This is a genomic window from Clostridium sp. AF34-13 (assembly GCF_003477845.1).
Lineage (GTDB): Bacteria > Bacillota > Clostridia > Lachnospirales > Lachnospiraceae > Butyribacter > Butyribacter intestini.
Genome location: NZ_QUEB01000005.1, coordinates 57,672 through 115,342, shown reverse-complemented (window position 1 = coordinate 115,342; position 57,671 = coordinate 57,672). Strand labels below are relative to the sequence as shown.

The window sequence follows — 57,671 nt, the reverse complement described above, 5'->3', positions numbered from 1 at the left end:
ATCACCAGAGGGCATATGATATTAAGTTTGTAAGAGATTGTCTTGAAAAGGCGGGGCTTTCATGTCTTGAAGTTTATGACGCTTTCACGGAAAATGCGGCGAAAGAGGACAGCGAGAGGATTTATTTCGTGGCACAGCGACCTGAAAAAAAGACTATTTTAGCGTAAAATGAGAACTAATAAGTAACAGTTCAGCCATGAAATAAACAAAAGCTGCAAAGCAGCGACTGACAGCTTGCTGGCTGGTTTATGAATGTAAGAAATGAAAGGCTGAACTGTTACACTAATAATACAATGAATAAGCTTATTGTATTGACAAATATCATTTTATTGTTCACCAGTTACAGATAAATATAAATGGATACTACTGATTAAAAAGTTCAAAAATATCATCAGAAACGGAGATTAAAAATGAGTGAATATAAAGATTATATAGTTAGGGCAACAGCGGCAGACCATCAGCTTAGAGCGTTTGCGGTTACGAGTAAGGATATTGTTGAGAAAGCAAGGGAAATACATAACACAAGCCCGGTTGCAACAGCGGCTATCGGCAGACTTCTTACGGCAGCTTCAATGATGGGAAGTATGATGAAAGGTGAAAAAGATGTGCTCACACTTCAGATAGAATGTGGTGGTCCTATCGGCGGCATAACTGTTACGGCTGACTCAAACGCAGATGTAAAGGGATATGTAAACAATCCGAATGTTATACTTCCTCCAAATGCACAGGGAAAGCTTGATGTTTCGGGTGCACTCGGACCGGGATTTTTAAATGTTATAAAAGATATAGGTCTTAGAGAGCCTTACAATGGACAGACACATCTTGTATCAGGTGAGATAGCAGAAGACCTGACATATTATTTTGCAACATCTGAGCAGGTTCCGTCTTCGGTGGGTCTTGGAGTTCTTATGGATAAGGATAATCATGTGCGTCAGGCAGGAGGTTTTATAATTCAGGTTATGCCGGACACAGATGATGAGGTTATTGACAAGCTGGAGGCAAGACTTGGCGAAGTTCATTCTGTTACAGAGATGCTTGATAAGGGCATGACTCCTGAGGATATTTTGAATTATGTACTTGAGGGAATGGATGTGGAGATACTTGAAACTGTACCTACGCAGTATAAATGTGACTGTTCGTTCGAGCGGGTATCAAAGGTTATAGCAAGTCTGGGAAAAAAAGAACTGCAGGAAATGATAGATGACGGTAAGCCGGTAGAAGTTAATTGTCAGTTCTGCGGCTCACATTATAAATTTGATACGGAGCAGTTGAAAGAGTTTATAAAATAACTGTTTTAGATTAAGCAAACAGGCAGAAAAAATATATTAAAAGTATTGTGATAATCAAGCAGATAATGATTATGAGATACATGAAACGACTGAGAGATATACAGCGTAGATTAAGGAGATAATGTTCAGATGTCTTTAAAGCCTTTAAAAAAGAAAAAATATATACTTTTTACAGTTACATTTATTTGCTTTTTACTTTTTTTGAATCTGGGTAAGAGTCACAAAGAGCTTAAGGCAGATGCGATAGGTGTCGTAAATGTGAACGGGTATTTAAATGTACGAAAAGGACCGGGGATAGCTTATGCTAAATTACAGGCAGGCGGAACATCAGTTGTGCTGTCAAATGGACAGAAGGTTATCGTTATTGAAAAAAATGGAGACTGGTATCATATTAAATTTACGCAAAACAGTAGAAATCTCAACGGTTATGTAAATAAAAAATATTTAAAATTTAAAACAGGTAAAACATATACTTCAATAGTAGGATATGTGTCTTCTGAGACAAATGTAAGAAAAAATCTTAATGCAAAAAAGGAATATCTTACAAAAGATGGCAAAAAAATCACACTTCCTTCAAAAAGAAAAGTAAGAATATACATTGAAAAAAAATCCGGAGTGAAAAGATGGTATTATGCTTTATTTGTATATGAGGGAACATCTTATAAGGGATATATAGCAGCAGAAAATGTGAATGTTTCATATGGGACAGGACTTCCGGGAATATCAAAGAGCAGTAGAAATCTTAATATGTTAAAAACACCGGGAAAGGCTATTGTTATTACCAATTCATCAGGCAGAGAAATAGTTGTAAAAAATGGTGACCAGTTTGTTATTTTAGGGGAAAGGACGGTCGCATCAAAAAGATATTTTAAGGTGAAATTCATATCGGCAAAGATAACACATACAGGGTATATTTTGGCTGACAATGTATATTTTCAGATAATCAAAGGGAAAAGTGCAAGTGCAACAAAAAAACCTGCAGTGACAAAGAAACCGACAGTGACAGCTAAACCTTCAAAGAAACCTGATGCAACGGCAGCACCTAAAGTGACGGAAAAGCCGACAGCTGCACCTGAAACTAATGCTGAATTTAAGAAAAATCTGAAAAAGGCAGGATTTCCGGATGATTATATAACGGAACTTGTAAAACTTCATGAGAAATATCCATGTTGGGAGTTTAAGCCTTATAAGACCGGTTTAAAATGGTCTACGGTCATAAATAATGAGTCAAAGGTAGGGCTTAATCTTTTGAGTATAAATAAGTCATATGCGTGGAAATCGACAGAAGCAAAGGCTTATGACTGGACAAAGGACAGGTATATACCATACGATGGAAGTACCTGGGTTACGGCATCAAAAAAAGCGGTAAAATATTATATGGATCCGCGAAATTTCCTTGATGAAAGAGGAATTTTCCAGTTTGAGAGTCTTGAGTATCAGAGGGGAAGTCAGACACAGTCGGGTGTTGAAAATATCTTAAAAAATACACCTATGTATAATAAAAAATATACATATAAGAGCAGCGGCAAAAATGTGAGTGTCAAATATTCAAAAACATTTATGACGGCTGCAAAAAAATCTAAGGTAAGTCCTTATCATCTTGCGTCACGAGTGAAGCAGGAGGTTGTAATAAATGCGAATAAAATGAGCAGCTCGGTATCTGGAACTGTATCCGGATATAAAGGAATATACAATTTTTATAATATCGGTGCAAATAACAGTGTTGTTGCCGGAGGTGCAGTGGCAAACGGATTGAAATGGGCGAAAACGGGAAAGACCTATCTTCGCCCGTGGAATAACAGATACAAGTCATTAGTCGGCGGTGCACAGTATATAGGAAAAAATTATATAAATATGGGACAGAATACTCTGTACCTTGAAAAATTTAATGTCACAGCTAAAAACAGGTATAATCATCAGTATATGGGAAATATAGAAGCACCAAACAATGAGGCGACAAAAACAGTTGCGGCTTATGGTGTGATAGACAAAAATATGTCGATGGTATTTTCAATACCGGTGTATGATAATATGCCTGAGGAAGCATGTGATGTTCCGTCCGGTGGCAAGAATCCAAACAATTATCTGAGTACGCTTTATATTAAAGATCATGCGTTTGACAGTAAGTTTGTGCTTGGAGATAACGGAACAAAGACATATACACTTACGGTGAACAACAGTGTTTCAAGTGTAAAGATATGTGCTTCAAAGGTAAGCAAACATTCGACGATGACAGGCACAGGAATAAAGAGCCTTGAAGTCGGGACAAATACTTTCTATGTAAAAGTGAAATCTGAAAGCGGAAATACAAGAAAATACAAAATTGTTGTGACACGAAAATAGATGATATTGTATTAGTGGTGGCAGGGGTGATTTGATTGAAAAAAGAAAGAAAAACTAATATATTTTATAAGTTTGCATTTGCATTATTTTTTTTAATGGTATGCATAAATACCAAAGCTGTAAATGTGAGTGCGGCAAGTGCTGAGGTGTCGATAAGGGCATCATCCGGTCAGGTTTCAAAAGGGGATATAGTTTATGTGATAATCACGATAAATTCATCTGATGCCATGAGTGGCTTTGAGGGCAGTTTTTCTTATGACAGCAGGGTCCTTCAGTATATGACAGGCGGGAGTGTTGCAAGTGGCAATGACAACCGGTTTCAAATAGAAGATACAGGCAGGGAGACCGGGGTGAACAGTCTTAAATATTCCATTAAGTTTGTCGCGAGAAAAGAGGGCAGTACATCAATAGAATTAAAACAGCCATATGCAGTATATAATTCAGAAGATTCTTCAAAGATGTCAGTATCTTCCGACACACTTAATATAATGGTTAAGAGTAAGAGTGCTAAAAAAGCGGATGCACCCCAAAAAAATGACAATAAAGAGCCTGACGGTAAAGAACCGGCAGGGACAGAAAAACCTTACGATGGCAAAAAAAATAATGATGAGTCTGCGAAAGATGATATAAAGCCGAGTGAAAGTCCGAAACCTAAAACGAAAAAGAAAAAAATAAACGCTGATGATAAAAAAAATACTACAAAAAATGCGGTTAAGAGTGTGACCGCAACATATCAGAACAGCGTTATAACCATTCATTATAATGAAGAATATAAGGTTGTTCCGCTAGAGAATGACAAGGATATTCCGACAGGGTTTGGAAAAACAGAGATAGTTCTAAGTGGTCATGTCATAACGGCATATGCCACCGAAGATAATCTTGAGCATAAATTTGTACTTATATATTGTAAATGCGGAAGACAGGAGCCGGAGTTTTATCTGTATGATACGGAAAATGACAGCTTTATGCCCTATGATAAAGTAAAAGCATGGTACAAAGAAAGTATCGGAAATACTGTTGTAGGTTCAGATTCTGTCAGTGAAACAAAATTAAAGACGATGAAATATATTGTGGGAATAATGGTTATCATATGTCTGTTGATGTTTATAGGAATGATAACAATATATTTGCATTATCGGCAGAATAATAATATTATAAGTGCATATGGTGGTATTTCAGACGGCAGTGCCGGTGGTATTGATAATGCCGGAACTGTTGACAGCACAGATACAATAGAATATATGGGAAAGATAAAACACACATATGGTGAAAATATGCCGAAATTTGACAGTCTAAAAGATGGTATGTCAAAAAAAGATGTATCAGGAACAGATATATCAGAAAAAGAGATGTTGGGAGATAATAACGAAAAAACAGATTTGGATTCGTTTGAGGAAAAAAGTAACAACATTACGCATTATTGGCATAGAGAATGAGAGTAAAAATTATGAAATAAGAAAGCCGTATAGCAGCGGTTGACAGCCTGGTTACAGATTTATGGATATAAGAAATTAAAGACTTAGCTGTTGCAGGCAGACTAATAAAATGAAGGAGTTTTGAGCGTATGCGAAATAAATTTACCAAAAGTGCACAAAAAGCACTTGATAATTCGTTGGGTGTCGCAAAATCATTTGGACACGGTTATATTGGAACTGAACATCTGCTTATAGCACTTGTAAAAACTAAGGGTGTTGCAGCAGAGGTTATGCGTGAGAACGGAGTGGAAGAAGAAAAACTCAGGGTTCTTATAGAGGAAATGATTGAAACAGGCGAGGGAGTAGCGGTGGCAGAAAGACCGCAATATACACCAAGAGCCAGAAAGATTATTGAAAACAGCATAACCGAGGCGGAGAGATTAGGCTCAGCTCAGGCGGGAACAGAGCATATCCTTATTGCAATGCTTAAAGAGACGGAGTGTCTTGGAGTAAGACTTCTCAATACGAGAGGGATAAATGTCCAGAAACTCTATGTGGATCTTCTTACGGCGACGGGGCAGGATGTAAACAGTGCCAAAAATGAGTATATGATGCAGAAAAGCAGAAGGAATAAATCTGCAACACCGATGCTTGACCAGTACAGCAGAAATCTTACCGAGTATGCAAAAGACGGAAAACTTGATCCGGTCATAGGCAGGGACAGAGAGATTACAAGACTTATAGAGATACTTAGCAGAAGAACAAAGAACAATCCGTGTCTTGTCGGAGAACCGGGTGTCGGAAAGACGGCAGTGGTTGAGGGACTTGCACAAAAGATTGCGGTAGGTGATGTGCCTGATATTATTAAGGACAAAAAGGTGCTCACACTTGATCTTTCAGGAATGGTCGCAGGTTCAAAATACAGAGGAGAGTTTGAGGAGAGGATAAAAAGGGCTGTAAGAGAAGTTACACAGTCGGGAAATATTCTTTTATTTATAGATGAGATACACACTATTATCGGAGCAGGTGGTGCAGAGGGTGCACTTGATGCGGCAAACATATTAAAGCCGTCACTTGCAAGAGGTGAACTTCAGCTTATCGGAGCAACAACGCTAGACGAGTACCGCAAGTATATAGAAAAAGATGCAGCTTTAGAACGCCGTTTTCAGCCGGTAGATGTAAGTGAGCCGGACACGGAGGAGACTATTGCGATACTTGCAGGTCTTAAAGAAAGATATGAGGAGCACCACGGAGTAAAGATAAGTGACAGTGCCATAGTATCGGCAGTAAAAATGTCTGAGAGATATGTAAATGACAGATTTCTTCCTGACAAGGCGATAGATGTTATTGACGAGGCGGGGGCTAGAGTCAGTCTTAGCAGATACCTTTCAACACCTGAACTCCGTGAGCTTGAAGAAGATATATTAAGGTGGGAAAAAGAAAAAGAGGATGCCATTAGAAATGAAGATTATGCCCATGCCGGAGAGCTAAAGAAAATGCAGTCTGATGCAGAAAAAAGACTTGAAAAACTTCGCACTGACATAGAGAAAGAGAAAAACAGAAAAGAAGTATGTGTGGATGAAAATGATGTGGCAGCGGTTATCGCCGACTGGACAAAAATACCGGTTCAAAAGCTTCAGGAGGAAGAGACAGAGCGTCTAAAAAAACTTGAGAGCATACTTCATGAGAGAGTAGTCGGACAGGAAGAAGCTATCGAAGCAGTATCAAAAGCTGTGAGACGAGGAAGGGTAGGGCTTAAAGATCCGAACAGACCGATAGGCTCATTCCTTTTCTTAGGACCAACAGGTGTAGGAAAAACGGAACTTTCAAAGGCACTTGCTGAAGCTGTATTTGGAAAAGAAAATGAGATAATAAGAGTTGATATGTCCGAATATATGGAGAAACACAGTGTTTCAAAAATGATTGGTTCACCTCCGGGATATGTAGGATATGAAGAGGGTGGTCAGTTAAGCGAAAAAGTGAGGAGACATCCTTATTCAGTCGTACTCTTTGACGAAATCGAAAAGGCTCATCCTGATGTATTTAACATTCTTCTTCAAATACTTGAAGATGGTCATGTTACGGATGCACAGGGAAGAAAGGTAAGTTTTAAGAATACTATCATCATTATGACTTCAAATGCAGGTGCACAGCGTATAGTATCGCCTAGCCGCCTTGGTTTTGGTACTGACGACAGTGAGGAAGCCGATTACAAAAAGATGAAAGAGGGCGTTATGGATGAAGTAAAGAAAATCTTCAAGCCTGAGTTTATAAACAGAATTGATGAAGTACTTGTATTCCATATGCTCACAAAAGAAAATCTCAAAGAGATAGTAAGAATACTGCTCAGAAACCTTAGCAGCAGAACCAATGCACAGATGCGTATAAATCTTGCTGTATCAGAGAAAGCAGTAGAATATATTGCAGACAAAGGATTTGACAAAAATTATGGTGCAAGACCTATAAGAAGAGCAATACAGACAGAGATAGAAGATCTTCTTGCAGATAAACTTCTTGCAGGAGAAGTTAAGGCGGGAGAGAAAGTAAATGTTGATTATGATGAAACTGAGAAAAAGATAATCATATCAGTGGAACAGTAGAAAATAGCTGCAGCTTCAAACAAATCGATTTGTTTTAGACAACTTGACAACGGAAATCAAAATTATAAAAAAGTGATAACAGTTCAGCCTTCCATTTATTACATTCATAAATCTGCCGGTAAAATGTCAGTCGCTGCTACGCAGCTTATGTTTACCTCATGTAATAAATGAAAGGCTATTCTACCATAAAAATATAATCAGCAATACAATGAGCAAGCTCAGATATTACGATTATATTTTTATGGCTGAACTTGTTACAAAAAAGTGACTAAAATCCGATATATTTTTTTGCAAATTGCAACAAAATGTGATATTCTAAGAGTAAATCAGTAACAGTTCAGTCATAAAAGAAATGATGAATTGTTACTTAAAGCAAAATACAATAAGCGGAAAGAAAATATGAGTGAAACGCTTATTCATTCCGCATAATTATTTCGTCAAAATAAAAGGACATAGGAGGAAAGATTATGGCTGTTATAAAGGAATTGATTCGCAAGGAGAACGACGGAACATTAAGTTTTGGAAACTTTGAGTTTGACACAAAACAGAAGAAATCTGATTTTGAGTATGAGGGAGATTTATATAAGGTAAAGACCTTTAAAGAGATAACAAAACTTGAGAAAAACGGATTGTTCGTTTATGAATCAGTACCGGGAACTGTTGTAACTGAGATGAAGAATACTGATAGTGAAATGAGTTTCATGGTAGAGGGCTGGGAGGACAGTTCTATTACGGTTGAGCTTGAGCCTGATACAGAATATAAAGTATTTGTAGATGGTACAAATATCGGTAAAATGAAGTCAAATCTTGCTGGAAAGATTAGTATAAGCATAGAGGTAGAGCCTGAAAAGCAGTATAAGATTCAGGTTGTTAAGTTGTAATATTTATAAACTTGCCAAGTAGTGTAATATGACACAATAATCATAGCTGTTCACGCATAAGTGTGGACAGCAGCCGATAATGAGGATAAGTATGGCAAAATCTAAAAAAAAGACGGTTTTTTTCTGTAAGCAGTGCGGATATGAATCATCTAAGTGGCTTGGACAGTGTCCCGGATGTCATGAGTGGGATTCATTTGTTGAAGAACCAGTTGCAAAAGCGGTACCGGGAGTTTCGGGTACCGTTTCTGCGACTAAAAAGGATGCAGTTCCGACGCTGCTTTCTAATGTTACCACAGATGATGAAAACAGAATAAGTACAAAAATATCAGAGATGGACAGAGTTCTCGGAGGAGGTATTGTTGTCGGTTCGCTTGTGCTCGTGGGAGGTGATCCCGGCATAGGAAAATCAACACTTTTGCTTCAGATGTGCAGAAATCTTTCGGATGAGGGTAAAAAAGTTCTCTATGTATCAGGTGAGGAATCACTTCGCCAGATAAAAATGAGAGCAGAGAGACTTGGAACATTTTCTAGAGACATTTCCATATTGTGTGAGACGGATCTTGATATAATATCAAACAGCATAACTGACATGATGCCTGATGTTGTCATAATAGACTCGATACAAACTATGTATAGGGAAGATGTAGGCTCTGCACCAGGAAGCGTAAGCCAGGTAAGGGAAGCTACAAGTATTCTTATGAGGATAGCAAAGGGGCTTCATATAACGGTATTTATCGTCGGCCATGTTACAAAAGAAGGTGTGGTGGCAGGTCCGAGGGTTCTCGAACATATGGTAGATACGGTGCTTTATTTTGAGGGAGACGGTGGTGCATCGTTCAGATTTTTAAGAGGAGTAAAGAACAGATTTGGTTCGACAAATGAGATCGGTGTATTTGAGATGCGTGCAGATGGGCTTAGGGAAGTTTTAAATCCATCTGAATATATGCTTCAGGGAAAGCCTGAAAATGAAGCCGGGTCGGTTGTTGCGTGTTCTATAGAGGGGACAAGACCGATACTTGTTGAGGTACAGGCACTTGTGTGCCGCACTAATTTTAATATGCCTAGAAGAACATCAGCGGGTACTGATTATAACAGGGTAAATCTTCTATTGGCAGTAATGGAAAAAAGGATAGGGCTGCATCTGGGCGACTGCGACGCATATATAAATGTCGCAGGAGGTATGAGGATAAATGAGCCTGCACTTGACATGGGCATAGTTCTTGCTGTTCTTTCAAGTTATAAAAATATAGCTATTGACAGTAAGACGATATGTTTTGGCGAGGTTGGACTTGTAGGCGAGGTAAGAGCAGTAAACCAGGCAGAGCAGAGAGTTCTCGAAGCTGCAAAACTTGGTTTTGACAGATGTATTATGCCTAAAGTAAATTGTGAAAGTTTAAGTATTGACAGTTCACAGTTAAAAGGGATGAAACTTGTAGGAGTTAAGAGTATATATGAATTGCTGGAGGAAATATAAATGGAGTTGAAGGAAACAGAAAAAACTACGGAAGTTGTATTGGAGAGAATGGAAAATACAATGATGAATCTTGAACAAATGTCATTTGATTCAATAAATATAACTGACCGTATAGTTACATTACTTAGTGATGCCAGAGAACTGTTTGCAGCTTTCAAGACAGGTGATGAAAAAGATAAAGAAGAAGCATTACAGGGAGTTGAAAGCATTTTTAATCAACTTTTGGAGACTTCATTTGAAGTAAACAATGTATCTCATGAATTGGAAAAAGAAACTGTATATCAGAGAGAAACTGTAGATTCTATCAGGCAGATAGTTGATTATCTGTATGCCATATCCGGTGACGGAATGTTTTGATTTTTATATTAAATATATATTTTATTAAAATGTGATACTTGTAAAAGATATTATAGGAATGGAGATAATCGTGGGAAAATATGAATTTATCGCACCATGTCATTTTGGACTGGAAGCGGTTTTAAAGAAAGAGATAATACGACTCGGATACGAGATAGTAAAAGTGGAAGATGGAAAAGTGACATTTACGGGGGATTCAGATGCAATCTGCCGTGCAAATATATTTCTTAGAACAACAGAAAGAATACTGCTTAAGATAGGCAGCTTTAAGGCAACTACATTTGATGAACTCTTTGAGGGGACAAAAGCACTGCCGTGGGAAAATTACATTCCTGAAAACGGAAAGTTCTGGGTTACGAAAGCTACATCCATAAAAAGTAAGTTATTCAGTCCGTCAGACATACAGTCCATTATGAAAAAGGCAATGGTTGACAGACTTAAATCCAAATATAATGTAAGTTGGTTTCAGGAGGATGGAGCAAGTTATCCGGTGAGGGTAACTATAATGAAAGATGAAGTAGTGGTGGGGCTTGACACATCGGGAGAGTCGCTTCACAAGAGAGGTTATCGTCTTGCCACCGTAAAAGCACCGATTACGGAGACGCTTGCAGCGGCGCTTATCATGCTCACACCGTGGAATAAAGAACGCATACTGCTCGACCCGTTCTGCGGAAGCGGTACATTTCCTATTGAAGCGGCAATGATAGGAGCAAATATCGCACCGGGCATGAACCGTTCGTTTATTTCCGAGGAATGGACACATATCATTCCTAAAAAAGAGTGGTATGATGCCATTGATGAAGCCGAGGATATGATAATCAGAGACATAGAGATGGATATACAGGGCTACGATATAAGTGAAAATGCGATAAAAGCAGCAATGGAAAATGCGAGAAATGCGGAGGTGGACCATCTTGTTCATTTCCAGAGACGACCGTTAAACCAGACGAGCCACCGAAAGAAATATGGTTTTATCATAACAAATCCACCATACGGAAGACGACTCGATGAACCTGACGAAATGCCTTCACTTTATAAAGAGATAGGAAATGTCTATAGAAGTCTTGACTCATGGTCAATGTATCTTATAACAGCTTATGAGCAGGCTGAAAAGTACATCGGCAGGAAAGCGGACAAAAACCGCAAGATATATAACGGCATGATGAAAACATATTTTTATCAGTATATGGGACCAAAGCCGCCGAGAAGATAGTGCTGTAAAATTCGCGTGTTAATTATGTTGCAAAAAAAGGTGTATATAGTATAATAATGTTAATATTATTTGGAATATCAGGCAGAACACAGGAGTCTGCTGATTTTTGGGGCGAATAGAAATAATCTGAACAGGGGAACTTTATTTTATAATAGAGTTCCCTAAAATATTGTTTTTAGATGTGGCAGAATTGTTGCTTTTCAGATGCGGCAAGACATACTGCTCTTATCGCTGCACAGCTTGACATTAGCTGTCAGCCTGTGCGACAATAAATAAATTGCGTAGCAATACAGCAATCCACAAGACTTTAGAGATGGAGGAAAACATGAAGGAGTTATTAAAGTATATAAAGGATTACAAAAAGGAATGTGTCCTCGGTCCTTTATTCAAGCTGTTAGAGGCCTGTTTTGATCTTACAGTGCCTATCGTGATGGCAAAGATAATTGATGAAGGAATCGCAAAAAGTGATTCTCATTTTATACTTGTCTACGGAGGTGTCCTGATACTTTTAGCAGCGGTCGGACTTTTAAGTTCGATAACGGCACAATATTTTGCGGCTAAGGCAGCAGTCGGATTTGCCACAAATTTGAGACACGGACTTTTTAAACATATTGAGTCACTTTCATTTACGGAGATGGATACGGTCGGTATCTCAACTCTTATTACAAGAATGACAAGTGATATAAACCAGATGCAGTCAGGTGTAAATATGGCACTCAGACTGTTCCTGCGCTCGCCATTTATTGTGTTTGGTGCAGAAGTCATGGCATTTACGGTTGATGTAAAAGCTGCAATAGTGTTTGCGGTTGTTATCCCCATCCTTGCCGTTGTCGTACTTGGAATAATGGCTGTCAGTATGCCGCTTTACAGAAAAGTTCAGGCAGGACTTGATGGTATTCTAGGCAGGACAAGACAAAATCTTACGGGTGTGCGTGTTATCAGGGCATTTGACAAAGAGGAAGCGGAAAAAGAAGATTTCAACAATGAAAATCAGATACTTACAAATCTACAGCTTCTTGTAGGAAAAATATCAGCACTTACAAATCCGGTGACATATATCTTTTTGAATGTAGCACTTGTCGTACTTTTGTATGTCGGTGCGATAAGAGTTGACGGAGGATTTCTCACACAGGGAAAAGTTATTGCACTCGTTAATTATATGTCACAGATTCTTGTTGAACTTATAAAACTTGCAAATACCATTGTGCTTTCTACAAAGGCTGTTGCCTGCGGAAACAGAATACAGTCTGTATTTGAGATGAAACCGTCGATTATGGATGATTTTGTATCAGACGATGAAGAATTCGGTAGTATGAAAAAATCAGATAATGCCGAAAGCAGCAAGCTGACTGACGAAGAAAATGTTTTAGGTTCTGAAAAAGAGTTAATAAATAAATCAGCAGACAGTATTTCAAAAGGTGCAGAGGTTGTATTTGAAAATGTAGACCTGACATATAAAGGTGCAGGGGATAAGTCACTTGAAAACATATCATTTACGGCTCCTGCCGGCTCGACTATAGGTATCATAGGAGGAACAGGTTCAGGAAAATCTTCACTTGTAAACCTTATACCGAGATTTTATGATGCGACCGCAGGAAAAGTTCTTATTGACGGAAAAAATGTAAAAGATTATAAAGTATCGGAAGTAAGAAGTATTGTCGGTATCGTTATGCAGAAAGCCGTGTTATTTAAAGGCAGCATAAGAGAAAACATGAAGTGGGGAAATGATAAGGCAACCGATGACGAGATAAATTTTGCACTTGAAAATGCACAGGCGGCAGAGATAGTCGCAGGCAAAGAGGGCGGTCTTGATTATATGATAGAGCAGAGCGGACGCAATCTTTCAGGTGGACAAAAACAGAGATTTACGATTGCAAGAGCACTTGTAAGACGACCAAAAGTCCTTATATTAGATGACAGTGCGTCAGCACTTGATTTTGCAACTGATGCGAAACTCAGAAAATCACTTAAACAGCTTGGTTATGAGCCGACAACATTTATCGTATCGCAGAGAACATCATCAATAAAGCACGCCGATATGATACTTGTACTCGACGACGGAAAAGTCGTTGGAAAAGGAACTCATGACGAACTTCTTGAAAATTGTGAAGTTTACCATGAAATTTATATGTCACAGTTTAAAGATAAAAAAGCAGATGAGGAGGTGTCAGCATAATGGAAAAGAAAAAATCACAGTGGGAAACAATAAAGCGTGTTTTGAAATATACAAAAAAATACAATATTTATATAGCTTTTTCACTGATACTCGCAGCGGTAACGGTAGTGCTTACACTTTATCTTCCTATACTTACGGGTAATGCAGTTGACCTGATGCTCGGAAAAGATGTTGTCAAATTTACCGGACTTATGGCTATTTTAAAGAAGATGGCAGTTATAATAGCGTTTACGGCACTTGCACAGTGGCTTATGAACATTTGCAACAACAAGATAACTTACAATGTTGTAAGGGATATAAGAAAAGATGCGTTTGAAAAAATTCAGATACTTCCATTAAAATATATTGACGGACATCCGTCAGGTGATGTTGTGAGCAGGGTTATCGCAGATGCCGACCAGTTTGCAGACGGACTTCTTATGGGATTTACACAGGCATTTACGGGAGTGCTTACGATACTTGGAACGCTTATCTTTATGTTAAGCCTCAATGTATGGATAACACTTGTCGTTGTAATTGTAACGCCGTTGTCATTTTTTGTTGCGAGTTTTATTGCGAGAAAGACATACACTATGTTTAAATTGCAATCGGCAACAAGAGGAGAGCAGACAGCACTTATAGATGAGATGGTAGGAAACCAGAAAGTTGTGCAGGCATACGGACACGAGAAAGAAGCACTTGATAAGTTTGACGATATAAACAAGAGACTTCAAAAATATTCACTTCAGGCAACATTCTTCTCATCAATAACAAATCCGGCAACAAGATTTGTCAACAATATCGTGTATGCAGGAGTAGGAGTGACTGGAGCATTTTTCGCATTAAACGGGTATCTTTCAGTGGGAATGTTATCATGCTTTTTAGGTTATGCTAACCAGTACACAAAGCCGTTCAATGAAATTTCAGGCGTAGTAACGGAACTTCAGAATGCCATTGCGTGTGCGTCGAGAGTTCTTGAACTTATCGACGAAGAACCTCAGATACCGGAGGACGATGATGCCGTTGAGCTTACCGGAGTAAAAGGAGAGGTGGAACTTTCAGGAGTTTACTTCTCATATGTCGAGGACAAAAAACTTATCACCGACTTTAACCTTGATGTAAAACCGGGACAGAGAGTTGCAATAGTAGGACCTACCGGCTGCGGAAAAACAACGCTTATAAATCTTTTGATGAGATTTTATGATGTAAATGAGGGAAGCATAAAAGTAGACGGAACAGACATAAGACATCTCACAAGGGCAAGTCTCAGGAAAAACATAGGAATGGTGCTTCAGGAGACTTGGCTTAAAGACGGTACTATATTTGAAAATATCGTTATGGGAAAACCGGATGCGACAAAAGAAGAAGTAATCGCGGCGGCAAAAGCAACCCACGCACACAGCTTTATAAAAAGACTTGCAAACGGTTATGACACGGTGATAAAAGAGGACGGAGACACATTGTCACAGGGGCAGAAGCAGCTTCTCTGTATCACAAGAGTAATGCTCTTAAAACCGCCAATGCTCATACTTGACGAGGCAACATCATCAATAGACACGAGAACTGAGATAAAGATACAGAATGCATTTGGAAAACTGATGGAGGGAAGAACGAGCTTTATAGTAGCACACAGGTTATCAACAATCCAGAATGCGGACATCATTCTTGTAATGAAGGATGGAAATATAATAGAGCAGGGCAACCATGATGAACTGCTTAAGAAAAAAGGATTTTACTGCAATCTATATAATAGTCAGTTTGCGTAAAAAAGTCACAATTCACACAGAATACAAGATACAGATATAGTTTTGCAAACTTGTTTGCAGAAAACAATATCTGTATCTTGTATCAAGGCGAATAGCCTGACCCAAACGACATGACTAAGCTTTAAGCAGTTTGAAAAACTGCGGTTTTCGCTTTGGCGAAAATGCTTAGGAATGTTGTTTAACTCAGGTGTGAATTGCAAAAGGTGTGGACGATAGTTATGAAACAATATATAAATTTTTGTAGTAATTGTGGAGTTAAGAGATTTTTTATGGGAAATGAACCATATTTTATAGGTGAGTCATGCATAAATAAATTGAAAGGAATTAATAGAACTAAAGAGTTGTTTGGTTCTGTTCCTGAAGAGTATGAAAATCAAAGTTCTAATCCTGTTTTATTAACACCAAAATATATAATTGATAAAAAAACATACGAGTTTTTGAAAGGTAAATATGATAAAATGGAGTTTATACCAGTATTTTTTCATGATAAATAATTAGGATTATTTTCTAATGTTAATAAAATGAGTTGAAAAATTATAAATGAAAATGTTTATAAAGTGAAAAATATTTTGTAGGTTTTAAAGGAGTAAAAATAATGAGTACAAAAATAGGTAAAGATAAAAAGGTTCTTGTTCTTGATTTGGATGGTACGCTTACCAATTCGCAGAAGGAGATTACGGACAGAACATTGGATGCTATTATGAAAATGCAGGAGCAGGGGCACAAGATTGTGATTGCGACGGGCAGACCTACGCCGGGGGCGGAACCTGTTGCGAAGAAACTTAAACTTGATAAGTTTGGTGGTTTTATCGCAGCGTTTAACGGCGGTCAGATTACTGACTGTGGTACGGGTGAGGTTATTTATCAGCAGACACTTCCGGAGGATATAGTTCCCAAACTTTTTAAACTGGCTGAGGAGCTTAATATCGGACTTGTTTCATATGACAGGACAGGGATAATCGCTGCGGACAGACCTGACAAGTATATCGACCTTGAAGCGAGGATAAATCATCTGCCGGTTTCATATAAAAAGAATATTATAGAATATATTGATTTTCCTCTCAATAAGTGTCTTGGAACAGCAGAGCCGGAGGTTGCTCCTGAAAAAGAGCAGGCTTTTAAGGAAAGATTTGGTGACAGGATAAATGTGTCACGCTCAGAGCCGTTTTTTATTGAGATTACACCGAAGGGCATTGATAAGGCGGCTTCTTTAGAACATCTCTGTGAGATAATCGGAAGTTCAAGGGAAAATATGATAGCCTGTGGTGACGGCTTTAATGATATTTCTATGATAAAGTATGCGGGTGTCGGTGTTGCTATGGCAAATGCACAGGAGGAAGTAAAGGCGGTAGCAGATTATATAACGGCTTCCAATGATGAGGATGGTGTCGCACAGGTTATATATGAGATGATATTGAAGGAAAATGATTGATTTAAGTGGATAAGTTAAGTTGTTATGCTGCTTTTGAATATGTTTTAAAATAAGAAAAACTAAAATGATTTTAAGTGAATATCTTTCATCGATAAAATGAAAAAAATTGAATGAAAGGTATTTACTTTTTTTTTATTGCGTATATAATGGTACTTGCACTTGAGAAAAAAACATTATTAAGATGAATTTGATTCATCTTAATGCAATAGTGATTTGGTAACTTTTTAACTGAGATACATGTTATTTATGTATCTGAAAGATATTATATGAGGAGAAATAATCATGAATAACGGAATTGAAATCAGATGGCATGGTCGTGGCGGTCAGGGAGCAAAGACAGCAGCTTTACTTCTTGCAGATGTAGCATTTAAGACAGGACAGTATGTTCAGGGATTTCCTGAGTATGGTCCGGAGCGTATGGGTGCACCTATTACGGCTTACAATAGAATTAGTGAAGACAAGATCCGTATTCATTCTAATATATACACACCTGATTATGTGGTTGTTGTAGATGAGACACTCCTTGACTCAGTTGATGTTACGGCAGGTCTTAAGAAAGACGGTGCTATCATTATCAACACACCAAAGTCAAGAGACGAGATTAAGGATAAGCTCAATGGCTATGAGGGAAAGGTTTACACTGTAGATGCAAGACACATCTCAGTAAAGACACTTGGAAAGAATTTCCCTAACTCACCGATGCTCGCAGCAGTAGTTGCAGTAAGTAATGTAATGCCGAGAGATACATTTATCAGAGAAATGAGAGCTTCATACCAGCACAAATTTGCAAAGAAGCCTGAGGTCATTGACGGAAATATGGAAGCTCTTGAGATGACATTTGATACACTTGCAGAAGATATCGACAAAGATATGAGCATGACTGCATAGCATGACTGCATAGCATGACTGCATAGCATTATTGCATAGATAAAAGTACATAATAAATAGCTGACAAGAAATAAATGCCAAAAATAAGTTGTCCTAAGTGTATGAAAATACACAATGTGCTCTGCATCAGGAATGCAGGGCACAAATTTTTCCTGATATGAAAAAATGTAAATATCACAAACTTAAAAAAGGCAGATTTATTTCATTAAAATATATTTAAAATTAAAAATGATATGAGGGACAGGTTTACAGTTCCCTTTAATCATAAATAGCTATAGGTAATTGCGATACTCTCAGTAATGTATATGTTGCACAAATTTTTGCAATATAATTTTAGTTTCAAAATCATGCAATCACCTGATAAACAAATAAATTGATTGGAGAAAAAAATGAGAACCGATATTACAAAAATAAATGAACAAACTCCTGTCGGTGAGCTTACAGAGGGGCTTATGGTATTTGCCGGAGGAACTTCAAAGCTTTTTAATACAGGAGAGTGGAGAACAAATACACCGGTATTTAAAGCAGATTTATGCAAACAGTGTTTACTCTGTGCACCTGTCTGTCCGGATGTGAGTATTCCGGTTGTTGACGGAAAGAGACTTGATTTTGATTATGACCATTGCAAGGGCTGTGGAATATGTGCAAAAGTCTGTCCATTTGGGGCGATTGAGATGAAGGAGGGCGTAGAATAATGGCTATTAAAGAACGTATGTCAGGAAACGAGGCAGTATCATATGCTATCCGTCAGGTAAATCCGGATGTTATGCCGGCATTTCCTATAACACCTTCAACAGAAATACCGCAGATGGTATCTACATATATTGCAAACGGTGAGATGGATACAGAGTTTATCCCGGTAGAGAGTGAACATTCATCAATGAGTGCTGCAATCGGAGCAGAGGCAGCAGGAGCAAGAAGTCTTACTGCAACATCATCGGCAGGACTTGCACTTATGTGGGAGGAACTTCTTCTTGCAGCATCAAACAGACTTCCGCTTGCACTCACACTTGTAAACCGTACACTTTCAGGTCCTATAAATATTAACTGCGACCATTCAGACGGTATGGGTGCGAGAGATACAGGATGGATTCAGATATATGCAGAGAACAATCAGGAGGCATATGACAATTTCATTCAGGCATATCCTATCGCAGAGGATAAGAGGGTGCATCTTCCTATTATGATATGTCAGGACGGATTTATCACAAGCCATGCTGTTGAAAATATTGAGCTTATGGAGGATGAGCTTGTAAAAGATTTCGTCGGTGAATATGAGCCTGAAGAGTATCTTTTAAATCCGGGTAAGCCTATAGCAGTAGGTCCTTATTCAGTGACAAATTATGCTATGGAAGCAAAGAAAAATCAGGAGACAGCATTAGAAAACGCAAAAGAAGTTATACTTGAAGTGGCAAAGAAATTTAAAGAGATTTCAGGCAGGGAGTATGGACTTTTTGAAGAATATAAGACAGAAGATGCCGATTATATCATGCTTATTATGGGTTCGGCAGCAGGAACGGCAAAAGAGGCAGTTGATAATCTTCGTGAGCAGGGAAAGAAAGTCGGAGTATTAAAACTCAGAGTATTCCGTCCGTTCCCGGCAGAGGAGATAGCAAAAGCACTCAAAGACTGTAAGGCAGTCGCAATTATGGACCGTTGTGAAAGTTACAATGGAAACGGCGGACCTCTTGGAAGTGAAGTTACAGCAGGACTTTACAGAAGTAAAGTTATGATAGAAGCCGTAAATTATATTTATGGTCTTGCAGGCAGGGATTTCACGGTAAATGAAGTATATGATATATTTGCTGAGCTTGAAGAAGCAGTAGAGAACGGAAAGAAAGTAGAGCAGTATCAGTATATCGGATTACGCAAATAATAGGAGGCCATAATGAGCGATTACAGTTTAAAAACAATGATGAATAAACCAGAGCGTCTTGCACCGGGACACCGTATGTGTGCAGGCTGTGGTGCGACGATAGCAGTTCGTGCCGTGCTTCGAGGACTTCATGAGGGAGATAGGGCAGTTATAGGAAATGCAACAGGTTGTCTGGAGGTATCTTCATTCATGTACCCATATACGGCATGGGAGGACAGTTATATACACAACGCATTTGAAAATGCAGGAGCAACACTCAGTGGTGTTGAAACGGCATACAAGGCACTCAAAAAGAGAGGGAAACTTCCAAAGGACGAAACATTCAAATTTATCACATTTGGTGGTGACGGTGGAACATATGATATAGGATTTCAGTCACTCTCAGGAGCAATGGAGAGAGGACATGACATGGTATATGTGTGTTACGACAACGGTGCATACATGAACACAGGTATTCAGCGTTCATCAGCAACACCAATGTATGCAGATACGACAACAACACCTGTAGGAACACAGTCTAATGGTAAGATGCAGAACCGCAAAGACCTTGCAAGCATCATTGCAGACCATGATGTACCATATGTTGCACAGACAACACTTTTACAGGATTTTAAAGACATTCACAGAAAATCAGAAAAAGCAATCTACACAGAGGGAGCAAGTTTCTTAAACATCATGACACCATGTCCAAGAGGATGGAGATATGATGCATCAGAGATAATGAAAATATGCAAACTTGCCGTAGAAACCTGCTATTGGCCGCTCTTTGAGGTAGACCATGGAAAATGGATACTCTCATATGAGCCAAAGAAGAAACTTCCTATCGAAGACTTCTTAAGAGAGCAGGGAAGATTTAAACATCTTTTCAAAAAAGGAAACGAGGACCTGATAGCCCAGTTCCAGGCAGAAGTAGACAGAAGATGGGAAGACCTTCAGTATAAATGTGCGAGATAGTATGAAAAACATAAGTAATGCAAGGCTGAACTGTTACAAACATAAAAGCAGGTTTTTGTACTATGGTTGCATTTTAATATAAAGTATGTTAAGGCGTTAAATTAAATATATAAATTATGACAGGAGTATGTTGAAATGATGACATACTCCTGTTTGCTATTTATTATATGTAATGTTAAAATGGGGGTATGTTTAGTGAGTTTATATAATGTCTAAAAGCCGTTAAATAGGAATTAATGTCTGATAGAAATTAATTACCTTTGGGTGATGGGGGACTCTTCAATCAGGTGATTGTGATGGAACTGGAAGCAGATTGTGCATAGCACAAACTTTATATGAGCAAGTAGCAAAGTGTATGACGAATGTCATTGACTTATTGATTTATGGAGGATTGATAAATTATGGGAAGAAAAATTAAATTGCCGGTGGGGATTGAGGATTTTAAGGAAATACGACAGGAAGAATTTTACTATATTGATAAGACAAAATTGTTGGAGCAGCTTCTTGAAAAGTGGGGAAAGGTAAATCTTTTTACCAGACCAAGGCGATTTGGGAAAACTTTAAATATGAGTATGCTGCGTTATTTTTTTGAAATCGGAACAGATGAATCACTGTTTGATGGATTATATATTAAAAACAATAAAAAAATCTGTGAGGAATATATGGGAAAATTTCCGGTTATATTTATCTCACTTAAAAATGTTGAGGGGCTTGACTTTGAGACAGCATTATACAGATTTGTTGAGATTATTGGCAGAGAAGCCGAAAGATTTTATTTTTTATTGCATAGTGAAAAATTAACGGTAAATGAAAAAGAGAGATATAAGACACTTATCCGTTTAGATAATGGCAGATATTCAATGGATGTAAATATTCTTGCGTCAGCATTGAGATTATTATCTGAACTCCTTTATAAACATTATGGCAAAAAGACAATAATAATTATAGATGAATATGATGTTCCTTTAGATAAAGCATTTCAGAATGGCTACTACAGAGAAATGGTATCACTTATACGAGCAATGTTTGGGGACGCACTTAAAACCAATGATTTTTTACAGTTTGCCGTTTTGACAGGGTGTCTCCGCGTTTCAAAAGAAAGTATTTTTACAGGATTAAATAATTTTAAAGTGCTTTCAATCGCAGATACACGCTTTGACGAGCAGTTTGGGTTTACGGATGAAGAAGTGCAAACACTTTTGGAGTCATACGGTCTTTTGGAGCATATTTCAGAGACAAAAGAATGGTATGATGGTTATCACTTTGGTGATGCTGATGTTTACTGCCCGTGGGATATTATAAATCATGTAGACAGACTGTGCGGTGAACCGGATGCAAAGCCGCAGTCATACTGGATAAATACAAGCGGAAACGGACTTGTCAAACGCTTTATCGGCAAGGCAAATAAGACTACAAGGGATGAAATCGAGCGGCTGGTTTCAGGTGAGACAATCGAGAAGCAGGTCAGTCTTGAACTGACATATGATGAAATCGATACTACTATCGACAATCTTTGGAGTGTATTATTTACAACGGGGTATCTGACTCAGACTGGTATGACTGAAAGTGGTGCGTATAAGCTTGTTATTCCGAATAAAGAGGTCAGGGAGGTTTATAAACTTCAGATACAAGAATGGTTTAAGAGAACAGTAATGAGCAACACAGAACAGTTAAAAAACTTTTGGAAAGCATTTGACGGGGGAGACACAAAGGCGGTTGAGAATTATCTGAACAGGACACTAAGCAATTCGATAAGTGTTTTCGACACAAAGGCAAGGGACGAGGAAAAAGAAAGTTCTTATCATACGATTTTGGTTGGACTTTTGGTAGGAAATGCAGACTGGCTCGTAAAATCAAATGTTGAAGCAGGAGACGGTTTCGCCGACATAATAGTTGAGACAGAAGACTTTGACGCAGGTATCATTATTGAACTTAAATATTCAAAGACATTTTCGGGAATGGATAAAGCCTGTGAAAAAGCAATTACCCAGATTAAAGAAAAAAGATATGATGAATATCTGAAAAACGATGACAGACATGATATTATGATTTATGGAATTGCCTTTTGTAAGAAAAAGTGCAAGGTGATTGCACATAAAATTTAAAACTATCAAACAGGCGGCAGAGCGTATGGAAAATATCAGTTTGATTAAGAAATATACAACCAAAATTTATCAAAATGCAGATTGTGAATATCAGCTTGATTAAGAGATATACAAATAAAATTTATTAAAAAAGAGAGGAAAAACAAATGAATAAAAAACAGTACAAGTTAATAGCATTATCACTTGCGATGACTATGGCAGTGAGCAGTATTTCATATGCGGCAAATGCGGACAGAAAGGTATCAGCAGCAGCAAAAACTGACAATGAGGTTTTGACTGTGGCAAAGAAAGATATTATAAGAAAGAACGAGACAAAGGTTTCATCGGGTCCCGTCATCGAGGAGCCTGAAATCCCTGCAAAGAGCAAGATAAGTTTTACAAGACTGGGCAGTAAAAAAGTAAAGATAAGCTGGAGCAGGTCGACCGGTGCAGAAAAGTATATTTTATATAAAAAGACAAATAACAATGGGTATAAAATAGTCGCAAAAACAACCAAATTAAAATTTACGGATAAAAAGGTTGTGGCAGGAAAAAGATATAAGTATTATGTTAAGTCAGCAAGGACATACGATGGAAAGACATATGCAAGTAATTCAAATGCTAAAAGTTTCAGGATTGCAAATTTTGTGAACACAAAACATCAGAAGTACAGTTACAGTGAGATGTGCGGTGATATAAAGTCATTTAAAAATACTTATTCTGATTATGTCAGTGTAAAAGTTGTGGGAAAATCAAATGATAAAAGAAATATATATGATGTTGTCATAGGAAACAAGAAAGCCAAAAAGACATTGCTTGTTATTGGAAATATTCATGCAAGGGAATATATGACGGCACAGCTTTGTATGGCACAGATAGAAAGTTACCTTAAAAATTACAATGGAAGTGTCAAGGGAGTAAAAGTAAAAAGTGTTTTAAATAAGATGGCGGTACATTATATTCCGATGGCAAATCCTGACGGTACAACAATTTCTCAGTTTGGAATTTCAAAGATAAGAGACAAAAAGCTTCGTAAGGCTCTGTATAAAATGTCTGGTGCATCACATACGGCAACATGGAAAGCAAATGCCAGAGGAGTTGACCTTAACAGAAATTCAAATTCGCATTTTAAGGCAAATCATGGTGGAAAGCGTGGAAGTGAGGGATTTTCAGGACCATCGGCAGCAAGTGAGCCGGAAACAAAGGCAATCGCAGGATTGTTAAAACAGTTAAAAAATAACAAGACATTAAAAGGTGTCGTAAATTATCATGCTATGGGCTCTATAGTATTTGGAAGCGGCGGAAGCGGAAAAGTTAAAAAAGAAACACAGAAAATGTACCGGTTTGCAAGAAAGATAACAGGATATGCAAGCGGGGACAGTTATGGTTCTTCAAGCGGTCCTAGTGTCGGAAGTATGCGTGATTATGTGATGGAAAAGATTAAATCACCGTGTATAACACTTGAGATAGGTGTAGCAGGCTGTCCGTTGCCGATTTCGCAATTTTCTTCGATATGGAGAAAAAATGAGAGTCTTGTATTGAGAGAGGCAAAGCTTCTGTTGTAGGAGTGTTTGTAAATATAATCAAAAACAGTCAGGAGCATACCAGCCGTGAAAATCGGCGGTATGCTCCTAGTGTACTGACCTGTTGATATTTTGCCAAATAACTTGTATAAATTTCCATCTGCTTCGTTGTCACCAATCGCCGTAGCTTGCTACGGCTCATTCTTCCGTCTTGCAGACTGAAAATTTATCCTAAGTTATTTAACTAAAAGTCATCAGGTCAGTACACTAGGTTTTTAAAACAATAGAAAAATCCTTTATTTTCCAAATCTTATTTTAGCGTAAGCCTCGATCTCCTCGACACATTTCTCAAAACCGAGTTTTGAACTGTCAAGACAGAGGTCATAATATCTCGCATCCGTCCAGTGATGTCCCGTGTGATAGTGATAAAAGTCCGAACGGTATTTGTCAGTGCGTTCAATAAATTTTTTAGTTTCTTTTTCGCTGAAACTGTTACGCTCCATAGCCCTTGCAAGACAGAAATCATCATCAGCATGAACAAAAACACTGAGTACATCAGGATTGTCTCTTAATATGTAATTTGCACATCTTCCGACAATGATGCAGGATTCTTTTTCGGCAAGTTCTTTGATTGTCTTAGCCTGATAATTAAAAAGATTGTCATCGGAGACAAAGCCCTTATCCTCAGGTGGAAGAAGTTCGCCCGTGTAAGGGCGGCTTAAAGTCTTGAACCAGCCTGCATGACGGATTTTTTCATCGGACATACCGAAAAGCCTTTCATTAATGCCACTGTCCTCAGAAGCCATCTTCAAAATTTCACGGCTGTAGCAGTTGATACCAAGTTTCTGGGCAAGCATGGCAGCGATAGTTTTACCGCCGCTGCCGTACTGGCGAGAAACCGTAATAACCATATTTCCCATAGTGATACCTCCTTTTGTTTCGCAAATATATATTTTGATTAAAGATAAAAAGTAGTGGGGTGTAGAAGAATGCATAAAGGCATTTTTTAATGCCTGTGCATTCTTCTAATGATAAGCTCCTATGGAGCTTATCTATTTATTCTCCCAGATAAGCTTTCTTTATCGAGTCATCTTCAAGTAATTCACTTGCTTTGCCGCTTGTTACGATTTTTCCTGTTTCAAGTACATATGCCCTGTCTGCGATTGAGAGAGCTTTTTTTGCGTTCTGTTCTACAAGAAGAACAGTTGTACCGGATTTGCTTATAGACTCGATAATATCAAATATCTCATTTACAAGGATTGGTGAAAGTCCCATTGACGGCTCATCCATAAGGATGATTGATGGTTTTGACATGAGTGCGCGTCCCATGGCGAGCATCTGCTGTTCACCACCGCTCAATGTTCCTGCCGACTGGTTCTTTCTCTCGGCAAGTCTTGGAAATCTTTCATATATGCTTTCAAGGTCTTTGTTTAAGTTTTCTTTGTCTTTTCTAGTGTATGCTCCTAATTTAAGGTTTTCATATACGCTTAAGTCTGCAAAAACGCGTCGCCCCTCAGGGACATGAGCCATTCCCATTGATACTATTTTATGTGCAGGTATCTTTGTTATGTCTTTTCCCTCAAACATAACACTTCCTTTTTTAGGAGAGAGAAGTCCTGTTATCGTGTGTAGGGTAGTAGTCTTACCTGCACCGTTGGCACCGATAAGAGCGATAACCTCACCTTTATTCACTTCAAAAGAGATACCTTTAATCGCCTGTATCATTCCATAATAAACTTCCAAATCTTTAACTTCAAGCATTGCCATAATTTATCCCTCATTTCTAAAATTAAAAAGATGCTGCAATCCAAACTCAACAACATAGTGGTTTACACAAGAAACTCCTATGGAGAATGTCTCCTATGGAGTTTCTCTATTTATTCACCCAGATAAGCTTTAATAACCTGCGGGTTATTTAACACATCTGATGTGTCGCCCTGTGCAAGCACCTCGCCGAAGTTAAGTACGGTAAGCTGTTCACAGATGCCGCTTACGAGTTTCATATCGTGTTCAATAAGAAGAATAGTCATATGGAAATGGTCTCTTACGAATTTTATCATATCCATAAGTTCTTCTGTTTCATTTGGATTCATGCCGGCAGCCGGTTCATCGAGCAGAAGCAGTTTTGGGTTTGTGGCAAGTGCTCTTGCAATCTCAAGTTTTCTCTGCTGTCCGTAAGGGAGATTTTGAGCCTGGACATTTGCATCATCCTTAAGTCCGAACACTTCAAGCAGTTCCATTGCAGTATCATTCATTTCCTTTTCGACTTTGTGATAGCGTGGAAGACGAAGTATGCTGTCAAGCGTTGAATAATGGTGGTTGTTGTGAAGTCCTGTTTTAACATTGTCAAGCACGGTAAGCTGTGAAAAAAGTCTTATATTCTGGAATGTTCTTGCTATTCCGGATTTGTTTATCTCTATTGTGGATTTTCCCGTAAGGTCATTACCGTCTAAGATTATCTTTCCGCTGTCGGGTTTGTAAACACCTGTCAAGAGGTTGAATATAGTTGTTTTTCCTGCACCGTTAGGTCCGATAAGTCCGTAAAGCTGCTCTTTGCCAATATTTATGCTGAAGTTGTTTACGGCACGGAGACCACCAAAAGAAATACCAAGATTTTGAACATCTAATAAAGTTTCCATACTATGCCGCCTCCTTTTTATTCTTTTTAAATGAAAGGTGTTTTTCGCGCCATTCGATAGCTTTTGGTGCCCAGTTAAAGAGCATCATGACTATAAGCACGATAGCATATATGAGCATACGGTAGTCTGACATTCCACGCAAAAGCTCAGGAAGAAGTGTAAGCACGACAGCGGCTATGATAGAGCCTCTGATATTTCCGATACCGCCGAGAACTACGAATACAAGGATGTTTATTGACATATTGTAACCGAAGTTGTTTGTGTTGGCTGTGAGGTTTGAGAGGTTGTGTGCGTAAAGAACACCTGCTGCACCTGCCATTGCTGCTGATATTGTAAATGTCATAAGTTTGTATTTGGTAATATTGATACCGATAGACTCAGCGGCAATTCTGTTGTCTCTTATTGCCATAATCGCACGACCGTCTCTTGAATGAATGAGGTTTAATACTATAAATAATGTTACGAGAATAAGTATAAAACCGATAAAGAAAGTCGAGTCATTAGGTGTACCGGTTATTCCCTGAGGTCCATTTAATATAATCTTTCCATCAGGTTCCATATTTAAACTTACGGCATCTTTTGTTGAAAAATGAAATCCTTTTGAATCCTTTCCTATAAAAAGGACATTTACAAGGTTTTTGATTATCTCACCAAACGCAAGTGTAACGATGGCAAGGTAATCACCGTTTAATCGCAATACCGGAATACCAATGATGATTCCAAAGATTGCTGCCGTGATTATTCCAATGAGAAGTGCAAGAAGAAATCTCACAGTCGAATTTGTAATAGTGTCCTGCATAGCTTTTGAAAAGAATGAACTTGTAAATGCACCGACACACATAAAACCTGCATGACCAAGGCTTAATTCGCCGAGAATACCTACAACGAGATTAAGGGAAATGGCGAGTATTATATAAGTACAAAGAGGAACCATGAGTCCCTGAAAGAGAGAGGAAATCTCTCCTGCATTTATAAGAATCTGCATTATGACAAAAGCAGCTATAACTATACCATAAGTGATAATATCATTTAATTTTTGTTTAGATAATTTCTTTGACATAATATATCTGCCTCCTATACTTTTTCCTGAATTTTTTTGCCTAAGAGTCCTGTCGGTTTGACGAGAAGGACAATGATAAGTACGGCAAAAACAATCGCATCTGCCATTTGTGATGAAATGTAGGCTTTACCAAATATCTCAATAATACCTAAGAGGATACCGCCTATAAATGCACCGGGGATTGAACCTATACCACCGAATACGGCAGCGACAAAGGCTTTGATACCAGGCATTGCACCGGTGTAAGGTGTAAGACTTGGATAAGCTGAGCATAAAAGCACACCGGCGATTGCGGCAAGTCCTGAACCGATTGCAAATGTGAGTGCAATAGTTCCGTTTACATTGATACCCATAAGGAGTGCTGCTCCACGGTCCTCAGACACGGCACGCATAGCCTGTCCCGGTTTTGTTTTCTGAACGAAAAGCATAAGCAGAACCATTATCACTATGCATACTAAGATAGTAATGATTGTCTCACCGGAAAGATTGAGTTTGCCTCCGGCAAGTGAAAGTCCTTCCCATTTTATAACTGATGGGAAAGTTTGTGCATTTGCTCCAAAAAGCAAAAGTGCGATATTCTGGAGTAAATAGCTGACACCTATTGCAGTGATAAGAACTGCTAGTGAAGAAGATGCATTTCTTAGTGGTTTATAAGCAATTCTTTCAATAACAATACCAAGAACCGTGCAGGCTACAATCGAAATTATAAGTGCCGGAAATGCCGGTATTCCTGCGTTTGTCATAGAAAGAAGAGATATGTAAGCACCGATCATGATTACATCTCCATGTGCAAAGTTAAGCATTTTTGCTATGCCATATACCATTGTATAACCAAGGGCAATGATTGCATAAACGCTTCCAAGACTTAATCCGTTAAATAAATACGATATAAAGCTCATGGTTTACCTCCTGTTTCTTTAAAAGTAAAGTCTGTATGAGAATTGTTTAAAACTCATACAGACTTATATATTACCATATAACTACTTTAAAATCTACAAAATCATCATATAATGCAAAGAAATTAAGTAACAGTTCAGCTTTCTATTTATTACATTCGTAAACCTACCAGCAAACTGTCAGTCGCTGCTTTGCACCGGAAATTATGGTATTATCCGTTATGTTTTACTCAGCTATATCATATGCACCATTTTTAACAACTACAACAGTTGGCTCTTTTGTTGGTTCACCGTCTGCAGACCATTTGATGCTCTTTGCTGTAAGACAGCTAAGCTCGATTTCTGTCATGGATTTCTTTAATGCATCTGACATATCAGAAATGCTCATATCAGGTGTGATCTTTGCTTTCTCGGCAGCCGCTTTTATAGTGTAGATGCAGTCATAAGCATCGGCAGCAAACTGAATAGGTGTATCTTTAAATGCCTTTTTGTAAGCCTTTACAAAAGTCTGTGTCTTATCGTCTTTTGAATCAGGTGTAAATGGTGTGAGGAACATAAGGTCTTCTGCAAGACTCTTGTCAAATCCGTCAAGTGCAAGGATTCCGTCCATACCGTCACATCCGAAATACTTAGGTGTGAAGTTTGCTTTCTTTGCCTGTGCGAGGATAAGTGATGCCTCCTGATAATATATAGGAAGAAATACCATTTCTGCACCGGCACTCTTAGCTTTCTGAATCTGTACTGAGAAATCTGTCTTGCTGTCAGCAGTAAATGCTTCGGCAGCTACGATATTAAGTCCTTTTGGCTTTGCCTCTGCAGCAAATTTCTGGTAGATACCTGATGAGTAAGGATCAGAACTGTTGTAGATTACTGCAATTTTTGAAGCAAGTTTGTGGTCTGCGATATAATCAGCAGAAGCAATACCCTGGTTAGGATCTGAGAAACACATACGGAATGCGTTGTCATACTGGATTGACTCCACTGCTGTTGCTGATGGTGTGAGCTGGAACATATTGTCATTGTGTGTCTGCTCAACAACTGCTGTACAAGGGTTTGATGTAACAGTTCCGACAAGCATCTGCATACCCCAGTCTTTTAAGCTGTTGTAAGCGTTTACAGATTTCTCTGTGTCATTCTGGTCATCCTGAAATTTATATTCAATCTTTTTGCCGTTGATGCCTCCGGCAGCGTTTATCTCGTCTACTGCAAGCTGAATACCATTCTGCACGGCTTTTCCGTAGATGGCTGCGTCACCTGTTGTGGGTCCGATGCCGCCAATCTTAAAAGTGTCAGTTTTTTTACTTCCTTCGTCTTTCTTGCCGCCGCAGGCACACATAGAAAATGCCATGGCTGATACAAGTACAAGGCTTAATGCCTTTTTCCATAATCTCATAATGATTCCTCCATTCATTCTTTCTTTTACTAAAGTATAGTAGTTTTTTAGAACTGATTTGTCAATAGAAAAAAGTAACAAAAGTTGAAGGAAATTAAAGCTATAATTGACAAATTTTCACCTATATATATATCAGGTGTTAAACTTTACTCAATTTGCGAAGTTTCTTTTTAAATTTCTTTCAATTTGCGAAGTACTTTTTTAAACTGGACTGAGAAAATTATTACGGTAAATGATACTGCAATAAAATCAGCAATCGGTTCAGCCATATATACTCCGTTCGTTTTATTTGACACAAAATTTGGAACTATGTAGATAAGCGGCAGAAGAAGTACAAATTTTCTCACAACTGCGACTATAACCGAGCATATTGCATTGCCTATTGCCACAAATGTCATCTGGCACGCTATCTGTATTCCAAACATAAATAACATTCCGCAATAGATTTTAAGTGCATCAGCCGTAAATGTCACGAGTGATTTATCTGAACTGAATATGCCTGCAAATACACTTGGAAACATTTGTATCAATGCCCAGAAAATAACAGAATAGCTGAGTGATACAGTGATTAGGATTTTGAATGTCTTTTTGACACGGTCTGTGTTTTTTGCACCGTAATTGTAGCTGGTGACAGGCTGTGCTCCCTGACCGATACCCTGTAATGGAAGCATAGCGAACTGCATAACGCTTGTAAGTATTGTCATTGCTCCCACGGCAACATCACCGCCGTATTTTAAGAGTGATGAGTTGAAGCAGACTGAGATAACACTCTCGCTTGCCTGCATGACAAATGTTGAAACACCGAGAGCCATACATGGCAGGATAACATCAGCCGAAGGCATAAGGTATTTTTTCTTTATTTTCAAAAAAGTTTTTCTGCCTGTCAAAAATGAGATTACCCATATACAGGAAACACCCTGCGAAATGATGGTAGCAATGGCAGCACCTTTTACACCAAGACCAAGCACAAAAATAAATATCGGGTCGAGTATGATATTGCATACGGCTCCGATAACTACGGTAAGCATTCCAGTTTTTGAAAAGCCCTGTGCCGTTACGAAAGAGTTCATTCCGAGAGTAAGCTGCACAAAGATAGTTCCTAAAGCATAGATGTTCATATAGCTTGTTGCAAAATCTATTGTGTTGTCACTGGCACCAAATGCCATAAGGAAAAATTTGTTGCCAAAGAGAAGAACAATAGTAAGAATGATCGAAATGATTATCTGTGTCGTAAAACAGTTGCCGAGAGTTTTTTCGGCTGAGTCATTTTCGCCTTTGCCCATAAAGATTGAAGCTCTCGGAGCACCGCCGAAACCGATAAGGGCGGCGAAAGCTGATATTATCATAATGATAGGCATACAGACACCAAGTCCTGTAAGAGCAAGACTTCCGGTCTTTGGAATATGACCGATATAAATTCTGTCTACAATATTGTAGAGCATATTGACAATCTGTGATATTACGGATGGAACTGCCAGTTTTAAGAGAAGTTTTCCGACTGGTTCAGTACCTAAAAATTCTTTGTTTTCATTCATAAGGAGCCTCCATTCTTTAGTAATGAACTCTCAAAATTCTTCGTTCGTAAGATAACGGGAGTACATTGTTATTAACATAGAACACACATGGCAAAAGCCATGTGTGTTCTGTAAAAAAGATTATATCATTTTGAAGGCTGTGATGCAAGGAGTGAGGAGAGTGTGCTAAAATTCAAGTCAAAGTGAAAAACGATTCATTATTTCTTTAATAGCCAAAGCATTTTCTTCGTTTTTGCGGACAATATCTGTAAGGTCTTCCGTGATTTTTTTAGTCTGTTCCACTTTTTTAATAACATCTTCAGTGTGCATTGTAATACCGTCAGGATTATTCTGTACATTGTCAATCTGTGATTTGATATCTGAAACGGCTTTAACAAATTCGTTTGAGCAATCGTGCATTTCATGGATAATATTCTTTATCTGTCCTATTGATGTGTTGTATTCATTTGTTGCCTCAAGGAAGTCTTTAAATTGTGATTTTATATCTTCTTCCATGAAGTTTATAATGTTGTCAAAACAGTCTTGTACCATACATATATGCTCTTTTGTTTCATTACATATATTCTGGATGGATGTGGCTGTCTGGCGTGAACTTTCTGCAAGATTACCTATTTCGTTTGCCACAATACTGAAACCGCGTCCGGCTTCACCGGCACGTGCAGCTTCAATGGAGGCATTTAAGGCAAGTAAGTTTGTCTGGCTTGTGATATCAAGAATCTGTTTTGCCATATCGTCAATCTGTGTAAGTGATTGCAAATTGACGATAGCTTCCTGAATCGCATGATTGTTTTCGTCAATCTTTATATTTGCTGTTTCAAGAGAGGCGTTTGTTATGTCTCGCATCTGGCTGATTTTTTCTATAAGCTCGCTACTCTGTGCATCACCAAGCTGTATTTTTGTTTCTACTTGTGATACAACATCTGAAATATCATTGATACCATCATCAACCTGTGAAACAGTATCATTTATCTGGTCAGTATGTCCGGCAAATTGTTCGGTTGCATTGGCATTGTCATCAACACACTGTATAAGAATATCGGAAGAGTCTGACATCTTTACCGCTGAATCTGTAAGTGAATCTGAGCATGAACCGAGTTTTTGTATAATGTCCTCAAATGAATCACTCAGAGAGTTAAGTGCCGTGCTTATCTGACCTACTTCACTGTTTGTATTGATATATTTTCGCAATTTATCGTGCTTTTTAATCTTGAGTTCTTTTAATTCCAGTAATGCGTCTGTTACATAAGTAAGAGGTTTTGTATGCATATGTATAAAGAACCATGATAAAGAAGATATCATTATGCACGATATAATGCAGAATAATGCAAGTGTGCGCATTGTCTTATAGACATCTGAATATAAACTGCTTTCTTTTGCTTTTGATATAACAGCCCAGTCATGTTCTTTATCATACTGGTAAGACATTACATAGGATGTATTGTTTGAATTTTTGTATGTAAATGCATCATTAGTATTTTTTTTTCTTTTTTCTATGTCATTGATAACATTTAAAATACCTTTGTCTGTTGCTTCTTTTGTGATAAGAGAGGTATCCTCGTCATTAAAAATATACATTTTTGATGAGACATTTAGCATCGAATATTGTATAGATTTTTTGTCATTTTTTTTTGTTTCATTTAAAAGACTTTCGAGCTTTTCCATATATGGACCACCGCCGACATAGCCTACAATAGTGCTTCCGTCTGTGTCATAGACAGGACAGTACATAGAAAGTATAAGCTTCTGTGATGCAGGGGAAACGATAATACCTGCGTTGTAAAGTCCGTTATTTTCTTTCATGGCATTTTGAAGAGCCTTTAAGGAATCACCTTTTCGCGTAGTCATACCGACAACTTTTGGATTTGAGTGGGTAACTACATGAGTATTCCATTCGCCTGAGTAGATACCTTCCCAGTTGTCAAGTCCTTTAAAATAATTTTCAGTAAATTGCTGTGCTTTAAGCTGTTTGTCTTTGTTATTAAGGTCTTTTAGATAATCAATTATCATGGGACTTATACTGAATTTTTTTAAAAGGTCTTCCTGATGGGAAACATATTCGCTTATAAGTGTAGTCTGTGAATTGAGTGAAGTTTTCATGCTGTCCTGAGCACTTTTTTTCATTAATTTTGTCATTCCTGTCTGTGTGAATATATATAATATTGTTATACATATTATAGTCAGAACGGTTATTGCACTTGTCAATGCAGTTTTCATTTTTAAATTTTTAAACATAAGATACTCCTCCTTTTGTACGAAATCTTTATGTAAATATACACCACTTTACAACTTTTTTCAAAAAAAGAAATCATACAGGGCTTTCTGGTGTATAATGAATTTGAACTATAACATTAAGAAAGAAAGTGACCCTGTACGACAAAACTATTATACAACAAAAACATACTAATTGGTAGACTAAATCAATATTTTTTTATTTACTCAAACTTCGTACTTGAATAAGTGCCCATATACCTTGAAAATTCAATAATAACTGGCATAAAAATAGCATGAAACCGTCTGGTTTTAATATAATTGAGTTGCTAGAAACAATCACACTTCCGGAGGCTCATGCTATGAATAAAAGTATAACACAAGATGCTTATAACTTTCGTATTTCCAACGATGCTCAATTGAATTTCACTTATATTGATATCGGTAACAATAACCATTATATAGAATTTGAAGGAAAATGGTATCTTATTACTACTCATGAGAGAATACCAGATTTTTTATATAATGACTAAGACTTTTCATGCCAATAAATTGTGTTAAAATATAGAAACAAAAATAAAGTAAATTAAAATGCGGGATGCATTTTGTCTTAACAGCCAAGATGTATCCCGCGTTTTTTTGCTCGGTCTATTTTTTCCTGATATGAACCTCTGGGATAGCCAGATTGTCATAGTTTACGGAAGATTGTTCATTTTCATTTTCTGTCATTTCCTCGTGTGTTTTGTGTGTATGAACTTCCGGAATTGCTACATTGTCAAAAGTTAGAGCATAATCGTGTTGTTCTTCATCATGTTTTTCCTTTTTTTTATTTTTCCAATGAAACATAAAAAATCCCTCCATTTAAAAATTATTATAGTATATTGATGAAAAATGTAATAACAAGACTGTTGATAAAATCCGCAAATAAACTTCCGATAAGCGGAATTATAAGGTAAGCTTTCACGGACGGGACATAGCGGTCACAGATAGCCTGCATATTTGCCATGGCATTTGGTGTTGCACCCATACCAAATCCGCATGTTCCGGCAGAAAGCACGGCTGCATCATAATCTCTTCCCATAACATTGAATATGACAAAGTATGTGAATACGCATATGAGAAGCGTTTGTGCTGCGAGCAGGATAACAAGCGGCAGGGCGAGAGTGGCAAGTTCCCAGAGTTTTAATGTTATCATTGCCATTCCGAGAAAGAGTGAAAGACATATACCACCGAGGTCGTTTATCTCACCCATATGAATTGTTCCTTTACCTGAATATTCGGTAATATTACGCATAAGTGCAGCGGCGAGCATTGCACCTATATAGATAGGAAATGTAAGACCGGTCTTTGTGAGAAAATACGAGAATATCGTACCGAGTCCTATTGCAAGTATAAGCTGAAATACTGCGGCTGCATACATATTTGTGTGACGCTGGTGCTTTTCTTCATCTTCGACCAGAAGGCTGTCATCCTCAGTCGGAACATTGTCCATAAGTTTTCTTTTCTCAATAAGACGCTTTCCGATAGGACCACCCACAAGACTTCCTGTTATAAGCCCAAAAGTAGCGGCTGCCGTACAGATAGTCGTTGCTCCATGTATGTTGAAATCCTCAAGAACCGGACCAAATGCACCGGCAGTACCGTGACCGCCGACCATAGGTATCGAACCGGTACACATACCTATAAGAGGGTTTAAATTAAGCAGTTTTGAGAGTCCTATGGCAAGCAGGTTCTGGGAAAATATCAGCGTGATGACAAGACCAAGAAAGACTATCAAGGATCTTCCACCACTTTTTAAAACTTTCAGATTTGCCTGAAATCCTACTGATGTAAAGAAAAATACCATGCAGACTTCTCTGAGCGTATCATCAAAGGAAAATTCGATAATTCCCGTGGTATAGCATATACAAGTAAAGATAGCAAATAGCAATCCGCCGATAACAGGTGCCGGAATACAGAATTTTTCCAAAAAGTTTATTTTTTTTCTTAAATAATTTCCAAGTAAAAGTACCAGAACGGCTGCTGCGAGAGTCTGATACATATCTAATTGAATTTTCATAAAGTTCCTCGTTTCTAAGCAGGTTATTATAATGATATATAAAAACAATTTATCCCCGCTCATAAGTAAATAGCTTATGATTTATTATCATTATTTATTTTGTCTTAACAGTAATGTCTTTTTCTTTGTAATATGCGGCTGCACCCGGATGGAAAGGAATATCAATGCCAGAAACAGCAGTCTTTTCATCAGTTATAAGCTCAAGTGAGGTTGCATATTGCAAATCTTTGCTGTGTTTGAAAAATGTTTCGGTAAACTGTTTTACTGCATTTTCAGAAAGATTATCAGATGCAAGCAATACTGATTTAACACCTATTGTATTTACGCTTTCAGTCTGACCCGCATATGTGTTTGCAGGAATTTCATATTTGCAATAATAAGGATAAGCAGTAATAAGTTTTTTAATACACTTATCATCAATATTTAAAATCTTTATGCGACATTCTTTTGTAAGCTCGGATATAACTGTTGTCTGAACACCGGCCGTACAGAAAAAAGCATCAATCCTGCCGTTTGCAAGCTGTTTTGCGGCATCCGTATAATCAAGGTTTGCCATTTCAACAAGTTTTGAATTTAGACCGCTTAATTCAAGTATCTGCTTTGCATTGATCTCAGTACCGGATTCTTCAGCACCTATGCAGATTTTTTTACCCTGAAGGTCATCAATCGTTTTTATGTCAGAATTTGCTTTTACAACTATTTGGCAGGCCTCGGTGTAAAGAGCGGCTACCGCCTTGTAACCGTTGCAGACATTGCCATTAAAATATCCTGTGCCGTCATAGGCATCTTTTATAAGGTCAGCCTGTGCGATACCGAGGTCTATATATTTGTCGGATAAAAGTCTTAAATTTGCCGCAGATCCGGCAGTGTTTTTAACTTCAAATTTGTAATCGGAAGTGTCTTTTGATACGGCACCCGAAAAACTGCTCGCAAAAGCATAGTACATACCGCCTATATCGGCAGCACCAAACCTTATATTGTCTGACTTTCTGCCGCATGCCGATAGAAGCACCAGCGAGAGACAGAGCAGGAGACATATCTTTTTCTTCATATCTAAATCGTCCTTTCATATAGTATTCAAAAAATCCATTAAGCATTTTACAATAAACTTTAAGAAAAAACAAATAAAAAGGTAACAGTTCAGCCCCTCATTTATTACATTCGTAAACCTGCCAGCAAGCTATCAGTCGCTGCTATGCAGCTTGTGTTTACTTCATTTCATAAATGAAAGGCTATTCAGCCCCAAAAAACAAGTCAATAATACATTGAGCAAGCTCATATATTATTGACTTATCTTTTTTGGGGCTGAACTGTTACATAAAAAGGAATTTAAAGGGAAATAATATGGTGTACTCTAGAAAATCTTTGTTTTGAGAAGATAACGGGAGCACATAATATAAAATAAAGAAGGTAAACAAATGTATTATAAGATAAAAGAGGATGGTATATTTAAAATCGACCTCGGCACATTCTGGGACAGTGGGGAATGTGTCGGTGTATTTAAGATGACTGAGTGGGACAATGAAAAAATATTGTGGGAAAAGTGTGGAATATGGCATACTGTTGATGAAATTCATTTTTGCAAGATGGAGAGCCACAGGGATTTTTTGTATGGAACTTTTCAGATGCCTGCAAAAGAATATGGAAAAAAGGATGAACTTTTTGCAATATATATATTGAAAGACAGGGTAATAATATTAAGTGATGATGATTCGATTGATAAAAATATAATAAGAATATCCGGGCGTGCCATAGCAAAAGATTATTCACTGGAAAGATTTATATATGATTTTTTTATGTCATTTATAGAAGATGAGCTGCTTTTTTTGCAGAAAATAGAGCATAAAATAACCGGGATAGAAGAGCAGGTAATGAAAGAACAGTCCGACAAATTTAATATAGGTCTTTTGAAATTGAAAAAGATAATAGCGAGGTTTTATCATTATTATACACAGCTCGCAGAAGCGGGGGATGAACTTGCGGGCAATGAAGAAGAATTTTTCACGGAAGAAACGGTGGAACTTTTTAAGATGTATTCGGAAAAAATGACAAGACTAGCACAGGAAACGCAGATATTAAGGGAATATGCGATGCAGGTGCAGGATGTTTATCAGTCGGAGATAGAGATACATCAGAATGATGTAATGAAGATGCTTACGATAGTAACGACTATCTTTCTTCCGCTGACACTGATAGCAGGCTGGTACGGAATGAACTTTTCATATATGCCTGAGTTAAAGATGAAATACGCTTATCCAACCGTGATAGGTATAAGTGTGCTGATAGTTGTGGTGAGTCTTGTGATTTTTAAAAGAAAGAAATACTGGTAGTGTGTCATAAACGAAGTCGAATGTAATTGACTGAGCTGAAAGCGAGGGGGCTTCTTGACTTACAGTTAAGAAGAGAGTTGTAATATGACTTGATAAACAAAGTGAGTTCACAAAAAGTTCACAAAAATTATTAGCACTCGATATTGACGAGTGCTAATAAAAGTAGTATAACATAATCAGCAACAGAGAAACAAACAATATTAAAATAAATAAGGTTTTAGTTACCAACGGCATCACAGATGCAGACGGTAACAGATTTTTGGAAGGAGAGATTGATTATGTTAATGCCTAGTATTTTTGCAAATGATTTAATGGATGGATTTTTTGATGCACCTGAAAGAAATTACAAAAAGAATTATTATAACAGCGGATTGATGAAAACAGATATAAAAGAAAGCAAAGATGGTTTTGAAGTCATCATGGATCTGCCGGGATTTAAGAAAGACGAGATAAAAGCTGAATTAAAAGACGGATATATGACAATCACTGCCGCATCAGATAAAGACAATAAAGTAGAAGATGAAAACAGCAGATATATATGCAGAGAGAGAGTATATTCAAATTGCAGCAGAACATTCTATGTAGGCAAAGAACTTACACAGGAAGATATAAAAGCAAAATTTGAAAACGGTGTGCTTACATTAAATGTACCAAAGAAAGAAGCATTACCGCAGAAAGAAGAAGACAAATATATCTCAATTTTGTAATAGATATAAGATTGGATAATATATTCAGGATTGTCAAAAAGAGGTTCTGAATGTATATCTTAATATATCTTCGTATTTTAAAATTGTACTATCATATATTAGATAAAGGTGATGGAAGGAGCGGTAAAGAATCGCTCCTTTTAAAATTGAAACAGGTTATTGCGAAACTGCTTATATGCACAAGTAACATAACATATAAGCAGTTTGGCAATTACCGGAAAATGAGAAAGGAGGAGTTTCTTATGGCTGCAAAGCAGGATTATTATAAGGTTCTTGGAATAGACAAAAATGCTGATGATAAGACGATAAAAAAAGCATATCGTAAGCTGGCAAAGAAATATCATCCTGATATGAATCCGGGAAATGCGGCGGCTGAACAGAAGTTTAAGGAAGTCACAGAGGCATACAATGTACTTAGTGATGCTGAAAAAAAGAAACTTTATGATCAGTTTGGTCACGCTGCATTTGAAGAGGGATTTTCACCGGGAGGCGGTCAGTCTTATAACGCAGACGGAATGCATAGAGAGTATCATTTTACGGGAGATGCATCGGATATATTTGGTGACATATTTGGCGATTTGTTTAATGACGGTCACTTTGGAGGCAGTGGAAGTTTTGGTGGTCATGGCAGCTTTCGTGAAAGGGGAGATTTTGGAGGATATGACGGATTTTCAGGAGCACATTTTTACAGTACAGGAGGTCAGGAATCGGGATTTGGTTATGATATGAGAGGCGATGATGCAGAGGCAGACATAGAAGTAACATTTGATGAGGCTGTATTTGGATGTGATAAGGTGATTACTTTGCATAATGGCAGTACAGGAAATGAGCAGTCGCTAAAAGTTCATATACCGGCTGGAATTGACGACGGAAACAGTATAAGACTTAAAGGGAAAGGTCATCCGGGTATAGGAAAAGCAGAGGACGGAGACTTATTCCTCAGAGTTAAAGTAGGTAAAAAAGCGGGTTATGAGAGAAAAGGGCAGGATATATATACAAAAGTAAATGTGCCTTACACAACGGCAGTTCTTGGTGGAAATGTGCGTGTTCACACTCTTTATGGTGATGTAGAGTGTAAGATAAAAGAGGGAACACAGTACGGCACGAAGATACGCCTTAAGGGAAAAGGTGTTGTATCTAAAAAGGATGGAAAGACCTATGGTGACCAGTATGTCACGGTAGGAATAGAAGTGCCAAAACACATAAGCAGGAGTGCACGGGATAAACTTATGGAATACCGCAATTTATGTAAAAATACTGCATAATATGTGAAGATTTTGGTTAAAATACACATAAGGAATAGCATTAGAATTAGAAAAATAATGTTTTATTGGCTTAGAGAAAGCAATACATATCTGAAAAAAAGGATTGTATTGCTTTTTTATTGAATAGGAAAATGCTTGTAAAGTAGTGTGATGCCATTTTTTTGATGGTTTATAAATGGCAAATGTTCACTCTGTAAAAATAAATATAGTAAAAGTGCATAAAAAAGTGTCTGAAATGAGCATAATAATAATACAAATTTGTGCAAAGTGACAAAAAGCACAAAATTAAAAAAAAAATATTGCAATTTTTATCTAAATGTTATATATTTTAGTTACAACGAAATGGAAACATTTCCAGAAACATTTCCAAAACCGTTTCCATGAAAAAGTAAAGTATTTTAAAGTTATTTAAAATATAAACAGTGGAAACAACAATATTATAATTTAGGAGGATATTTATGAGAAAGAAAGGACTTGTAGCATTTGGACTTGCAGCAGTTATGACAGCATCAGCACTTACGGGCTGTGGCGGTGCAAGTGATAAAAAGGAAAGTGGTAAGAAAGAAGCTAAAGGAACAGTTTATTACTTAAACTTCAAGCCTGAAGCTGATGCACAGTGGCAGGAACTTGCAAAGCTTTACACAGATAAAACAGGTGTTAAGGTGAATGTAGTAACTGCAGCAGCTAACCAGTATGAGACAACATTAAAGAGTGAGATGGGTAAGAGCGAAGCACCAACATTGTTCCAGGTAAACGGACCGGTTGGACTTGCATCTTGGAAAGATTATTGTTATGACCTTAAGGATTCTGATATTGCAAAACAGGTTACAAGTGATGATTTCTTGTTAAAAGATGGTGATGCAGTTGATGGTATCGGATATGCTATAGAATCTTATGGTATCATTTACAACAAAAATCTTTTAAAGAAAGCCGGATATACACAGGATGACATAAAGAGCTTTGATGATCTTAAGAAAGTTGCAGAAGACATAACAAAGAGAAGCAAAGACCTTGGATTCTCAGCATTTACATCAGCAGGTATGGATGGAAGTTCAGATTGGAGATTCAAGACACATCTTGCAAACCTTCCTATTTACTATGAGTATCAGAAGGATGGAATCGAGAATACAGATGCCATCAAGGGAACATATCTTGACAACTATCGCAATATCTGGAATTTATATATTAACAATTCCACAACAAGCTCTAAACAGCTTAGCACAAAGACTGGTGATGATGCAGTTGCAGAATTTGTTACAGAGAAAGCAGTATTCTATCAGAATGGTACATGGGCATACTCAGATATAGCAGACCTTGGAGATGATAATCTTGGAATGTTACCTATCTATATTGGTGCAGACGGAGAGGAAAACCAGGGACTTTGTACAGGTACAGAGAACTACTGGTGTGTAAATAAGAAAGCATCAAAAGAGGATATTCAGGCAACACTTGATTTCATGAACTGGTGTGTAACAGATGATACAGCAGTAAAATGTATGTGTGGTGCAGCAGGAGCTATGCCATCAGGACAGGATGGAATGGGATTTGTTATTCCGTTTAAAAAGAACCTTACTTCAGATAATCCGCTTGTAAACATTGCAAATGATTATGTAAAACAGGGTAAAAAACCTGTAACATGGAACTTTACAACTATGCCATCTGAGAAGTGGAAGAACGACCTTGGCTCTGCACTTACAACATATGCTTCTAAGCAGACTGATGCAAACTGGGATCTTGTAAAGAAAGCATTTGTAGATGGCTGGAAGAAAGAAGCAGCAGCAGCTAAGAAATAAATGCCGGAATGGTAATAGTTTATTTGTTAAATTGCGGTATAGACCGTAAAGTGACATGATAGAAATTATAGGCGGGGAAACGGTAAAATGTTTCCCCTCTATTAAAAATGAGTTATTGTTTGCATAAATAGTAGTGTAAGTAATGACAATAAGGGAACAAATATTAATAAATCAACTGTATTTTGGTTACTGTTCACAGGACAGTGAGCGGCAATGCATTTTGTGCTATGCACAGTGGAATGTGCAGAAATGAGGATTATTATGGAAAAAGCAATAAGAAAATACTGGCCGGTATTTGTGCTTCCTACTATGGCAGCATTTATGATAGGATTTATCGTGCCATTTATCGAAGGAATTTATTTATCATTTTGTAAATTTACCACTATCAAGGATGCTGATTTTGTGGGAATAGGCAATTATATCGAAGCATTTAAGGATACGACCTTCCCTCATGCATTTGGATTTACGGCAGTATTTGCGATAGTGACGCTTGTACTTGTTAATGTTCTTGCATTTGCACTTGCACTTGCACTTACACAGAAAATTAAGGGAACTAATATTTTTAGAACAATATTCTTTATGCCAAACCTTATTGGCGGTATTGTACTTGGATATATATGGCAGCTTATATTTGATGGTATATTCAGTCATTTTGATATGGCATTAAAACTTAATGCAAAATTAGGATTTTGGGGTCTTGTAATCTTAATCTGCTGGCAGCAGATAGGTTATATGATGATAGTTTACATAGCGGGTCTGCAGGCAATACCTGATTCATTAAGAGAAGCTGCTATGATTGATGGTGCAAACGCTTGGAAGAGACTTTTCCATGTAACTATTCCAAACATGATGCCATCGATAACAATATGTACATTCTTAACAATAACAAACTCATTCAAACTCTTTGACCAGAACCTTTCACTTACGGGTGGTGAGCCGCTTCATAAAACGGAGATGCTTGCATTGAATATTTATGATACATTCTATGGAAGAGTTGGATATGAAGGTGTAGGTCAGGCTAAGGCAGTTATCTTCTTCCTTGCAGTAATAGTTATCAGTATGTTACAGCTTAGACTTACAAGAAGTAAGGAGGTGCAGCAGTAATGAAAAAAGTAAAAGGAATTTTGGCTACATTATTATTTACGGTTATTTCAATTATATTTGTATCACCAATTATTGTTGTATTGATGAACTCTTTCAAGAAAAAGACATTTATCAATCTTGAGCCTTTTAAAATGCCGACATCAAAGAATTTTGTCGGATTGGAGAACTTTAAAGAGGCAATAACAAAATATGAATTTATTAAGGCTGTCGGTTGGACTGTATTTATTACGGTAGGCGGTGTAGTTCTTATTCTTGTGTGCTGTTCAATGTGTGCATGGTTTATCACAAGAGTACAGACAAAGATTACAAAAGCAATTTATCTTCTTTGTGTATTCTCAATGGTAATTCCATTCCAGATGGTAATGTTTACCTTATCAGGAACGGCAGATTCACTTGGACTTAATACACCATGGGGTCTTTTGATAATATATCTTGGATTTGGTGCAGGTCTTGCGGTATTTATGTTCTGCGGATTTGTAAAATCAATTCCTATTGAAGTTGAGGAGGCAGCTATGATTGACGGCTGCAGTCCTATAAGAACATTCTTCAGCGTTGTAGTACCAATGATGAAACCTACTCTTATATCTGTAGGAATACTTGAGGCAATGTGGATTTGGAACGATTTCCTTCTTCCATATCTTACACTTGATATAAAGAAATATAAGACAATATCAATTATCATTCAGTATATGAAGGGAAGTTACGGAAGAGTTGATATGGGTGCTATTATGGCTTGTCTTATCATGGCAGTTATCCCTGTTATAGTATTCTACTTATGCTGTCAGAAATATATCATCAAAGGAGTTGCAGCCGGAGCCGTTAAAGGTTAAAATACATTTTGCATGAAATATACTTTATCAGATGAAGTCATATGGTACTTTATCTGATAAAGGTGTTTTAGGGACTAAAAAGTTCTTAAATATCATGGAAATAAAAAAGTGAGGCAAATGTATGACTATAAAAGATATCGCCAGATTGTCAGGATATGGTATAGGGACTGTATCCAGGGTATTGAACAATCATTCTGATGTCAGTGACAAAGCAAGAAAAAAGATAATGGGAGTTATAGAAGAAAGTAATTTTCAGCCTAACAGTAATGCACGGCAGTTAAAGAGGCAGGCTGCGTCATCGCTTTCAATCATTGTAAAGGGAAATCAAAATATGCTGTTTGCAGATATTCTTGAGAAAATGCAAATGCTCCTTTCAAAAAATGGAGAAATTGCAGAAGTATCATATATAGATGAAGATGCAAACGAAGTGGAATGTGCACTTATGCTGTGTCGTGAAAGAAATCCTAAAGGAATTATATTTCTCGGCGGAAATCTTGATTATTTTGATGAATTTGAAGGAATAGATGTACCTTGTATTCTTGTCACAAATAGTGCCGGAAGTCTTAATATAAGTAATCTTTCATCATTTTATACAGATGATGAGGCAGCAGCATATAAAGTCGGCAGTTATTTTATAAAAAAAGGTCATAAAAAGATAGGTGTTGTAGGTGGAATATTGTCGGCAACACAGATAAGTTCTCTAAGATATGCGGGATGTATTCGGAGTTTTCAGGAAAATAATATACCGTTTGATGAGAAAAAAGGTTATGTGCAATGTCGATTTTCTATGGAGGACGGATATCAGGCAATGAAAAAACTTTTAAAGAATATGCCGGATGTTACGGCAGTCATTGCACTGAGTGATACGATAGCAGTTGGTGCGATGCGTGCAATATGCGATGCAGGAAAAAAAGTGCCGGATGACATATCGGTCATAGGATTTGACGGGATAAGTCTTTCAAATTACTGTATTCCAAGACTTACGACTATAAAACAAGACACGGAAAAAATGGCGAGAGAGGGAGTAGAGCTTATGTTGCGACAGATACATTACCCGGATGAAGGACGGGATGTATCTATACCATTTAAACTTCTTGAAAGAGAAAGTGTAAGAAATTTATAAGTATTAAAGTACATCACATAAAAAATATATATGAAATTGACATTATGATGTTATTGGACTTTGCATATATAACAGATAATGTTAGCCGACATATAGCGGGAGCGTGTCGGTATTGTTATAGCGTAAAAATCATCACTGCCTATAACAGTTTTATATTTCAAAAGTGTAAAAGGAGGAAAATATTTTGAGAAAAGCAGGAATTTTAATGCCTATCACATCATTGCCATCACCTTACGGTATTGGAACAATGGGAGAGGCAGCAAGAGAATTTGTCCGCTTTTTACATAAGGCAGGACAATCATATTGGCAGATATTACCAATATGTCCGACAAGTTATGGAGATTCGCCGTATCAGTCATTTTCATCATATGCCGGAAATCCGTATATGATAGATCTTGATGAACTTAGTGAAGCCGGACTTCTTGAAAAAGATGAGTATAAAAATATAGATTGGGGCAGCAACCCGGAGAAAGCAGATTATGGTTTGCTATATAACAGGAGATTTGGAGTTTTAAGGAAGGCTGCCAAGACTGCAGAAGAAAAATATCAGACAGAGCTTACAGAATTTAGAAAAGAAAATCATAAATGGCTTTCTGACTATGCTTTATTTATGGCAATAAAAGACGAGCAAAATGGAGTATCATGGCTTGAGTGGCCGGAAATTCTTAGAAAAAGAGATAACAAAGCTCTTGCAGTAGAAAGAGAAAAGTTAAAAGATGAGATAAAGTTTTGGGAATGTGTACAGTTTTTATTTTTTACACAGTGGAAAAAGTTAAAAGCTTATGCAAATGAAAATGGAATTAAAATAATTGGTGACATTCCTATTTATGTATCAAGTGACAGTGCAGATGTTTGGGCAAATCCCGAACAGTTTCAGCTTGATGATAATCTTATGCCGATAAGTGTGGCAGGATGTCCGCCTGATGGATTTTCAGCAGATGGTCAGCTTTGGGGTAATCCTTTGTTTAACTGGAAAGTCATGAAAGAACAGGATTATAACTGGTGGGTTGACAGAATAGCATATCAGACGCAGATATATGATATGCTTCGTATAGATCATTTTAGAGGGTTTGATGCATATTATTCTATCCCATATGGTGACAACACTGCAAGAAACGGAGAATGGAAAGAAGGACCTGGAATAGATTTGTTCAATGTTATAAAAGAAAAACTTGGAGAACTTCCAATCATAGCAGAGGATCTCGGATTTTTGACGGATTCAGTAAGAAAGCTTCTTAAAGATACAGGATTTCCGGGAATGAAAGTTCTTGAGTTTGCATTTGACAGCAGGGATACGGAGTCAGGATATCTGCCTCATCTCTATCCTAAAAACTGTGTTGTATATGCAGGAACACATGATAATGAGACAATTCTTGGATGGTTTGATACAATATCAGAAGAAGATGCAGAATATGCGAAGAAATATATGCGTCTTTCAGAAGCAGAAGGATATCATTGGGGAATGATGCGTACGGCATGGGCAAGCGTTGCGGATACGGCAATTATGCAGATGCAGGACATCCTCGGACTTGGAAAAAATGCAAGAATGAACACACCGTCAACACTCAGTGATAAAAACTGGAGCTGGAGATGTCTGCCGGGAGTGTATAATGATACGCTGGCAGATGTACTTCATCAGGAGATGAAGCTATATGGTAGAATTTAACTCTATCAGGTAAATAGCAGAGCGGATTGCAAATATCCGCCGTATAATGATTATGATATTGATTTATCACATAGAGATTTTAAAAAGCTGTGGTTTTATAGTGAAGCCACAGCTTTTTTGTGTTTTAGTAATTGAAATTTTTTTAGTATAATTTTGATGAATATAAACATTTCTTTGAGCATGTACACAGTTTTTGTTAGCGTAATGCAATTTAGCTTGCTTAAATGAAGATTGCATAATATAATGATTGCAAAGATATAAAGAAAAATGTATTTCAAGAGAATGCCAGAAAGGGGTGTTGGTGAGTGGGGAGATTTTTAAATCCGGATAATGCTGCATTTAAAAGGACATTAAATTCTAAAATATATATTGATAAAACGGAACTTCTTGATTTTACTAATCAGGTGATAAATACGAACGCAGCTTTTATTTGTAACAGCCGTCCGAGGCGTTTTGGAAAGTCTGTTACGGCAGATATGATTACGGCTTATTATAGTAAAGGGTGCGACTCAAAGAAATTATTTTCAGATTTAAAAATAGGAAGTTTGGATGGTTTTGAAGAAAGTTTAAACAAATATGATGTAATTCATTTTGATGTGCAATGGTGCTTAGAACCTGCCGGAAATCCGAAAAATTTTGTTAATTATATCACTGAAAATATAGTGGATGAGTTAAGAGAAAACTTTCCGCAGATTATAACTGAAAAAATAAGTTCGCTGCCCGATGCTTTGTCAAATATAAATGCTAAAACTGGAAAACAGTTTATAATAATTATTGATGAGTGGGATGTTTTGATAAGGGATGAGGCCGCTGAATTTGAGGTTCAGGATGAGTATATAAATTTTTTAAGAGGTCTTTTTAAAGGAACTGAACCTATGAAATATATAGGTCTTGCTTATATTACTGGTATTTTGCCAATAAAAAAATTAAAGACACAGTCGGCACTTAACAATTTTGATGAATATACCATGCTTGATGCAGGGGAACTTGCTGGGTATATAGGTTTTACACAGGATGAAGTTAAAACTTTGTGCACTGAATATGGAGCAGATTTTGAAAAAGTAAAACATTGGTATGATGGTTACCGGCTTGGGGATTACCATATTTACAATCCAAAAGCAGTTGTAAGTGTTGTTACAAAAAGACTTTTTCAAAGCTATTGGTCGCAGACAGGCTCATACGAAACGATAATACCATTGATAAGTAAAAATTTTGACGGACTTAAAAATGCAATAATTGAGATGCTTTCAGGAGATATGGTTAAGGTTGACACTGGAACATTTCAGAATGATGCAGTAAATTTTTCAAACAGGGACGATATAATAACATATCTTATACACTTAGGATATTTGGCATATGATGAGAAATGCAAGTGTGCGTATATACCAAATGAGGAAGTAAGACAGGAACTTTTAAAAGCAACAAGACAGAAGAAGTGGAAAGAATTTATTGAATTTGAGAAGCAGTCTGATAATCTTTTAGATTCAACATTAGATATGGATAATAAAAAAGTTTCTGAAATAATTGAAAAAATTCATATGGAATATGCATCAGTAATTAAATATAATGATGAAAATTCACTTAGCAGCGTTTTGACTATTGCATATCTTAGTTCAATGAAGTATTATTTTACTCCAATTCGTGAACTTCCGGCTGGTAGGGGATTTGCGGATTTTGTATATCTGCCAAAACCGGAATACACGGATTTTTATCCGGCATTAGTAATTGAACTTAAATGGAATAAAAATGTACGCACGGCGTTGGAACAGATTAAGCAGAAACAGTATCCGAAGTCACTTCTATCATATACCGGTGACATACTTATTGTTGGAATAATATATGACAAAAAGGATAAAGTGCATAAATGTGAGATTGAAAGGTATGAGAAATAATGATACCGTTTACATTTCCCTCGTCATAGACGGTGTTATCCCATACTTATTTTTATAAAGCCTGTTAAAGTGCGACAGATTGTTGAAACCACAGTCACCGGCTATCTCAAGCACGGTGTCCTCAGTGGTGAGCAGTCTGGTTCGTGCTTTTATCAGGCGAAAATCATTAAGATATTTAATAAAACTTGTTCCCATATGATTTTTAAAAAACTTCATAAAATGTGACGGGCTGTAGTGACATATATCAGCTATCTTTTCAATCGGAATTTCTTCATTATAATGCTGTTCCATATAAGTAAGTATTTCTTTTATTTTATCTACCGATTTTTCTGATTTTTTATTAACTTCCGTTTTAGGCGGATGCCTTATCATAATGTGTATAAGTTCAAGCAGGCATGACTTGATGGCAAGCTGGTAGCCAAATTCTTTTTTATCACACAGAACATCCATAGTATTTATAATCTTCACAAAATGGGAATAAAAAGAATATCCCATATGCACATGAGTTACAATAGGAAAATCACCATTAAAAAAAGGAGTCAGATATTTGGACATGGTTATATCATTTGTCGCAAAACTGAGAAGTTCCTTTTTAAAAATAATATTTTCATACTCCAGTTTATCGCCGATAGCACAATCAATAGAATGAAGATTTTCAGGGAGAACCACAAGGATATCACCTGCCGATAGCTGATGCGTAGTAAGGTTAAGCGTAACTTTAGCCGAACCATGCTTGATAACAATAAGTTCCATATCATTGTGCCAGTGCAGGGGAACACTCGGAAAATCAATAGGGATAGAACATGGATAAGTATTAAATAAAAATTCCGCACTGGAATGGGTCTTTGTTTCATGGTATTTATTTTTTTCAATTTCATTCATATGTAAAACCTCCCAAAAGATAATTTGCACCATTTATGTACTGTTACACGGTGACAACATAGCGAAAGCGTGCCGACGGTATTATTTGCTACAGATACACAATCATCACAGCACATAACAGTTTCGCGTCCGTTAAAAAAATATCTCTAAATGATAGTATTGTATCATATCGTGCTAGGAAAAGACAAGAAGTACACTTACTAAAATGATATATTATAGTCACAAAGTTAAGAGAGTTGCCGCACATAAAAATGTGTCAGGTGACAGGAATTAAAAATTCACATTTTATTGTGAATAAGGATATGGATAAGAGATAGAGAATTTTATGTTACAAAGTAAACAACAATGCGTGTAAAATGGAGGATTATTATGGATATCAAAAACACTTTAGAGCAGAAGCTTGGAAAAAGTATTGCTGACAGCAGCAAACAGGAAATTTATGTTGCACTTTTAAATATCACGAAAGATATGTCAGAGGAAAAAGTGCAGGAGGACACAGGAAAGAAAGTTTATTATATTTCGGCAGAATTTTTAATAGGAAAACTTCTTTCTAACAATCTTATAAATCTCGGAATTTATGCTGATGTAAAGAAAGTCCTTGCTGACAACGGCATAAGTCTTGCAGAGATTGAGGAGATTGAGGCAGAGCCTTCACTTGGTAATGGTGGTCTTGGCCGTCTTGCAGCGTGCTTCCTTGATTCGATAGCAAGTCTTGGACTTAACGGTTCTGGTATTGGTCTTAACTACCATCTTGGATTATTCAAGCAGGTATTTGAGAATAATAAGCAGAAAGAGACTGCAAATCCATGGATTGAGGAGAATACATTCCTTAGAAAAACAGATGTGAGCTATCCTGTAAAATTTAAAGATTTTACTGTTCAGTCGAGAATGTATGAGATAGATGTAACAGGATATGACAACAGAACAAATAAACTTGAATTGTTTGACCTTGATACTGTAGATGATAGTATTGTAGGAGATGGAATTGATTTTGATAAGAAAGATATTGCGAAAAATCTTACATTATTCCTTTATCCTGATGACAGTGATGATGACGGAAGAAAACTCAGAATTTACCAGCAGTATTTCATGGTAAGCAATGGTGCAAAACTTATAATAGATGAGTGTAAGAAAAAGGGAAGTAACCTCCACGATTTATATAATTACGCAGTAATCCAGATAAATGATACACATCCTACAATGGTTATACCTGAGCTTATCCGTCTGCTTATGGAAGAGGGAATTGATATTGATGAGGCAATCGAGATTGTTTCAAAGACTTGTGCATATACAAACCACACAATTCTTGCAGAAGCACTTGAAAAATGGCCTATTTCATTCCTTAAGGAAGTTGTACCACAGCTTGTGCCTATCATAGAGGTGCTTGACGATAAAGTACGCCGCCGCTTTGATGATGAGAGCGTGGTTATCATTGACAAAAATGATACAGTACATATGGCTCATATCGACATTCATTACGGCTTCAGTGTAAACGGTGTAGCTGCACTTCACACGGAAATCCTTGAAAAATCAGAACTTAACAACTTCTATAAGATTTATCCTGAGAAGTTTAACAATAAAACAAACGGTATCACATTCAGAAGATGGCTTCTTCATTGCAATCCTGAACTTACAGACCAGCTCACAGAATGGATTGGTGACGGTTACAAAAAGGATGCAGAGGAACTTAAGAAACTTGAAAAATATCTTTCTGATAAGGATGCACTCGACACACTTCTTAAGATAAAAACTGATAACAAAGCAGATTTTGTTGATTATATAAAGAGAACTCAGAATATCACACTTAATCCTAATTCAATATTTGATATTCAGGTTAAGCGTCTGCATGAATACAAACGCCAGCAGTTAAATGCATTATTTGTGATTCATAAATATCTTGAGATTAAGAAAGGGAACATACCTGAGACACCAATCACAGTAATATTTGGTGCAAAAGCAGCTCCGGCATACATTATAGCAAAAGATATAATTCACCTTATCTTATGTTTGCAGGAGATTATCAACAATGATCCGGAAGTAAATAAATATCTCAATGTTGTTATGGTAGAAAACTACAATGTAACAATGGCAGAAAGACTTATTCCGGCGTGTGATATATCAGAGCAGATTTCACTTGCATCAAAAGAAGCAAGCGGAACAGGAAACATGAAATTCATGCTTAACGGAGCAATCACACTTGGTACTGAGGATGGTGCAAATGTAGAAATCCACCAGTTTGTAGGTGATGACAATATTTACATCTTCGGAGCAGAGAGTGACGAGGTAATAGCACATTACGCAAACTCTGACTATGTATCAAGAGATTACTATGAAAAAAATCCTGCACTCAAAGAGGCGGTTGATTTTATTACAGGTGATGCAATGCTTAAAATTGGTGATGAAACACAGCTTAACCGTCTTAAAAATGAACTTTTAAACAAAGACTGGTTTATGACATTCCTTGACTTTGACAGTTATGTAGAGACAAAGGAAAAAGCATATGCTGACTTTAACGACAGAGAGGCTTGGGCAAAGAAGATGCTTGTTAATATAAGCCAGGCAGGATTTTTCTCATCAGACAGAACTATTGCACAGTACAATGAGGATATTTGGAAACTGTAATTTAACACTATCAGGATCAGGAAAGTAGCACGCTCCTATTGTGTAGAGAGATAAGTGATGGGTGGGGACTTGCAAGTATCAGGAGAGGGACAAGCAAATTCTGATATGCTGCGATAGCAGCTAGTGTGATAAAAATTAACAGGTCAGTACACAAGTAGAGTTATGAGCAAGCAGCAGATTGGATTGTAAATATCAACTTGACTTGTAAAAAATGGGAACAAAATAGATTGCCGTAAGGCATGATAAAAAATATGCTTGAAATTTTCTTAAACCGGAAAACGGTGAGATTATTTCGGGCATATTTTTTTGTTATATTTAAGTTGATGTTAATTCTTGACAAATTGGTCTATCCATGATAGACTGCAACCAGTCTATTGTGAATAGACCGGAAAGGAGGTGAAGATAGAGTGGATATTGAATTAGGTGAAGTACAGGCAAAGTTTGCTGATATAATATGGGAGAGAGAACCAATATCATCGGGAGAGCTGACAAAAATCTGTGGGAAAGAATTAGGGTGGAAAAAATCAACCACATATACAGTTCTGAAAAAACTTTGTGAAAAAGGAATTTTTCAAAATATCAATGGAACAGTTACATCAAAAATTTCTAAAGATGCGTTTTATTTTGCAAAAAGTGAAAAACTGGTAAATGAAAATTATAAGGGATCAATACCAATATTTTTGGCAGCGTTTACAAGCAGAAAGAAACTTTCAGAAAAAGATATTGATGAAATTCAGAAAATGATTGATAAGATCAGGGAGGAGTAGAAATGAGACAAATGTTTTTTGCAATTCTTGATAATGTCTGGGTTGCCAGTATTATGATATTAGTTGTTGTTCTTATTCGTATTTTTATGAAAAAAATTCCGAAATTTATATATCCTCTATTATGGGGCTTGGTCGGATTAAAGTTGTTGAGTCCTTTTGATATTCGTAGTTCGTTGGGGCTGCTTCCCAGCAGTAAGATTGTGGAATATGGCAGTCAGGAGCAGGCTCCGGTTATAATTAGAACTGGTTTAAATATTGTGGACGATGGCATTGATAGTTATATTTCAAATAATGCACAGGCTTCTGCGCCTATTGATAAAGGAATCGGATTTTTGGATGTATGTATTTTTCTTTGGTTAGCAGGAATTTTTGTATTGGTCTTATATATGCTTGTATCATATATTGTTATCCGAAAAAAGGTTTCACAATCTATTAATATTGAAGAAAGGGTGAGTATTTGTGATGAGATCAACAGTCCTTTTTTGTTAGGCGTGATAAAACCTCAGATATTTATTCCATCAGGCATAAAAAAAGATAAATATGATTATATATTGACCCATGAAAAAATGCACATTAAACGAGGGGATCATTTATGGAAACCATTAGGTTTTTTACTTCTTAGTATATATTGGTTTAATCCGTTTTGCTGGATTGCATATTATTTGTTTTGCAAAGATGTGGAACTTGCCTGTGATGAAAAGGTTATCAGCAAGCGTGACTCTTTGTGGAAAGCAAATTACTGTCAGACCTTGTTAGAATGTAGTACAGATACTGGAAAAATGATTTTTGCTCCACTGGGATTTGGAGAGATAGGCGTAAAAGAGAGGATTAAAAAAATTATGGTATATAAAAAGACAAAATTAAGTGTCGTTATTTTAGCTATTGTTATTTGTGGTATTATTGTAATATGTTTTGGAACAAGGAAAAAAGTTTCAGATGCTTCAAAAAATTCTGCAGGGCAGGAAAAGACTGTTGCAAAAGAAAAGGATAGCACGAAGCAGGATGAGATTATTGGACAAAAGCCGGTGGTAGATGTGAATACTTCTCCTGGAGCAGATGGTACACAGTTGTATTATGGAGATGAAAATAAGATTATTTTTGGTGGTTATTATGGTTTATTTGTTTACGACACAGAAAACCAAAAATATATTCAGAGTGTTGATTTAAAACCGATAGGCTGTAATATGACGCAGGGTGACGGTGCCGTTGAGATAATGGTTAAGAAAGGTGGAGAAGTCGTATATCTGCATAAAATGTCTGATAAGGAAAATATGTATGAATATTCTGTTGAGAATAATACATTTGTGAAAAAGAAATATAATCTTGATAAGAAGGCTTTATATCATGGAGCTACTACTGATAACGGATATGTGGAAGCAAGATTTAAGACTAAAAAAGGAAAAGTAAACTCATATATTTTTGTAAATGATTACCTCAATTTGAGTGAACTCGCATATAGGCGTATAGGACAGGATATAGAAGAAAAAGATGATTTGGTATTCCCTTTGTTTATAGAAGAACATTTGAGAAGTGCGTCTTATTTTACAAGTTCAGATGTATATAATATTGTGCGTGCAGAGATTGAATATGATGGAAAGCATTATGTATGTAAAAATAAGAAAGTTCTTGCAGATATTGAAAAAGGATATGCCAATGCCCAAAAAGGAAAAGGTCTTTCTGCTTGTCCGTTCACTTATGTAATGTATTTGACGAGAAAGGATGGGGTTATCGGTATGGTCATACCGGCAATGGACAGCTGCAAGGCTTGTGTTATGGGGGATGGCTGGTACGAACAAGATAATTCGCTTTCAATGAGTATTTATGATATGATTGAAAAGGGGTGGTTTAAAGCTGAGTAATTCATGATATAAAAGGAGAAATCAATGCAAACTCTTTAGATGGATTTTTTATGTGTTTGCCCTGATGCTGAATTAGTGTAAATATTGCAATTTTGTTATCCGGTATGTATAATATACGAAAGTATATTTATGCTGGTTGGAGGTGTGTTATGAAACAGGATATATTGAATGAACTTGTAGATGGGATTATAAAAATTCTTAATAAAAAGGTTAATCGGATTATTTTGTACGGTTCTGTTGCGAAAGGAACAAATACAGAAGAATCAGATGTTGATATAGCAATGCTGATTGCCGGAGATTTAAGTGAAAAGTTAGAAGATTCTTTATCAGATTTTATAGTTGATATGAATTTAAAATACGATAAAGTATTTTCGGTAATAGATATTAATATTGATGATTTTAATAAATTGGAAAAGACAATACCTTTTTACCGCAATGTAAATGAGGGGGTTATTTTGTGGAAGGCAGCGTAATAGACTTATCAAGATTTTTTTGTTATTTCTAAAGCACAGGTTGAAGAACAGATTCAAAAGGCGGAGCAGGTTATTGGCTTGATAGAACCTTATTTAAAGGTTCGTTGGGAACAAAATAGATTGCCGTAAGGCATAAAAAATATGCTTGAAATTTCTTAAATCAGAAGATGTACTGATGGGGGATTTTGGGCATATTTTTTTGTTAATTGCATTTTTGAAAATAAAATTTCAAGAAATCAGATTTCAAGGAATAGGATTTTATATTATCAGGAATACTTATTTATAAATAATTTTGTTATCAGCTATGCGATGGGAATTCGTGCTGGTGGCTTGGTTGCAAATATAGTGCAGTAGATTGGAGATTATCATGAATAAGAAAATTATTAAAACAGCTTCTGTTATCGCTGTAGGAGCGGGAGCAGCGGCTTTGTATAAGGGTAAGTTTGCAAAAGACAATGACTCGGACAGTGGTTCGTGCCGATGTAAAAATTCAAATGGAAAAGATGCTGACAAAAAGTCAATGACAGATAAAGTTATTGAAAAATGGTGTCAGTATGTTGATGATAGTGATGGAAAGATTAAAAGCAAAAACAGAGGCAATGCTACAGATAATTATGAAAAATCTGACTATCAGAACACGGAGCGTGGAAAATACGATAAGAACAGCAAAGGCATTTACTATGCAAGCGGCAACTACGAAGCATTTGCAAGACCTAAAAAGCCGGTCGGTATCGAGGAAAAATCGGCATACATCGTGGGAAGTGGTCTTGGTGCACTTGCTGCAGCATGCTTTCTTGTGAGGGATGCAAAGATGCCGGGAGAAAATATTCATATCCTTGAGGCACTTGATATTGCCGGCGGAGCGTGTGACGGTATAAACGATGCTTCGAGAGGATATATAATGCGTGGCGGTCGTGAAATGGAGGATCATTTTGAATGTCTGTGGGATTTGTTCAGGAGTATTCCATCTTTGGAAAATAAAGACGAGTCGGTTTTGGACGAATTTTATTATCTGAATAAAGAAGACCCAAATTATTCGCTTTGCAGGGTCACAACAGACAGGGGGAAAGATGCAGAACTTGGTGGAAAGTTTGGACTTAGCCGCAAGGGATGTATGGAGATTATGAGATTGTTCTTTACTTCCGATGAACAACTGTATGATAAAAAGATAGAAGATTTTTTTGATGATGAAGTGTTTGACTCAAACTTCTGGCTTTATTGGAGAACAATGTTCGCTTTTCAAAACTGGCACAGTGCATTGGAAATGAAACTCTATTTTAAGAGATTTATCCATCACATAGCAGGACTTCCTGATTTTTCGGCATTAAAATTTACAAGATACAACCAGTATGAATCACTTATAATGCCTATGCTTAAATATCTTGAAAATGCAGGTGTTTCATTTAAATTTAACGCTGAGGTAACAAATGTTATATTTGACATTGACGGAAAGAAAAAGACAGCGAAAACTATTGAGTGTGTAGTGGCGGGCAAAAATGAAGAAATAAAACTTACAGATAATGACCTTGTTTTTATCACAAACGGAAGCTGCACGGAAAGTACAATATACGGCGACCATGAACACGCACCGACAGGTAGTGCAAAGATAAGAAAAAGCGGCTGTTGGAGTCTTTGGAAAAATATCGCAAGGCAGGACATGGCATTTGGAAATCCTGAAAAATTTTGTTCGGATGTTGAAAAGTCAAAATGGGAATCGGCAACCATTACAACATCGGATGAAAAGATAATTTCATATATAGAGAAGATATGCAAGAGAGATTCACGCTCAGGGAAAGTTGTCACTGGCGGAATTGTGAGCTGCAAGGATTCTTCATGGCTGCTTAGCTGGACGATAAACAGGCAGGGACAGTTCAAAAAACAGAAAAAGGATGAAGTATGTATATGGGTTTACGGTCTGTTTACTGAGGCTGTCGGTGATTATATACGAAAACCGATGAAAGACTGCTGTGGCTGGGAGATTGCGGCAGAGTGGCTTTACCATCTTGGAGTCCCTGGAAATGAGATTGATGAGCTTGCAAAAGAGTGTACAAACTGCATACCGACAATGCTTCCTTATATAACTGCATTCTTTATGCCGAGAAGGAAAGGTGACAGACCGGATGTTATCCCTGACGGAAGTGTAAATGCCGCATTTTTAGGACAGTTTGCCGAGACACCGAGAGATACGATATTCACAACGGAATATTCAGTAAGAACAGCTATGGAAGCGGTTTACGGATTGTGTGGAGTAGACAGGGCAGTACCGGAAGTCTGGGGCAGCACATATGATATAAGAGAACTGGTTGAGAGTTCGGTAA

46 protein-coding genes (2 of these 46 cut by a window edge) are annotated in these 57,671 nt (G+C 37.1%); 34 read left to right on the top strand and 12 right to left on the bottom strand.

Annotated elements, in window-relative coordinates; translation table 11 throughout:
• The 19 genes from DWZ63_RS05875 to DWZ63_RS05785 form a co-directional block, all read left to right on the top strand.
• Nucleotides 1-167: the end of a class I SAM-dependent methyltransferase gene (locus DWZ63_RS05875; protein ID WP_055944849.1), read on the top strand. 712 nt of this gene lie to the left of the window's left edge; only the last 167 of its 879 coding nucleotides appear in the window; its start codon lies off the left edge, out of view; the stop codon is at nt 165-167.
• 243 nt (nt 168-410) lie between these two features.
• Nucleotides 411-1,289, top strand: a complete 879-nt coding sequence (gene hslO / locus DWZ63_RS05870) for an Hsp33 family molecular chaperone HslO (RefSeq protein ID WP_055944845.1) — start codon at nt 411-413, stop codon at nt 1,287-1,289.
• 129 nt (nt 1,290-1,418) lie between these two features.
• On the top strand, nt 1,419-3,632 hold the full coding sequence (locus tag DWZ63_RS05865) for an SH3 domain-containing protein (protein WP_055944842.1): 2,214 nt from the start codon (nt 1,419-1,421) through the stop codon (nt 3,630-3,632).
• A gap of 35 nt (nt 3,633-3,667) precedes the next feature.
• Entirely contained in the window at nt 3,668-5,068 is a 1,401-nt protein-coding gene (locus DWZ63_RS05860; protein ID WP_118499114.1) for a cohesin domain-containing protein, read from the top strand.
• 128 nt (nt 5,069-5,196) lie between these two features.
• Nucleotides 5,197-7,647: an ATP-dependent Clp protease ATP-binding subunit gene (locus tag DWZ63_RS05855; RefSeq protein ID WP_055944838.1), complete on the top strand. Its 2,451-nt coding sequence runs from the start codon at nt 5,197-5,199 to the stop codon at nt 7,645-7,647.
• Between the two features lie 467 nt (nt 7,648-8,114).
• Entirely contained in the window at nt 8,115-8,528 is a 414-nt protein-coding gene (locus DWZ63_RS05850) for a hypothetical protein (RefSeq protein WP_055944836.1), read from the top strand.
• 91 nt (nt 8,529-8,619) lie between these two features.
• Complete coding sequence (gene radA / locus DWZ63_RS05845) at nt 8,620-10,002, top strand: DNA repair protein RadA (protein ID WP_022013794.1); 1,383 nt, start codon at nt 8,620-8,622, stop codon at nt 10,000-10,002.
• Complete coding sequence (locus tag DWZ63_RS05840) at nt 10,003-10,359, top strand: hypothetical protein (protein ID WP_022013795.1); 357 nt, start codon at nt 10,003-10,005, stop codon at nt 10,357-10,359. It abuts the gene before it with no gap.
• A 70-nt stretch (nt 10,360-10,429) separates the two neighbouring features.
• Nucleotides 10,430-11,572, top strand: coding sequence for a class I SAM-dependent RNA methyltransferase (locus tag DWZ63_RS05835; protein WP_118499112.1), 1,143 nt, complete (start codon nt 10,430-10,432; stop codon nt 11,570-11,572).
• Nucleotides 11,573-11,897: 325 nt separating this feature from the next.
• A complete protein-coding gene (locus DWZ63_RS05830) occupies nt 11,898-13,748 on the top strand; it encodes an ABC transporter ATP-binding protein (protein ID WP_118499110.1) in 1,851 nt (616 codons plus the stop codon).
• Nucleotides 13,748-15,493, top strand: coding sequence for an ABC transporter ATP-binding protein (locus tag DWZ63_RS05825; RefSeq protein WP_118499108.1), 1,746 nt, complete (start codon nt 13,748-13,750; stop codon nt 15,491-15,493). Before DWZ63_RS05830 ends, DWZ63_RS05825 begins: the two co-directional genes overlap by 1 nt.
• Nucleotides 15,494-15,762: 269 nt before the next feature.
• Complete coding sequence (locus tag DWZ63_RS05820; protein WP_118499106.1) at nt 15,763-15,987, top strand: hypothetical protein; 225 nt, start codon at nt 15,763-15,765, stop codon at nt 15,985-15,987.
• Nucleotides 15,988-16,088: 101 nt separating this feature from the next.
• A complete protein-coding gene (locus DWZ63_RS05815) occupies nt 16,089-16,925 on the top strand; it encodes a Cof-type HAD-IIB family hydrolase (RefSeq protein WP_055944825.1) in 837 nt (278 codons plus the stop codon).
• A gap of 282 nt (nt 16,926-17,207) precedes the next feature.
• Nucleotides 17,208-17,813: a 2-oxoacid:acceptor oxidoreductase family protein gene (locus tag DWZ63_RS05810; protein ID WP_022015523.1), complete on the top strand. Its 606-nt coding sequence runs from the start codon at nt 17,208-17,210 to the stop codon at nt 17,811-17,813.
• Nucleotides 17,814-18,202: 389 nt separating this feature from the next.
• Complete coding sequence (locus tag DWZ63_RS05805; RefSeq protein ID WP_055944819.1) at nt 18,203-18,508, top strand: 4Fe-4S binding protein; 306 nt, start codon at nt 18,203-18,205, stop codon at nt 18,506-18,508.
• Entirely contained in the window at nt 18,508-19,689 is a 1,182-nt protein-coding gene (gene porA / locus DWZ63_RS05800) for a pyruvate ferredoxin oxidoreductase subunit alpha (RefSeq protein WP_022015521.1), read from the top strand. Before DWZ63_RS05805 ends, porA begins: the two co-directional genes overlap by 1 nt.
• 12 nt (nt 19,690-19,701) lie before the next feature.
• A complete protein-coding gene (locus tag DWZ63_RS05795) occupies nt 19,702-20,643 on the top strand; it encodes a thiamine pyrophosphate-dependent enzyme (RefSeq protein ID WP_022015520.1) in 942 nt (313 codons plus the stop codon).
• A gap of 401 nt (nt 20,644-21,044) precedes the next feature.
• Nucleotides 21,045-22,748: an AAA family ATPase gene (locus DWZ63_RS05790; protein ID WP_118499104.1), complete on the top strand. Its 1,704-nt coding sequence runs from the start codon at nt 21,045-21,047 to the stop codon at nt 22,746-22,748.
• A gap of 146 nt (nt 22,749-22,894) precedes the next feature.
• On the top strand, nt 22,895-24,292 hold the full coding sequence (locus DWZ63_RS05785) for a M14 family zinc carboxypeptidase (RefSeq protein WP_118499102.1): 1,398 nt from the start codon (nt 22,895-22,897) through the stop codon (nt 24,290-24,292).
• 254 nt (nt 24,293-24,546) lie between these two features.
• On the opposite strand, the gene DWZ63_RS05780 is transcribed toward DWZ63_RS05785, so the two are convergent.
• The 8 genes from DWZ63_RS05780 to DWZ63_RS05745 form a co-directional block, all read right to left on the bottom strand.
• Nucleotides 24,547-25,170 carry a cytidylate kinase-like family protein gene (locus DWZ63_RS05780; RefSeq protein ID WP_118499100.1) on the bottom strand — a complete coding sequence of 208 codons (624 nt, stop codon included), beginning with the start codon at nt 25,168-25,170 and terminating at the stop codon, nt 24,547-24,549.
• Between the two features lie 136 nt (nt 25,171-25,306).
• Nucleotides 25,307-26,017, bottom strand: coding sequence for an ABC transporter ATP-binding protein (locus DWZ63_RS05775; protein WP_118499098.1), 711 nt, complete (start codon nt 26,015-26,017; stop codon nt 25,307-25,309).
• Between the two features lie 110 nt (nt 26,018-26,127).
• Entirely contained in the window at nt 26,128-26,889 is a 762-nt protein-coding gene (locus DWZ63_RS05770; protein WP_118499097.1) for an ABC transporter ATP-binding protein, read from the bottom strand.
• Nucleotide 26,890: 1 nt separating this feature from the next.
• On the bottom strand, nt 26,891-27,949 hold the full coding sequence (locus DWZ63_RS05765) for a branched-chain amino acid ABC transporter permease (RefSeq protein WP_022015513.1): 1,059 nt from the start codon (nt 27,947-27,949) through the stop codon (nt 26,891-26,893).
• 14 nt (nt 27,950-27,963) lie between these two features.
• Nucleotides 27,964-28,848 (bottom strand): branched-chain amino acid ABC transporter permease, encoded by an 885-nt coding sequence (locus DWZ63_RS05760; RefSeq protein ID WP_022015512.1) that lies wholly within the window; start codon nt 28,846-28,848, stop codon nt 27,964-27,966.
• A gap of 223 nt (nt 28,849-29,071) precedes the next feature.
• On the bottom strand, nt 29,072-30,238 hold the full coding sequence (locus DWZ63_RS05755) for an ABC transporter substrate-binding protein (RefSeq protein WP_118499095.1): 1,167 nt from the start codon (nt 30,236-30,238) through the stop codon (nt 29,072-29,074).
• A gap of 170 nt (nt 30,239-30,408) precedes the next feature.
• Complete coding sequence (locus DWZ63_RS05750; protein WP_118499093.1) at nt 30,409-31,773, bottom strand: MATE family efflux transporter; 1,365 nt, start codon at nt 31,771-31,773, stop codon at nt 30,409-30,411.
• Nucleotides 31,774-31,950: 177 nt separating this feature from the next.
• Nucleotides 31,951-34,005, bottom strand: a complete 2,055-nt coding sequence (locus DWZ63_RS05745; RefSeq protein ID WP_118499092.1) for a methyl-accepting chemotaxis protein — start codon at nt 34,003-34,005, stop codon at nt 31,951-31,953.
• A gap of 338 nt (nt 34,006-34,343) precedes the next feature.
• Between DWZ63_RS05745 and DWZ63_RS05740 the strand changes: the two genes are divergently transcribed.
• Nucleotides 34,344-34,514, top strand: a complete 171-nt coding sequence (locus DWZ63_RS05740; protein ID WP_156335818.1) for a hypothetical protein — start codon at nt 34,344-34,346, stop codon at nt 34,512-34,514.
• Between the two features lie 115 nt (nt 34,515-34,629).
• Here the strand turns inward: DWZ63_RS05740 and DWZ63_RS05735 are convergent, their stop codons facing one another.
• From DWZ63_RS05735 to DWZ63_RS05725, 3 genes are all read right to left on the bottom strand, one after another.
• On the bottom strand, nt 34,630-34,827 hold the full coding sequence (locus tag DWZ63_RS05735) for a hypothetical protein (RefSeq protein ID WP_055944796.1): 198 nt from the start codon (nt 34,825-34,827) through the stop codon (nt 34,630-34,632).
• Nucleotides 34,828-34,852: 25 nt separating this feature from the next.
• Nucleotides 34,853-36,040: a sodium/glutamate symporter gene (gene gltS, locus DWZ63_RS05730; RefSeq protein ID WP_055944794.1), complete on the bottom strand. Its 1,188-nt coding sequence runs from the start codon at nt 36,038-36,040 to the stop codon at nt 34,853-34,855.
• 94 nt (nt 36,041-36,134) lie between these two features.
• A complete protein-coding gene (locus DWZ63_RS05725) occupies nt 36,135-37,091 on the bottom strand; it encodes a TAXI family TRAP transporter solute-binding subunit (RefSeq protein WP_022014270.1) in 957 nt (318 codons plus the stop codon).
• 367 nt (nt 37,092-37,458) lie between these two features.
• Between DWZ63_RS05725 and DWZ63_RS05720 the strand changes: the two genes are divergently transcribed.
• From DWZ63_RS05720 to DWZ63_RS05680, 9 genes are all read left to right on the top strand, one after another.
• Nucleotides 37,459-38,370: a CorA family divalent cation transporter gene (locus DWZ63_RS05720; RefSeq protein WP_118499089.1), complete on the top strand. Its 912-nt coding sequence runs from the start codon at nt 37,459-37,461 to the stop codon at nt 38,368-38,370.
• 278 nt (nt 38,371-38,648) lie between these two features.
• The gene (locus DWZ63_RS05715) at nt 38,649-39,077 is read left to right on the top strand and encodes an Hsp20/alpha crystallin family protein (protein WP_022014268.1); all 429 of its coding nucleotides are present in this window, start codon (nt 38,649-38,651) and stop codon (nt 39,075-39,077) included.
• Between the two features lie 242 nt (nt 39,078-39,319).
• Complete coding sequence (locus DWZ63_RS05710; protein ID WP_055945640.1) at nt 39,320-40,342, top strand: DnaJ C-terminal domain-containing protein; 1,023 nt, start codon at nt 39,320-39,322, stop codon at nt 40,340-40,342.
• 458 nt (nt 40,343-40,800) lie between these two features.
• Nucleotides 40,801-42,135 carry an ABC transporter substrate-binding protein gene (locus tag DWZ63_RS05705; protein ID WP_022014266.1) on the top strand — a complete coding sequence of 445 codons (1,335 nt, stop codon included), beginning with the start codon at nt 40,801-40,803 and terminating at the stop codon, nt 42,133-42,135.
• Nucleotides 42,136-42,396: 261 nt separating this feature from the next.
• Complete coding sequence (locus DWZ63_RS05700; protein WP_022014265.1) at nt 42,397-43,239, top strand: sugar ABC transporter permease; 843 nt, start codon at nt 42,397-42,399, stop codon at nt 43,237-43,239.
• Nucleotides 43,239-44,069 carry a carbohydrate ABC transporter permease gene (locus DWZ63_RS05695; RefSeq protein WP_022014264.1) on the top strand — a complete coding sequence of 277 codons (831 nt, stop codon included), beginning with the start codon at nt 43,239-43,241 and terminating at the stop codon, nt 44,067-44,069. The genes DWZ63_RS05700 and DWZ63_RS05695 overlap by 1 nt, the downstream gene beginning before the upstream one ends.
• Nucleotides 44,070-44,190: 121 nt before the next feature.
• Entirely contained in the window at nt 44,191-45,192 is a 1,002-nt protein-coding gene (locus DWZ63_RS05690; protein WP_022014263.1) for a LacI family DNA-binding transcriptional regulator, read from the top strand.
• A 181-nt stretch (nt 45,193-45,373) separates the two neighbouring features.
• Nucleotides 45,374-46,858 carry a 4-alpha-glucanotransferase gene (gene malQ / locus DWZ63_RS05685; RefSeq protein WP_118499087.1) on the top strand — a complete coding sequence of 495 codons (1,485 nt, stop codon included), beginning with the start codon at nt 45,374-45,376 and terminating at the stop codon, nt 46,856-46,858.
• A gap of 305 nt (nt 46,859-47,163) precedes the next feature.
• Nucleotides 47,164-48,750 (top strand): AAA family ATPase, encoded by a 1,587-nt coding sequence (locus tag DWZ63_RS05680; protein WP_118499086.1) that lies wholly within the window; start codon nt 47,164-47,166, stop codon nt 48,748-48,750.
• A gap of 9 nt (nt 48,751-48,759) precedes the next feature.
• Here DWZ63_RS05680 and DWZ63_RS05675 read toward each other — a convergent pair whose 3' ends face one another.
• A complete protein-coding gene (locus tag DWZ63_RS05675; protein WP_022014261.1) occupies nt 48,760-49,632 on the bottom strand; it encodes an AraC family transcriptional regulator in 873 nt (290 codons plus the stop codon).
• A gap of 369 nt (nt 49,633-50,001) precedes the next feature.
• Here DWZ63_RS05675 and DWZ63_RS05670 point away from each other — a divergent pair, with 369 nt between their 5' ends.
• The 5 genes from DWZ63_RS05670 to DWZ63_RS05650 all read left to right on the top strand — a co-directional run.
• A complete protein-coding gene (locus DWZ63_RS05670; RefSeq protein ID WP_055944776.1) occupies nt 50,002-52,254 on the top strand; it encodes a glycogen/starch/alpha-glucan phosphorylase in 2,253 nt (750 codons plus the stop codon).
• Between the two features lie 407 nt (nt 52,255-52,661).
• Nucleotides 52,662-53,021 carry a BlaI/MecI/CopY family transcriptional regulator gene (locus DWZ63_RS05665; RefSeq protein WP_118499082.1) on the top strand — a complete coding sequence of 120 codons (360 nt, stop codon included), beginning with the start codon at nt 52,662-52,664 and terminating at the stop codon, nt 53,019-53,021.
• A gap of 2 nt (nt 53,022-53,023) precedes the next feature.
• On the top strand, nt 53,024-54,880 hold the full coding sequence (locus DWZ63_RS05660) for a M56 family metallopeptidase (protein ID WP_118499080.1): 1,857 nt from the start codon (nt 53,024-53,026) through the stop codon (nt 54,878-54,880).
• 149 nt (nt 54,881-55,029) lie between these two features.
• A complete protein-coding gene (locus DWZ63_RS05655; protein ID WP_118499078.1) occupies nt 55,030-55,353 on the top strand; it encodes a nucleotidyltransferase domain-containing protein in 324 nt (107 codons plus the stop codon).
• Between the two features lie 673 nt (nt 55,354-56,026).
• On the top strand, nt 56,027-57,671 hold the 5' portion of the coding sequence (locus DWZ63_RS05650) for an oleate hydratase (RefSeq protein WP_347474831.1). Its footprint extends 146 nt past the window's final position; 1,645 of the gene's 1,791 nt are visible here — the first part of the coding sequence; its start codon is at nt 56,027-56,029; its stop codon lies off the right edge, out of view.

What these genes read in the sequence shown, in the direction of transcription:
- DWZ63_RS05810 (WP_022015523.1), top strand. Translation starts at nt 17,208, where the DNA reads ATGAATAACGGAATTGAAATCAGATGGCATGGTCGTGGCGGTCAGGGA.
- DWZ63_RS05825 (WP_118499108.1), top strand. Translation starts at nt 13,748, where the DNA reads ATGGAAAAGAAAAAATCACAGTGGGAAACAATAAAGCGTGTTTTGAAA.
- DWZ63_RS05770 (WP_118499097.1), bottom strand. Translation starts at nt 26,889, where the DNA reads ATGGAAACTTTATTAGATGTTCAAAATCTTGGTATTTCTTTTGGTGGT.
- DWZ63_RS05765 (WP_022015513.1), bottom strand. Translation starts at nt 27,949, where the DNA reads ATGTCAAAGAAATTATCTAAACAAAAATTAAATGATATTATCACTTAT.
- DWZ63_RS05725 (WP_022014270.1), bottom strand. Translation starts at nt 37,091, where the DNA reads ATGAAGAAAAAGATATGTCTCCTGCTCTGTCTCTCGCTGGTGCTTCTA.
- radA (WP_022013794.1), top strand. Translation starts at nt 8,620, where the DNA reads ATGGCAAAATCTAAAAAAAAGACGGTTTTTTTCTGTAAGCAGTGCGGA.
- DWZ63_RS05660 (WP_118499080.1), top strand. Translation starts at nt 53,024, where the DNA reads ATGAGACAAATGTTTTTTGCAATTCTTGATAATGTCTGGGTTGCCAGT.
- hslO (WP_055944845.1), top strand. Translation starts at nt 411, where the DNA reads ATGAGTGAATATAAAGATTATATAGTTAGGGCAACAGCGGCAGACCAT.
- DWZ63_RS05710 (WP_055945640.1), top strand. Translation starts at nt 39,320, where the DNA reads ATGGCTGCAAAGCAGGATTATTATAAGGTTCTTGGAATAGACAAAAAT.
- DWZ63_RS05850 (WP_055944836.1), top strand. Translation starts at nt 8,115, where the DNA reads ATGGCTGTTATAAAGGAATTGATTCGCAAGGAGAACGACGGAACATTA.
- DWZ63_RS05655 (WP_118499078.1), top strand. Translation starts at nt 55,030, where the DNA reads ATGAAACAGGATATATTGAATGAACTTGTAGATGGGATTATAAAAATT.
- DWZ63_RS05675 (WP_022014261.1), bottom strand. Translation starts at nt 49,632, where the DNA reads ATGAATGAAATTGAAAAAAATAAATACCATGAAACAAAGACCCATTCC.
- DWZ63_RS05715 (WP_022014268.1), top strand. Translation starts at nt 38,649, where the DNA reads ATGTTAATGCCTAGTATTTTTGCAAATGATTTAATGGATGGATTTTTT.
- porA (WP_022015521.1), top strand. Translation starts at nt 18,508, where the DNA reads ATGGCTATTAAAGAACGTATGTCAGGAAACGAGGCAGTATCATATGCT.
- DWZ63_RS05865 (WP_055944842.1), top strand. Translation starts at nt 1,419, where the DNA reads ATGTCTTTAAAGCCTTTAAAAAAGAAAAAATATATACTTTTTACAGTT.
- DWZ63_RS05760 (WP_022015512.1), bottom strand. Translation starts at nt 28,848, where the DNA reads ATGAGCTTTATATCGTATTTATTTAACGGATTAAGTCTTGGAAGCGTT.
- DWZ63_RS05745 (WP_118499092.1), bottom strand. Translation starts at nt 34,005, where the DNA reads ATGTTTAAAAATTTAAAAATGAAAACTGCATTGACAAGTGCAATAACC.
- DWZ63_RS05735 (WP_055944796.1), bottom strand. Translation starts at nt 34,827, where the DNA reads ATGTTTCATTGGAAAAATAAAAAAAAGGAAAAACATGATGAAGAACAA.
- DWZ63_RS05700 (WP_022014265.1), top strand. Translation starts at nt 42,397, where the DNA reads ATGGAAAAAGCAATAAGAAAATACTGGCCGGTATTTGTGCTTCCTACT.
- DWZ63_RS05695 (WP_022014264.1), top strand. Translation starts at nt 43,239, where the DNA reads ATGAAAAAAGTAAAAGGAATTTTGGCTACATTATTATTTACGGTTATT.
- DWZ63_RS05840 (WP_022013795.1), top strand. Translation starts at nt 10,003, where the DNA reads ATGGAGTTGAAGGAAACAGAAAAAACTACGGAAGTTGTATTGGAGAGA.
- DWZ63_RS05670 (WP_055944776.1), top strand. Translation starts at nt 50,002, where the DNA reads ATGGATATCAAAAACACTTTAGAGCAGAAGCTTGGAAAAAGTATTGCT.
- DWZ63_RS05820 (WP_118499106.1), top strand. Translation starts at nt 15,763, where the DNA reads ATGGGAAATGAACCATATTTTATAGGTGAGTCATGCATAAATAAATTG.
- DWZ63_RS05855 (WP_055944838.1), top strand. Translation starts at nt 5,197, where the DNA reads ATGCGAAATAAATTTACCAAAAGTGCACAAAAAGCACTTGATAATTCG.
- DWZ63_RS05740 (WP_156335818.1), top strand. Translation starts at nt 34,344, where the DNA reads ATGAATAAAAGTATAACACAAGATGCTTATAACTTTCGTATTTCCAAC.
- DWZ63_RS05755 (WP_118499095.1), bottom strand. Translation starts at nt 30,238, where the DNA reads ATGAGATTATGGAAAAAGGCATTAAGCCTTGTACTTGTATCAGCCATG.
- DWZ63_RS05785 (WP_118499102.1), top strand. Translation starts at nt 22,895, where the DNA reads ATGAATAAAAAACAGTACAAGTTAATAGCATTATCACTTGCGATGACT.
- DWZ63_RS05750 (WP_118499093.1), bottom strand. Translation starts at nt 31,773, where the DNA reads ATGAATGAAAACAAAGAATTTTTAGGTACTGAACCAGTCGGAAAACTT.
- DWZ63_RS05775 (WP_118499098.1), bottom strand. Translation starts at nt 26,017, where the DNA reads ATGGCAATGCTTGAAGTTAAAGATTTGGAAGTTTATTATGGAATGATA.
- DWZ63_RS05780 (WP_118499100.1), bottom strand. Translation starts at nt 25,170, where the DNA reads ATGGGAAATATGGTTATTACGGTTTCTCGCCAGTACGGCAGCGGCGGT.
- DWZ63_RS05690 (WP_022014263.1), top strand. Translation starts at nt 44,191, where the DNA reads ATGACTATAAAAGATATCGCCAGATTGTCAGGATATGGTATAGGGACT.
- DWZ63_RS05720 (WP_118499089.1), top strand. Translation starts at nt 37,459, where the DNA reads ATGTATTATAAGATAAAAGAGGATGGTATATTTAAAATCGACCTCGGC.
- DWZ63_RS05795 (WP_022015520.1), top strand. Translation starts at nt 19,702, where the DNA reads ATGAGCGATTACAGTTTAAAAACAATGATGAATAAACCAGAGCGTCTT.
- DWZ63_RS05805 (WP_055944819.1), top strand. Translation starts at nt 18,203, where the DNA reads ATGAGAACCGATATTACAAAAATAAATGAACAAACTCCTGTCGGTGAG.
- DWZ63_RS05815 (WP_055944825.1), top strand. Translation starts at nt 16,089, where the DNA reads ATGAGTACAAAAATAGGTAAAGATAAAAAGGTTCTTGTTCTTGATTTG.
- gltS (WP_055944794.1), bottom strand. Translation starts at nt 36,040, where the DNA reads ATGAAAATTCAATTAGATATGTATCAGACTCTCGCAGCAGCCGTTCTG.
- DWZ63_RS05830 (WP_118499110.1), top strand. Translation starts at nt 11,898, where the DNA reads ATGAAGGAGTTATTAAAGTATATAAAGGATTACAAAAAGGAATGTGTC.
- DWZ63_RS05705 (WP_022014266.1), top strand. Translation starts at nt 40,801, where the DNA reads ATGAGAAAGAAAGGACTTGTAGCATTTGGACTTGCAGCAGTTATGACA.
- DWZ63_RS05790 (WP_118499104.1), top strand. Translation starts at nt 21,045, where the DNA reads ATGGGAAGAAAAATTAAATTGCCGGTGGGGATTGAGGATTTTAAGGAA.